Genomic DNA, 48,849 nt, shown 5'->3' with positions numbered 1-48,849 from the left:
GCCTCTTTTAGAGGCCAGCCGGTATATATGCTTGAGGCATCCGCCTTTCAGGCGTTGCAGGCATAAGCCCCTTATAGGGGCAGAATCAAACCACCAGTTGAACTGGTGGTTCATGACTTGCTTTGATTTTTTTCGGATCTGTTTTGAACTGATGATCTTCATCAAGAAGCCCATTCTGTTCCTGCTGGATATCAGATAGCTGTGTGTAGCAGAAACCACAGAGCAGATCAGAAGCGTAGATGGACCGGATTACATGGCTGTAAGCTGCGAGAAAACTTTCTTCGCTGTCTGTATCAGAATAGCCCCAGCTTTTTTTATCCTTTCCGGTTTTAAGGGAAATTCCTCCGGCTTCTGTAAGCATAACCGGTTGCCCTTCATAAACAAAGCGGTCTGCAAAAAGCGGTCGTTCTACCAGGTTTTCAAGTCCGGAAAGAGACTGAAGTCCCAGAGAAAATGCAGCCTGGGTATCCGGATTATCCAAAGATCCGTGTTTGTAGGAGTGAAATGCACAGATGTCATTTTCCGTCATTTCCCATCCATCATTGGCGATTACAAGTCTGGAAGGATCCAGGCCATGAGCCAGATGATACAGAGACCGCGCAAAATGCTGCTGTTGTGTGTTATCGTAAAGTCTGGGAACCCCCCCAGCTTTCATTCATCATGTTCCACAGAATAATGCAGGGGTGGTTGTAGTCTCTCTGTATGGTACGGGTCCATTCCTGGGAAAAAACAGCTGCTGACTGCGGAGAAAAACTCCAGAAACTGGCTGTGCTTTCCCATACGAGAAATCCAAGTTTATCGGCCCAGTAAAGAAAGAGAGGATCTTCCGCTTTTTCATGTTTGCGGCAGCCGTTAAATCCCATTTCCTTGGCTTTCTGAATATCCTGGATATAGTTTTCTTCGGAAGGTGCGGTAACAAGTCCGTCCTTCCAGTATCCCTGATCCAGAAGCAGCTTCTGATAATAAGGCTGATTGTTAAGATAAACTCTGCCACCGTGGACGTGCACTTTACGCATTCCGAAGTAAGTTTCCACCTGATCCAGAAGGATATTTCTGGATTTCAGAAGTGCACTTACTGTAAAAAGATTCGGATGTTCCGGAGACCAGTACTATCCGGTAAAGTGGAAGGAACCGCGCAGTGCTTTGTTTTTGAAAATATCAACAATGATCTTTCCGCGTTTTTCGGAAACGGTAAGGGAACCGTGAGAAACCGGATGGTCCTTAAACCGGATATCCCATTCCAGTTCACATGGAAAAACAGTGCAGTCGGAAAGAGAATAAGTGATTTCTACAGTACCCTGATCAATATCCGGAGTAAAATGAATCCATTCCAGGTGGGCTTCATTTACCGGCTCCAGCCATACGGACTGCCAGATGCCTCTTGGAAATTATACAGATTTTCAGGTGGAACCTTCCTGTGGCCTGGCGGGAATGAACGGGGTAATTGATACTTTTGATGATCCAAGGTCTTTTTATTCGACGGACAGGCAGCAGGCGCAGCTGATCTGGTTCAGCCGGGGATATATAGAATATCGTTTTCCCAACAAAATAAATCCCCTCTGGAACATCCAGGAGATGAACTTTTCCATGGAGCTCTGTTCGGAAGCACCTGGATATAATGCCCAGTGGCCGTCGGATATTACTTTTTCAGTTAATGGAACAGAGATTGGGACTTATACATGTCCGGGAGATCTGGGAGCAAGAAGAGGGAGACTGACACCAAATGTATGGCCCATAGGTCTGACGCAGTATGGATTTATGACAGGAGTTTCTCTGCGAAAAGATGGATGTTACATCAATGAGATTAAGGTGAACGATGAGAATATACTGGAAACCGTGCGCCTGTCAGGAAAACCGTATATTTCTCTGAGGATCGGAGTGCGCCCGGATGCCATAAATCAGGGCGGAATCAATCTCTTCGGAGAAAAATACGGAGATTTCCCACAGGGAATTAATATGCGGATCGTGTATTAACAGGGATGGATTATTTAAAATATTTCTCTCTTACAATCTCAACCGGCATATCCAGTCCGGTCCAGATGTGGAATGCTTTTACGCCCTGGTGAAGCAGCATGTACATTCCGTTAAAGGTTGGACATCCGGCTTCCCGGGCTTCTCTAAGAAGTCTTGTTTCTCTTGGTTCATAAACAACATCGGCTACCGTAAGTTCCGGATGGAACAGAGTTTTATCCGGGATGACTGTGCCGGTCACATCCGGAACCATTCCCACAGAGGTAGCGTTGATCAGAAGAGTGCTTTCTTCCAGTGCGTCTTTCAGGGCAGCGTGATCATCCATCTCATGAAGAATCATTTCACACTCTGTCATATGAGACATTTTTTCTGCCATGGCAGCGGCACGTTCCCAGTAACGGCTGGTAGGACGTGCAAAAACATGGATCTTTTTTGCACCTTCCAGGGCGGACTGCCCGCAGATTGCCATTCCGGCACCGCCCACACCCATAACGGTGATGGTGCGTCCCTTCACATCACAGCCTGCATCTCTGGCAGACTGGGTAAATCCGTAACCATCCGTATTAAATCCTTTTAATTTTCCATTGTCATTGCGGACGGTATTTACCGCTCCGATCAGCTGGGCAGTGGGGGAAAGTTCATCCAGAAGTTCCACGATCTTATTCTTGTTTGGCATGGTCAGGTTAAAGCCTTTGATTCCGCAGGCTTTCAGTCCCTCCACTGCCTGAGGAAGGGTCTCCTCTGCCACATCAAAACAGAGATATACATAGTCAAGCCCGAGGTAACGAAATGCCTCATTGTGCATTAAAGGTGATACGCTGTGTGCAACGGGGCTTCCCAGAAGGCCGGTAAGCCCGGTGTGTCCGGTGATATTAATCATTGTTCGATTCCTCCCTTATATCCATAAAAAATATCAGCAAAAAGCTGCCTGCTTTTCAGATTTTATAATAAAAAATATTTTAACACTATAAAGTGTGAAAATCAACAAAGATGCATCATTGTACAGAAATTTATACATTTTTGTCACGAATCCATAGAAAGAATCTATAAATGTCGAGTGCCCCAGAAATGCCACGACAAGTTTGAGGCCAGGGCTTCCATGCTTTGACAAAATATGCAGAGAGCCTGCCATATAATAAATGCACTTACCAAAGTGAAGGATTGATCACGGATAAAGTGTTAGGTGGCAGCGGGGGAATTTTATGTATCAGACCATATACATAGATATCGTTTTTCTGACGAATTTCCTGATGGATTACATGCTTCTCAGACTTGTGGGAAGGTTTCTGCATCTTGGCGGAAGCCGATTCCGGTGTCTGGCATCTGCTGCGCTGGGAGCTGGTTTTTCCTGTCTGCTTCTTTATATGCCTGTCCGGATTGTTTTTCCGGTGGCTGTTCTGATTCATGGAAGCTGTGCTTTTTTTATGGCAGCTTTTGCGTTTCGGCTGAAGAGGGGCTGCCTGCTGGCAAAAACAATTCTGGCGATGTATCTTACCGCTTTTGTGGTGGGAGGGATTTATCAGGCGCTGGAAACAGAAGGAACCATGACAGGAAGAACTTTTCTGCTTTTTCTGGCAGGAACCTATGGCAGTCTTTACACACTGACCTGTGTGGCAGAAACTTTCCGGCTGTGCCGGAAAAATATTTATCCGGTAACCCTGATATATCAGGGGAAAAAACAACAGTCCTACGGCTTTTTTGACACAGGAAATCTTCTTATGGATCCTGTAAGCAGACAGCCGGTATCCATAGTAAAACCGGAACTTCTGGAAAAAGTGCTTTCCAGAGAACTGGTAAAAAAACTGATGTACATAAAAGAAAAACCAGAGGAGCTGGAAAGCACGGAACTTGCCGGGCTGCGGCCTCATTTTCTTTCGTGCCGCACAGCAGGCGGGAAAGAAGGACTGCTGCTGGGTGTGATTCTTACCGAACTTACGATCCAGACTCCCGGAAGGGTTGTACATGTGGGAAAACCGGTACTTGCCATTACATTTGAGCCCTCAGCTTTGGGAGAAGAGTACGGGATACTTTTGAATTCCAGACTATTGAATTAAGAAGGGGGCTTTTTTATGAACAGAGCTGCAGTAAGAGCGTATCCATTTCAGGTGATTTCAAGATTTATGATTAACCGGCCGGGAGATGTTTTTTATATCGGGGGAAATGATATCCTTCCGGCACCACTTCCGCCGGAGCAGGAGACGAAGGTAATTGCCATGCTGGGGACAGAGGAAGAAAAAGAAGCAAGGGCAGTTTTGATTGAGCACAATCTCCGGCTGGTGGTTTACATTGCGAAGAAATTTGACAATACAGGGGTAGGGGTGGAAGATCTGATTTCCATTGGAACGATTGGACTGATTAAGGCGATCAACACATTTAATCCTGTAAAAAATATCAAACTTGCTACTTACGCATCCAGGTGTATTGAAAATGAAATCCTGATGTATCTTCGGAGAAACAGCAAGACCAGAATGGAAGTTTCCATTGACGAACCCCTGAATGTGGACTGGGACGGCAATGAACTTCTGCTTTCGGATATTCTTGGTACAGATGATGATGTGATATCCAGGCGGCTGGAGGATGAAGTGGAGATTGCGCTTCTGGGAAAAGCCATCAGCAAACTGACAAAGAGAGAGCAGATGATTATCCGCCTGCGTTTTGGGCTGGGAAACAGAGAAGGGATGGAAAAGACTCAGAAAGAAGTGGCAGATCTCCTGGGAATTTCGCAGTCCTATATTTCCCGCCTGGAGAAGCGGATCATGAAGCGGCTGCGAAAAGAAATTGTAAAGTATGAATAGGAGAAACAGGAAAAAACGGTTTACCGGACAAAGCCAACGTGTTATATTGAGGAAAAGAGCGGAAACAGCTGTTTTCTGGAAACGGAGGAGCCTGAAAAATACGATGAACCGAGAAGAACTTGACCGTTATCTGAGAAAGATAACACCAAGAGAAAAAGAGATTCTGAAAGGAATTTCCCTGGAGGAACTGCACAGGCAGGACACCTGCCGGTTTGCAAAGTCCGGCCAGGGAACTTATCTTTTTGAGGGAAGCCTGTTTATGGCACCGGGAGAAAAAATTGTGGTAAGCAGGCAGGACCGTTATGTGGAAGTACTGCCCCATCAGCATGATTATATAGAACTGTGTTATCTCTGGTCAGGAAGCTGCAGCCAGACCATAGAAGGAAAGAAGGTTGTCACCAGCGAAGGGGATGTCTGTATTTTTGATACCCAGGCAGTGCATTCCATTGAGGCCGGCGGTGAAAATGATATTCTGGTAAATATTCTTATGAGCCGGGAATTCTTTGACGCGGCGTTTTTAAGCCGGATGCCGCGTCAGGGAATTGTCTCGGAGTTTCTTGCGGAATCGGTGACCAGAAGCAGGAAGAAGAAACATTATCTGTATTTTAAAACCCATGGAAACAACCGGGTGGGTGAGATCATGGAACAGATTATATCCGAGTATTACACCCGGGACATCGGCATGGAAGAGGTGATGGAAAGCTATGTGATTATTCTGTTTACAGAACTTCTCAGAACCTGGCGTGATGAGACAAAGAAACAGGCATCTGTGGCAAAGGAAGTACAGATCCTGGAACTGCTTTCCTATATCGAAAAAAATTACGAAACCTGTACACTGCCGGAAATGGGAAAGGCTTTTGGAATGCATGGCAATTATCTTACCGCCCTTCTGAAAGAAAAAACAGGAAGAAGTTTTGTGGAACATGTTCAGGAACAGCGCCTGAAAAAAGCAAGGATGCTTCTGGAAACAACGGAACTGCCGCTTTCAGAGCTGATCCCGCTGTGTGGTTACAATAATATGAATTTCTTTTACCGGAAATTCCGTGAGGCAGAGGGGTGTACGCCGGCACAGTACCGGAAAGAACATCGAAACACCTTATAAATGGTTAATATTTTGATGAAAAAGCGTTATTGAAGGATGACGCTTTTTTTGTTACCATTTCTGTAAGAACTGACAATATCACGGAAAATTGGGGGTAGAACCTATGTTAAAAATTAATGAGATCCGTATGGATTATGAAAAAGAACAGATTGGAATCACACATGTTCCGGAGTTCAGCTGGACATTAGAAAGTGATAAGAGAAATGTAATTCAGGATACCTGGGAGCTGGAAATTGCAGAGGATAAAGCTTTTGAGAAAAAGATCTACGAAAGTGGAAGGGTAAACAGTGATGCATCTGCACAGATCCTTCCTGAGAATGTGAAACTGGAATCCCAGAAGAAATATTTTGCCCGTGTAAAAGCAACCGCCAACGGAGAAGAGACAGAGTGGGCGGAGACATCCTTTGTCACAGGAATTCTGGATAACAGAGAATGGAAAGCAGTGTTTGTATCTGCAGAGGAAGAGGCAGATAAGGACAATTCCAAAGGTACCTATGTAAGAAATGAGTTTACAGTTGAAAAACCGGTAAAAGAAGCTTTTGTATCTGTAACTGCACTGGGACTGTATCATTTTTATGTTAATGGCAGAAAAGTTGGAAAGGATGAACTGACACCGGGATGGACTTCCTACCGGAAACATCTCTGCTTCCAGACTTATGAAGTAACCGATTACCTGAAAGAAGGCAAAAATGCGGCGGGTGCCGTGCTGGCAGCAGGCTGGTATAAAGGAAAAATGGGATTTGAAGGCCTGGAAAAGAGAAGAAACCATTATGGAGAAAATACCGCACTTCTGGCGCAGATGGTAATCCGTTATGAGGATGGAACCGAAGAGCTTTTTGTGACAGATGAGAGCTGGAGCGGTGCAGATGCACCGGTTGTGTTTGCAGAGATCTATGATGGTGAGATCTACGACGGAGCAAAAGAAATCAAAGGATGGTCTGAGGCTGGATGTACAGCCGGACAGTGGAAACCAGTCCGTAAACTGGATTATGATTTTTCCGTTCTTACCGGACAGGGAAGCGGAAAAGTTTCCCTTATGGATGAGGTAAAACCAAGAGAAATCTTTGAGACGCCGGAAGGAGATATGGTCATTGATTTCGGTCAGAATATGAGTGCCCTCATTCAGGTTACCGCAACAGGTAAAAAAGGTGATGTGATCCGTCTGGACTGCTTTGAGGTGCTGGACTCCAAAGGAAATGTATATCTTGATAACTTAAGAGGGGCAAAAGAATCTCTTCAGTATACATTCGGAGAAGATGGAACCATTACTTACCGTCCGTCCTTTACCTTTATGGGATTCCGTTACGCAAAGATCGTTTCCTTCCCGGGAACACCGGAACCTGGAAACTTTATCGCACATGCCATTCATACCAACATGGAACGTACCGGATTTCTTGAGACATCCAATCCGGATCTGAACCAGCTGGCCCACAATATCCTCTGGGGACTGAAGAGTAACTTTGTGGATGTTCCTACAGACTGCCCGCAGAGAGATGAGAGACTTGGATGGACCGGTGACGCGGAGATTTTCTGCCGTACAGCATGCTTCCTTGAAAATACATATTCTTTCTACCGGAAATGGCTCCGCGATGTGGAGGCGGATCAGACAGAGGAGGGCGGTGTTGCCCATGTTGTTCCGGATATTATTTCCGGAAATGAAGGGGATAACTGGCTTCTTAAACAGGGCAGCCATTCCGCAGCGGCCTGGGCAGATGTGGCAGTAATCAATCCATGGACCATGTATCTGACTTTTGGTGACAAAGAAATTCTGAAGATTCAGTATAACAGCATGAAGAACTGGATCAACTTTATGAGAGAGTATTCTGTGGATTATATCTGGAACTACAAGCTGCAGTTTGGTGACTGGGTAGCTCTGGACGCAGAAGAAGGCAGTTATTTCGGGGCAACTCCAAATGATCTGACCTGTACGGCTTATTTTGCATATTCCACAGGACTGTTTGTAAAAGCAGCCGAAGTTCTGGGCCGTGAGGAAGATGTGAAGGAATACACAGACCTTTACAATAAGGTTGTGGATAAATTCCAGAGAACATTCTTTGATGAAAACGGTGAGATGACGGCGCAGACACAGACCGCACATATTGTGGCACTGTATTTTGACCTGGTACCGGAAGAATATAAAGAGAAAACGGTTCAGGGTCTTTTAAGGCTTCTGAAAAAAGAGAATGATCATCTGGTAACCGGATTTGTGGGAACTCCGTATTTCTGCCACGCATTAAGCCAGAATGGCCATGTAAAGGAAGCGTACGATTTGCTTCTGAAAGATGATTTCCCGTCATGGCTGTATCAGGTGAAGATGGGAGCTACTACGATCTGGGAACACTGGGACGGACTGAAACCGGACGGAACCATGTGGAGTGCAGATATGAACTCCTTCAATCACTATGCTTACGGTTCCATCGGAGAATGGCTGGTACGTGTGATGGCAGGCCTTGAAGTGGATGAAAAGAAACCTGGTTATAAACACGCAGTGATTTATCCGAGAATGGGCGGAGATCTTAAATATGTAAAAGCAGAATACCGTTCTGTTTACGGTCCGATAAGAAGCTTCTGGGAAGTAACACCGGAAGAGACACTTCTGCATGTTTCCGTACCTGCAAATACAACCGCAACCATCTGCCTGGATGGGGCGAAGGAAGTGAAAGCCGCAGACGGACTTACGTTCACGGCAGGAGACGGATTTATGCAGGCTGAGGCCGGATCAGGAGATTATGAGATCCATTTTGTGAGATAAGAAAATAGTAAGAGATTCCAGAGAAAAGGCGGCTGTCCGGTCTATCCAGAAGATAGATTTGGGGCAGCTGCTTTTTTTGTCCGGATCAGGCAGTAGAGAGAATTTTCGAAATTCCGGGAAATACGGTGGAATTTGTCAGAGACCTTCGATATAATAAACACAGAGTGTTTTACAAAAGTTACAGAACAAAAAAATGCAGAAGGGGTGTGGCAGAATGATTGATATTGTGCATGCAAAAGAGGAATTCGAGAAATATCTGGATGAATACGACCGGCAGGATGAGCAGATTTATCTGAAGATCGAGCATACTTACGGTGTGGTGAAATACGCAGGGGAGATCGCCAGACGGATGGAGTGTTCCAGGGAAGACGTGGAACTTGCAGAACTGATCGGGCTGCTTCACGATATCGGACGTTTTGAGCAGATCCGAAGATTTCACAGCTTTGAGCCGGGAACTATGGATCATGCAGTATTCGGGGCAGAACTTCTCTTCGGGGAGGAAAAAATGATCCGCCGTTTTATCCGTGATGACCAGTTTGACATTCTGATCGATGCGGCAATCCGTAAGCACAGTGATTTTAAGCTGGAGGGGATCCATGACGCCAGAACACTGTTTCATGCAAAACTGATCCGGGATGCAGATAAACTGGATAACTGCCGGGTGAAGCTGGTGGCATCCATTGATGCCATGCTGGGAGTCTCAGAGGAAGCAGCAGGAGAAGGGCTGATCTCGCCGGCAGTGTGGGAGTCCTGCCTCAGAAGAGAGTCTGTATTATCTGCGGACAGACAGGTGCCGGTGGACTACTGGGTATCCTATCTTGCCCAGTACTATGATATTAATTTCCCGGAAACCTGTGAGATCATCGAGGAAGAGGATTATATCACCAGGATCGCAGACCGGCTGACCTACAAAGAGCAGGATACCAGAGACAAGATCCGTATTCTCACAGAAGATCTGAACCGGTATCTGGAGATGCCGGCAGTGTCTGTGAAAGAGTAGAAACATGGCATAGCAAAAAGAATCAGGGGAAAAGCAGAAACAGACGTTGACTTAAACAGGGTTTATGATTATGGACGTAAGGATGCCAATGGGAAGGAAAGGGATCTTCATATTGAGAAGGCGCTTCAGGTGACGAAGAGGGTGCCGATCCTTCGGAAGAAGTCTTTTGAGCCGCATATTGTGGACTGTGGTTATTTTACGGTTGATAAGGTGGTTCTGGATGGACAGAGGATGAAGAAGATCTTTGGAGAGATTGATAAGACCTCTTTTGCCAGCCTGCTTGTGCTGGATGGCGCCGGGAAGGTGCAGTCCGGGGAGGAAAGTGTGGATGTGCAGAAGGGAGATAGTATTTTTATTACGGCTAATGCCGGCGAGTATGAAATGGAAGGAAAATTTGAGGCACTGTTGACAACAGTGTAAAAAACCGCAGGGGAGGGAAAGGCGCTCGGAGTTTCGAAGCCCACTTTTCCCTCCCCTGCACCCCTCCCTTTCCGGGCACGAGTACGGTATTGGTCATGAACGGGAAGGCGGGCGCTTGCGCCCTGTTCCCTGAATGGTGGCGATAGGGTTTGGTGGATTAGAATTTTTTTGGTTTGGGGTTGACTTTGGGGGAGTTTTCGCCTAAAATGTATCGAAGATACGGCGATGATGAGAATAGTACACAGGGAATTATCTCAGAGAGGGGCCTGGTTTGGTGGAAGGGTCCTGTGCGTGAACTGTGGAACCGGCCTCGGAGCTCTGCGTGATTGAAGCGTGGCGTGTGTTTCCGGCGTTAACGGGTGTTGAGAGAGCAGCGGGCGCGCTGTTAACTGGGGTGGTACCGCCGAAGTCATTCGGTCCCTTGTGAGGGATTCGGATGGCTTATTTTTTTTGAAAAAAGGAGATTATCATGGCAAAAGAAAAGAAATTAGTACAGGCCATTACGTCTATGGATGAGGATTTTGCTCAGTGGTATACAGACGTTGTTAAGAAGGCTGAGCTTTGCGGCTATACAAGCGTTAAGGGTTGTATGGCGATCAAACCTGCAGGTTATGCAATCTGGGAGAATATCCAGCATGAGCTTGACCGCAGATTTAAAGAGACTGGTGTAGAGAACGTTTACATGCCGATCTTTATTCCGGAGTCTCTTCTTGATAAAGAGAAAGATCATGTAGAAGGTTTTGCTCCGGAGGTTGCATGGGTAACTCATGGCGGTCTGGATCCTCTTCAGGAGAGACTTTGCGTGCGCCCGACTTCTGAGACTCTGTTCTGCGATTTCTATCAGAAAGAGATCCAGTCCCACAGAGATCTTCCGAAGGTTTACAACCAGTGGTGCTCTGTTGTGCGCTGGGAAAAAACAACCCGTCCGTTCCTTCGCTCCAGAGAGTTCCTGTGGCAGGAGGGCCATACTGCACATGCAACAGCAGAGGAGGCAGAGGCACGTACCATCCAGATGCTGAACCTGTATGCAGATTTTTGCGAGGAAGTTCTTGCAATCCCGGTTATCAAAGGACAGAAGACAGACAAGGAGAAATTCGCAGGTGCTGAGGCTACCTACACCATCGAGTCTCTGATGCACGACGGTAAGGCTCTTCAGTCCGGTACAAGCCATAACTTCGGAGATGGTTTTGCCAAAGCATTCGGAATCCAGTACACAGACAAAGATAACACACTGAAATATGTTCACCAGACATCCTGGGGAATGACAACCCGTATGATCGGTGCCATCATTATGGTACACGGTGATAACAGCGGTCTTGTCCTTCCTCCGAGAATCGCTCCGGTACAGACTGTGATCATTCCGATTCAGCAGCGTAAAGAGGGCGTTATGGAGAAAGCTGACGAGCTTCTTGTAGCACTGAAGGCAGCAGGCATCCGTGCAAAAGTTGACGCTACAGACAAAAGCCCGGGATTCAAATTCGCTGAGCAGGAGATGCGTGGTATTCCGCTTCGTGTTGAGTGTGGACCGAAAGATATCGAGAATGGCCAGGCAGTTCTCTGCAGAAGAGATACCCGTGAGAAATACACTGTATCCTTCGAGGAGCTTGCAGATAAGGTTAAAGAGCTTCTGGATACCATTCAGCATGATATGCTGGAGCGCGCACGTGCACACAGAGAGGCACATACTTATGTAGCCAAGAATTACGAGGAGTTCGGCGAGATCATCAACAGCAAGCCAGGATTCATTAAAGCTATGTGGTGCGGCGACCGTGCATGCGAGGACAAGATCAAAGAAGATTTCCAGGCAACATCCAGATGTATGCCATTTGAGCAGGAGCAGTTAAGCGACGTTTGCGTATGCTGCGGAAAACCGGCCAAGAAAATGGTTTACTGGGGACGTGCATACTAAAATGTATAAAACTGCGTGAGCAGTAACCAGACCATACAGGAATTTGGACAGCGGGGCGAAATAAGCTCCGCTGTTTTTATGGATTTATGCTATAATGTCGTTACTGAAACCATATCAGAATATCATCCGGCTGCTGAGAGCAGATAATACAGTGAAATGTGAATGCTTGATCTTGACAGCAGCAATCAGTAAGAGGAGTTATTATGAAGATAAACATACCACAAAAAGCAGCGCAGATTCTGAAGACTTTAAATGTTGCCGGCTATGAGGCTTACGTTGTCGGCGGCTGCGTCCGGGATTCCATCCTGAACCGGGTGCCGGGGGACTGGGACATTACAACTTCTGCACTTCCGGAGCAGGTGAAGGAACTTTTTCACAGAACTGTAGATACGGGGATCCAGCATGGAACAGTAACCGTAATGATGGATAAAGAAGGATTTGAGGTGACAACCTACCGTGTGGACGGCGAGTATCATGATGGCCGCCATCCGGATGCTGTGACTTTTACCAGAAGCCTTGAGGAAGATCTGAAACGAAGAGATTTTACCATCAATGCCATGGCCTACCATCCGGAGCACGGACTGGTGGATCTGTTTGGCGGAATGAAAGATATTGATGGGAAGATCATCCGGTGTGTCGGGGATCCGGTGGAACGTTTTACAGAGGATGCCCTTCGGATGCTCCGGGCAGTGCGTTTTTCCGCACAGCTTGGATTTACTGTGGAAGAGAATACAAAGGCAGCACTGGCGCGGATGTCAGGAAACCTGGAACATGTCAGTGCAGAACGTATCCAGACAGAGCTTGTGAAGCTTCTGGTGTCCGATCATCCGGATTATCTCAGGACAGCCTGGGAGACAGGCCTTACAAGAGAATTTCTTCCGGAATTTGATGCCTGCATGGAGACAGAGCAGAATACTCCCCATCACTGCTACACCGTAGGCGAGCACATTCTGAAAAGTCTCACAGAGATCGAAAATGACAGGCTTCTCCGCATCACCATGCTTCTTCACGACATCGCCAAGCCGGTTGTAAAAAAGACGGACGGGAACGGAAGAGACCACTTTAAGACACACGGACCGGCAGGGGAAAAGCTGGCAGGAAAGATCCTGCGCCGCCTGAAATTTGACAATGCAACCATCCGAAATACCTGTCGTCTGATCCGGTATCACGATCTTCGCCCCACACCGGCAGCTGAGGATGTGAGAAGATCTGTGAACCTCATAGGAGAAGATCTTTTTCCACTGTATCTGAAAGTACAGAAGGCAGATCTTTTAGCGCAGAGTACTTACAGGAGAGAGGAGAAACTGGCACGGTTAGGTGGCGTGACAGAAACCTATCAGGGAATCCTTGAAAGAGGAGAATGTACCTCACTGAAAACCCTGGCAGTTTCCGGAAAAGATCTCATAAATGCCGGACATCCGGCCGGACCGGAACTGGGAGATCTTCTGGAAAGACTTCTTGACTGTGTGCTGAAAGATCCATCCCTTAACACAAAAGAAAAACTTCTTGAAACAGCGGAAAAGACAGCATAAAAACCCAATAGAATAACGAAAATCCCCCCTGCATAAGATAGAACGTAAAATAAGGCAGGGGGGAACTTTTTTGTATGATTATGGTTTGAGCGTACTGGAGCAGTACGGGCTTACAGCATTTACTTCCGGCAGGGTGAGGGGTGCACTTCTTTGCCAGACAGAAAAAGGTCCTGTGATACTCCGGGAATTTCACGGCTCAGAAAAAAAGCTTTCCATGCAGCAGCAGCTTCTTGAAAAACTGAAAGAACAGAATTGTTTCGTGGATATCTATCTCAGAAATCAGGAGGGGGTTCTGGTAAGCAGGGACAAAGATGCCATTCCATACACTGCACAGATCTGGTTTGAGGGACGGGAATGTGATACGAAATCTGAAACGGATATTTTAAAGAGTATCTGTACTCTGGCACAGATCCACAAAATCATGCAGCTTCCGGTGGAAATGGATTATGCGGGAAGAGATCTGCAGAATGAATATAACCGGCATAATCAGGAAATGAAAAAGATACGTCGTTTTATCCGGAAAAAAGGACCATCCAATCAATTTGAAAAAGATTATCTGAAAAGTGTGGAATGGTTTCTTCAGAAGGGAGAAGAAGCGGCAGATATGCTGGAAACCACGGATTATAAAAATCTGCGGCAGCAGGCTCTCCAGAAAGGCAGTATCTGCCATGGGGAATATAATCAGCATAATGTACTGATAATTGGAAAAAATACAGCAGTAACCAATTTCAGCCACTGGAGTTTTGATGTGCAGATGGCAGATCTGTACCGTTTTATGCGGAAAATTCTGGAGAAATACTGCTGGGACTTACACATTGCCCAGAAGATGCTTTCCGCATACAATTCGGTACGTCCGATTTCAGAGTCTGAGTGGCAGAATCTGAGAGTCCGATTCTGTTATCCGGAAAAATACTGGAAACTTGCCAATCATTATTATACGCATAACAAAGCAGTGATTTCCGGGAAAAATGTGGAAAAGCTGCGAACCCTGATTCATCAGAAAAAACAGTGGGAGGAATTTTCAAAACAGTGCTTCCGACAGGAATAATTCTGAATGTGTCAAAAACAAAACTTCCCTTTTTCAGAAAATTGTTATATAATGTTAATTATCTTATATAAAGAAACAGGGAGGTATTTTGGAACATGGATTATAAGGAAATCTATAATCAGTGGCTTGAAAACCCATACTTCGACGAGGCAACAAAAGAAGAGCTGAAAGCAATCAAAGACGACGAAAATGAGATCAAAGAGCGTTTTTATATGGATCTTGAATTTGGTACGGCAGGCCTGCGCGGTATCATTGGCGCGGGTACCAACCGTATGAATATTTATGTAGTAAGAAGAGCAACTCAGGGTCTTGCCAACTACATCGCAAAAGTAGACAAGAAATCCCAGGGTGTTGCCATTGCATATGATTCCCGTCATATGTCACCGGAGTTCGCCCAGGAAGCAGCACTTTGCCTGGCCGCTAACGGAATCAAGGCTTACATTTTCGAGACACTTCGTCCGACACCGGAGCTTTCCTTTGCAGTACGTCATCTGGGATGCGTTGCAGGTATCAACGTAACAGCCAGCCATAACCCGCCGGAATACAACGGATACAAGGTTTACTGGGAAGACGGCGCACAGATCACACCACCTCATGACACCGGAATCATGGGTGAGGTTAAGGCAATCTCCGACTGGAATACCGTAAAGACCATGGATAAAGAAGAAGCAGTGAAGGCAGGACTTTTCGAGGTGATCGGACAGGCTGTTGACGATGCTTACATGGCAGAGCTTAAGAAACAGATCATCCATATGGATGCCATCCAGGCAGAGGGCAAGAACCTCAAGATCGTTTACACACCACTTCACGGAACCGGTAATATCCCGGCCAGAAGAATCCTGAAAGAGCTTGGATTTGAGAACGTATACGTAGTACCGGAACAGGAACTTCCGAACGGAGATTTCCCGACTGTCAGCTATCCGAACCCGGAGGCAGCAGAGGCATTTGAACTTGGCCTGAAGCTTGCCAAAGAAGTTGATGCAGACATCGTACTTGCAACAGACCCGGATGCAGACCGTCTTGGTGTCCGCGTAAAAGATAAAAACGGTGAGTACCATGACCTGACCGGAAACATGTCCGGATGCCTTCTTGCAAACTATGAGCTGAGCCAGAGAAAGGCTGTAAACGGAAGCCTTCCAGAAGACGGAGCTCTTGTAAAGACAATCGTTACAACAAACCTGGCAGATGCGATTGCCAAGGGATACAACGTGAATCTCATCGAAGTGCTTACCGGATTCAAATACATCGGACAGCAGATCCTTGGATTTGAGAACAGCGGTAAGGGTACATATCTTTTCGGATTTGAGGAGAGCTATGGCTGCCTGATCGGAACCTATGCAAGAGATAAAGATGCCATCGTTGCTACTATGGCACTTTGCGAGGCTGCCGCTTACTATAAGACACAGGGCAAGACTCTCTGGGATGCAATGATTGATATGTATGAGGAGTTTGGATATTATAAAGATGCTATCCAGGCAGTTACCATGAAGGGTATTGAGGGACTCCAGAAGATTCAGGAGATCATGACAACACTTCGTCAGAATCCGCCGGCAGAGTTTGCAGGTCATAAGGTAACCGCAGTACGTGACTATAAACTGGATGAGATTACAGATCTTGCTACAGGAGAGAAGAAACCGACAGGCCTTCCGAACTCCAATGTTCTTTATTATGAGCTTACAGACGATGCATGGGTATGTGTAAGACCGTCCGGTACAGAGCCGAAGGTAAAATTCTACTATGGAGTAAAAGGAACCTCTCTTGCAGATGCAGACGAGAAATCCGATGCAATGGGCAAGGCAGTTCTTGAAATGGTTGATTCCATGAAATAAAGGGTCATCCTTCCGCCTGTAATATGCGAAAAACCTTGACATTATAAGCCAAAAGGTTTATATATATAAGGCAAAGCCAAAAAAATAAGAGAACATCAATTATAGGAGGAAACACCATGAATAAAACAGAGTTAGTAGCAGCAATGGCGAAAGACACCAATCTTTCCAAGAAAGATGTAGAAGCTGTTCTGAAATCTTTTATCGATGTTGTAACTGATGAACTGAAAAAAGGCGAGAAGATTCAGCTTGTTGGATTTGGAACTTTCGAAGTAAGCACAAGAGCTGCAAGAGAGGGAAGAAATCCTCAGACTGGTGAGACCATGACAATCGAGGCTTCCAAGTCTCCAAAATTCAAAGCAGGAAAAGCTTTAAAGGATGTTGTTAACGGTAAATAATCTGTTGATTCAGTGATAACGGCAGGAGGAACCAGAAACCGGTTTCTCCTGCTTTTTTACTACGAAAGTTTTTTAAGGAGGAAAAAATATGCGTCTTGATAAATATCTGAAAGTATCCAGACTGATCAAACGCCGTACGGTGGCCAATGAGGCATGCGATGCAGGAAGAGTTCTTGTAAATGACAAACCGGCCAAGGCATCTGTACAGGTAAAAACCGGGGATACCGTGGAAATTCAGTTCGGAAGCCGTAACGTAAAGGTGGAAGTTCTGGAAGTTAAAGATACAGTAAAAAAAGATGAAGTAGAGAGTATGTTCCGCTATATTTAACCAGATCCGGAAAACGCTTTCTGCATGTTTCGATATCCGGCTGATTGGGCATGCTTTTGCGAATGGTCTATTTCCATACAGCGTTTCATAGATTAAAAGAGAAACGGTTCCCGGGAGGCTGGTTTTGGACGGGAAGAAATCTGCGGTAGCTCATAAGTTGATGCTGGAAAGACAGAAGGGGGGCACAATCACCGGAATCCGGGAGGTGATATCTTTTGACGAAAAAGAGATACTGCTGCACACAGAAGAGGGAAAACTGTCCCTGAAAGGAGATTCCCTGCATGTAAGGCATCTGGATCTGGAGAGCGGGGAACTGAGTCTGGAAGGTAGAATTGACAGCCTTGCATATCTTGGCAGAAAGAAGGAAAAAAAGGAAGAGTCCCTTTTAAAAAGACTGTTTCAATAAGGACAAAAAAAGACAGCAAACTGGTTGATATTTTTTAACAGAAGTTGTAAAATCTGGATATATAAGCTCATAATAAAAATGAAAATCAAGAAAGCTAAAAAAGGAGCAGACAGATTGAAAAAGCCGGAAAAAGGGAAAAAAAAGAAGATAATCGGTTATAATTATCTTGGTATGGCAGGAATTGCCGTGATTGCGCTGGTGCTGCTTGGAAGTCTTATGGTGCAGAGCAAGGGGCTGCAGCGACGTCTGGATTATTATAATTCCAAGGCGGCAACACTGGAGAAATCGATTGACAGTGAGAAGGAACGAACCAAGGAAATTGAAGCTCAGAAAGAATATATGAAAACCGATGAATATGTAGAAGAAGCAGCCAGAGAAAAGCTTGGTCTTGTAAAAGACAATGAGATTGTATTTCAGGAAGAAAAATAGCCGAAAGCAGAAGCCTTTTGGCAGAAAATTTCCTGGGATTATCGTGCGGTTTTGACACATATTTCAGAATACCTCCTTTATAATAATCAGTCAGTGAAGGTTATAAGGGGAGGGAAAAATATGCAGGAATGGATCATTGCCATGCTCGTAGTCAGCATTCTGCTGATACTCCGGGACATGGCAAAAACTGTCTTTTCAGGAAGAACGCAGGAAAAAGAAGAGATGATGCCGCTATGTGAAAGCCATCCCCAGAAGGAAAAAGTGGAACGGTATGCAGCATCATTCCGAAAACTGGCGGAAACTTTTTATGGGATGCCCTACCGTAAGGAGTTTTTGAGCGGAGGACAGCTGAATCGTATTATTTCTGACACCAGTGCTTTTGTCTGTGCCAGATGTTATCAGAGAGAAATCTGCTGGGGAGAACGTGCCGGGGAAACCATGCGGGGCAGTGAGAAGATGATCCGTGTTATGGAAGAAGGCGATGAGGAAGCCATATGTCAGGCGCGAAGCGAATGGATCAGTGTCTGTGGGCGTTCGGCTCAGTATTTTCAGGTTCTGAATGAAGAGTTTCGGGAGGAGAGACAGAATCTGGTCTGGGACAACCGGATGATCGAAAGTCGTCTTGCGGTTGCACAGCAGCTTACTGAGATATCCAGAATTATGGATCACGTGGCCGAAGAACTGTATGACATTATGCCGGCAGATCCCAGCTTCCGGGAGGATCTCCGAAAAGCTTTCTGCAAAAAACATGTAATCATAAAAAATGTCTGGGTTATGGACAAAGTAGAAGGAAGACGGCAGGTATTTCTGAATCTTCGTGCCAGAAATAGGCAGTGTGTTTCTATGACGGAAATTGCACAGATTTTATCCAGAATATGTGGAAGCCCTATGACACCGGAGCAGGGAAGCAGGAGTATTGTAAATGGGGAGTTTCATACCGTACATTTTGTGGAAGATGTAAGTTATCAGATCCTTTACGGAGTGGCAAGCCTGACAAGAGAAGCGGAAAAAGTTTCCGGAGACAATTATATCTGCCGCCAGGAGGAAGATGGCAGGTTTTTTCTCTGCCTTTCGGATGGAATGGGGTCCGGGATGGAAGCTTTCAAGGAAAGCGAAATTGTGGTGGAGCTGCTGGAACAGTTTATGGAATCCGGATTTTCCCAGGAAACAGCAGCACGAATGGTGAATTCGGCACTGATTCTGAAAGGAAGAGAAGGAATGTTTTCCACGGTAGATATCTGTGCAGTGGATCTTTACACGGGAATCTGTAATTTCCTGAAGGCAGGTGCATCCTCTACATTCATAAAAAGGGACCACTGGGTGGAATCCATTTCATCAGAAAGTCTGGCAGCAGGCCTGGTTCAGCAGCTGGATTTTGATACTGCATCCAGAAAACTTTATCATGGAGATTATCTGATTATGATGACAGATGGAGTCCTGGATGCGCTGCCAGCAGAACGGGAAGAGGAGACCATGAAGGAGATTATTATGGATATCCGGGAAAAAGAACCGAAAGAGATTGGACGTGGAATACTGGAACGGGTTCTGGGATACAGCGATTACCGGGCAAAAGATGATATGACGGTAGTTGTGGCAGGCCTTTGGAAAAAATAGAAAGTCTTTGATACAGGAGAAAAAATGATCGAACGTGTAAAAAAATATATCAGGGAAAATCAGATGCTGGAAGCTGGAAGTATGATAGTGGCGGGAGTATCCGGAGGAGCGGATTCTGTTGCCATGCTCCATATTTTAAAAAGCATACAAAAAGAATTTAGATTTTCCCTGGAGGCGGTTCATATCCACCATGGAATCAGGGGAAAAGAAGCGGACAGAGATGAAGCCCTTGTAAAAAAAATCTGTGAAGAATGGAAAATTCCGTTTCAGTCTTATCATTATCCGGTTCCCAGACTTTCCAGGGAGTGGAAACTGGGAGAGGAAGAAACCGGAAGGATTGTTCGTAAGCAGGCTTTTGCGGAAGAAAAAAAGAAGCTTGGTTTTTCGGAAAAACGGGAAGAGGGAATGGGGCGGTTCTGCATTGCGCTGGCCCATAACTGTAATGATCTGGCAGAAACCATGCTACATCATCTGGCACGAGGGACAGGCCTTCGCGGCCTTTCGGGAATTCGCCCCTGTAATGGAGAAATTATCCGGCCGGTTTTATGTTTAGAACGGAAGGAAATTGTCTATTATCTGGAAGAAAGAGGAATTCCCTATATTACAGACAGCAGTAACCTTTCTGATGAATATACGAGAAACAGAATCCGGCATCACATACTTCCTGCAATGGAGATGGAAATTAACCAAAAGGCAGTGGAACATATGGCGGAAACAGCCAGAATCCTTGCGTCTGCGGATGAGTATTTCCAAAAAAAAGGAAAAGAACTTCTGAAACTGTGCAGGCGGAAAGAAGGCTATTTTCTGGATGATATCTTTTTTGAAGAAGATTCCATTATCCGGGAATATGCAGTGATGGAAGGTTTTGAACAGCTTGCGGGGAAAAGAAAAGATTTTACCTCTCTTCACGTAGAACAGGTATTTTCCCTCAGGGAGAAAGAAATCGGCCGTTATATTTGCTTTCCGCAGCATTTAAGGGCCATCCGGCAGTATGGAGGGATTCTGCTGGAAAAGACAGAAACGCAGGAGGCACCGGAGTATACAGAGTTTTTTTTTGAAATTCCGGTTCCAGGAACCCTCAGATGTTCTTTCGGAATCTTTGAGACAAAAATTTTCCCCTATAAGAATCAGAAGATTGAAGAAAAAAAGTATACGAAATGGATGGATTATGATAAAATAAAAGGTAGTCCATGCGTTCGTACCAGAAAACAGGGAGACTATCTTGTTGTAAACAGTGCCGGAGGAAGAAAGAAACTGAACCGTGTCTTTATTGACGAGAAGATTCCGGCCGGTTTAAGGGATCAGATTCCGGTTGTTGCCACAGGATCAGAGATCCTCTGGATCCCGGGAGGACGAATGAACGAACAGTATAAGGTCACTTCCACTACAGGGAGAGTGTTGGAATTACATTACCAAGGAGGAGTTTTAACATGAGCGAAAAAATCAGGGTTTTACTCAGTGAAGAAGAAGTAGATGCCCGTATCCAGGAAGTTGCAGATGTGATCAACAAAGATTACGAGGGAAAAGATGTACACATGATCTGTGTGCTGAAAGGCGGAGTTTTCTTTATGTGTGAGCTTGCCAAAAGGATCACACGGCCGGTAACTCTGGATTTCATGTCTGTATCCAGTTACGGTGATGACACGAAATCAAGCGGTGTTGTAAAGATCGTCAAGGATCTTGACCAGCCTCTGGAGGGGAAAGATGTCCTGATCGTGGAGGATATCATTGATTCAGGAAGAACATTAAGCTATTTGCTGCGTATCCTGAAAGGCAGACACCCGGCAAGCATTAAACTCTGTACGCTTCTTGATAAACCGGAGAGACGTGTGACAGACGTAGAGGTAGATTACTGCTGTTTCAATATTCCGGATGAGTTTGTGGTAGGATATGGACTTGATTATGCCCAGAAATACAGAAACCTTCCTTACATCGGAGTAGTGGAACTGGAGGACTGAAAGGAGATTTAACCAAGTGAGCAAGCATTCAGGTAAGATAGGCCTGTACCTTCTGCTTATTGTGGCACTGATCGCAGGATATCTGTATCTCAATGACCAGGTATCTACCCAGGGCAGTTACACAATGGGTCAGCTGGAAAAGGCTCTGGAAGAAGACAAAGTAACGGATGCAGTGATTCATCAGAACAGAGAAGTGCCCACCGGTTATGTAACGGCAAACATTGTTTCAGACGGTCAGAGGACAGTCTATGTAACCGATGTAAAAGAGGCAGAAGAGCTTCTTGAAAAATATGACATTGATCCGACGATCCGCAATGTGCCCAAAGACAGTTCCATGATCGGAACCGTTCTTCCGGTGGTACTTACCGGTGCGATCCTTATCTTTTTCTTTATGATGCTGAACCGGCAGATGTCCGGAGGCGGTGGAAGCAATGCGAAGATGATGAACTTCGGAAAAAGCAGAGCCAGAATGTCTACCCCTGATGATAAGAAAGTAACATTCAAGGATGTTGCAGGTCTTCAGGAGGAGAAAGAGGATCTGGAGGAAGTGGTTGACTTCCTGAAATCCCCGCAGAAGTATACCAAGGTAGGTGCCAGAATTCCGAAAGGAGTAATCCTTGTGGGCCCTCCGGGAACCGGTAAAACCCTTCTTGCGAAAGCAGTTGCAGGAGAAGCGGGGGTTCCGTTTTTCTCCATTTCCGGATCGGATTTCGTGGAGATGTTTGTAGGTGTCGGTGCGTCCCGTGTACGAGATCTTTTTGAAGAAGGCAAGCGCCATGCGCCGTGCATTATCTTTATTGATGAGATCGATGCGGTAGCCCGCCAGCGAGGAACCGGAATGGGTGGCGGCCATGATGAGAGAGAGCAGACACTGAACCAGCTTCTTGTAGAGATGGATGGTTTCGGAGTAAATGAAGGTATCATCGTGATGGCAGCTACCAACCGTGTGGATATCCTGGACCCGGCAATCCTCCGTCCGGGACGTTTTGACCGAAAAGTCGGTGTGGGACGTCCGGATGTTAAGGGCAGAGAAGAGATCCTGATGGTCCATGCCAAGGACAAACCGCTGGGAGATGATGTGGATCTTCGCCAGATTGCCCAGACAACAGCCGGATTTACCGGTGCGGATCTGGAGAACCTTCTCAACGAGGCGGCCATTGACGCAGCCAAAGAAAGCCGTCCTTATATCATGCAGAAAGATATCAAAAAAGCATTCATTAAAGTCGGGATCGGTGCAGAGAAGAAGAGCAAGGTCATCTCTGACAAAGAGAAGAAGATCACTGCTTATCATGAGGCAGGTCATGCGATCCTGTTCCATGTGCTTCCGCATATGGACCCGGTATACACCATTTCCATTATTCCTACAGGAATGGGCGCTGCCGGTTACACCATGCCGCTTCCGGATAATGATGAGATGTTCAACACAAAGAACAAGATGCTGGAGGATATCACAACGCTTCTCGGAGGCCGTGTGGCCGAGGAGATCATCTTCGGAGATATTACAACAGGTGCATCCAATGATATCAAACGTGCCACAGAGACTGCACGTTCCATGGTAATGAAATACGGTATGTCCGAAAAGATCGGCCTGATCGCTTACGGCAACGATGACGATGAGGTATTTATCGGCCGTGATCTGGCACATACCAGAGGTTACAGCGAGGAAGTGGCAAGAGAGATCGATGAGGAAATTTCCCGTATCATCAGCGAATGCCACGAGAAAGCAGAGAGTATTATCCGAGAGCATATCGGCGTTCTTCACAGCTGTGCATCCCTTCTTCTTGAGAAGGAAAAAGTACATCGTGAAGAGTTTGAAGCACTTTTTACAACAGAAAAAGAAGAGGTTGCAGAAACAAACGAATAAAGTGCACAAAAAAACATATTGAATTTTGTGAACTTTGTGCACACTTTTTGGTGGACACATGGTACTATATATACCGTAAAAACCCCCCCAATACATTATATAGTTTTTGCTACACCCCATAAGAAGAAATACCTTCTCCAAAAAAGGCAGCCTAACCAGCTGTCTTTTTTACTGCGTAAAAATAAAAGCGGAAACATGGAGAAAACCGGTAGATAAACTTGCGATATGGAAAAAATTAAGATAATATATTTAAGAGAGTGGTACTAAAAACGGAATGAGGAAAATAGAATGTTATATGAAAGCATGGAGACAGCAAAGAAGATGCAGTATATACTCAATATGAGTCCGGTATTAAATAAAGACGCGATGTTCAGCGATGGAACAGAATATTACCGGACACCTGTGGAACCGCGGGAGGGCGATACAGTTACGATCCGTTTTCGTACCCAGCGAAATAATGTGGACAACGTCTGTCTTGTGCATGACGGGGAATATCTGGAAATGAAACGGGAGAAGACTTCCGGAAGTTTTGATTACTATACTGCACAGATCATAATGGGAAAAGACATTGTGCGCTATTATTTTGAAATCCGTTCAGGGCTTGTTACCTGTTATTACGATACAAACGGTGTCAGTACCAGGCATGAGGAACGGACAGAATTTGAGATCTATCCGGATTATCATGTGCCGGAATGGCTGAAGGGTGCGATCATGTACCAGATTTATGTGGATCGTTTTTATAATGGAGACCCTTCCAATGATGTGGAAACCGGAGAATACTCTTACATCGGGGATATTTCCGTGAAAGTGGATGACTGGGGGAAAATTCCTGCAGTCATGGGTGTCCGGGAATTTTACGGCGGTGATCTTCAGGGAGTTATGGATAAACTGGATTATCTGCAGGAGCTTGGAGTGGATGTGATCTATCTGAATCCGGTGTTTGTTTCCCCGAGCAACCACAAGTATGACTGTCAGGACTATGACCATATTGATCCTCATATCGGAAAGATCGTGGAGGACTGTGACGGCCTTTTAAGCCCCGGAGACCGGGATAACAGCCATGCGCTTAAGTATATCCGCCGTGTGACCGATAAACGGAATCTAAAGGCCAGCAACGAGCTTTTCCGGGAACTTGTGGAAGAAATCCACAGGAGAGGAATGAAAGTGATCCTGGACGGGGTATTTAACCACTGTGGATCTTTTAATAAATGGATGGACAGAGAACGGATCTATGAAAACCAGGAAGGATACGAAAAGGGAGCCTATGTTTCGGCGGACAGCCCTTACCGTTCTTTCTTCTGTTTCCGGGATCAGAATCGCTGGCCGTATAATCCTACCTATGACGGCTGGTGGACTCACGATACGTTGCCGAAACTGAATTATGAAGACTCTGAGGAACTTTGTCAGACGATCCTTGATGTAGGCAGGAAATGGGTTTCTCCGCCGTATAACGTAGACGGATGGAGACTGGATGTGGCAGCGGATCTGGGCCACAGCAATGAATTTAACCATCACTTCTGGAAAGAGTTCCGAAAGGCGGTAAAAGAAGCCAATCCCAATGCGGTGATCCTTGCGGAACATTACGGAAATCCGGAGAGCTGGCTTCTTGGTGATGAGTGGGATACAGTTATGAACTACGACGCTTTTATGGAGCCTGTAACCTGGTTCCTCACCGGAATGGAGAAGCACAGCGATGAGTACCGGGAGGACCTCTACGGTAACAGTGAGGCCTTTATCGGTGCCATGAAGCATCATATGCGGTCACTGCACATGGGAGCTCTTTACGGGGCCATGAATGAGCTTTCCAACCATGATCATTCCAGATTCCTGACAAGAACCAACCACAGAGTAGGAAGGCTTTCCTATGCAGGTGCAGAGGCGGCATCCGCAGGCATTAATCCTGGGATCATGAGAGAGGCGGTTGTGATCCAGATGACGTGGCCAGGTGCACCTACGGTATATTACGGGGACGAGGCCGGTGTGTGTGGCTTTACAGATCCGGATAACCGCAGAACTTATCCCTGGGGAAAAGAAGATCTTGAGATGCTGGATTTTCATAAACGGATGATCTGTATACACAAGGCATATCCGCTCCTTGCAAAAGGTTCCCTGGAGTTTCTGTGGAACGATCATCAGGGCTTAAGTTATGGCCGCTTTTCTGATTCTGAGCAGATCATTGTGATCATCAATAATCAGGATTATGAGAGAGATGTGAGGGTAACAGCCTGGAAAACAGGTGTAAGCCGGAAAGAAGCGACAGCTTTTCAGCGCCTGATGCTTTCTTCCAGAGATGGCTACACAGAAAAGGCAGAGGAATATATTGCGGATGCGGGAATCCTTCATGTGAGAATGCCTGCATACGGAGCGATGGTACTTTACCACAGAGCGAGAGAGAAATATAAATAATGTACAGGCCAGGAAACAGACCGTGAAAATACGGAGGATGCCTGATGGAAAGGAGAAATATACAATGACAATTGAACAGTGCTATAGTGCGATTGAAAGTAATTACGAAGAGGTGCTTGGACGTTTTGCGGGAAACAAAATGCTGGTAGAAAAATTTGCCAGAAAATTCCTTGATGATCCAAGTTATCAGACACTTGTCGATACCATGGATAAAGCGGATTATGAGGAAGCTTTCCGTGCTGCCCATACATTAAAGGGTGTTTGTGCAAATCTGGGATTCACACAGCTGTTTAAAGTTTCCAGTGATCTGACAGAAGAACTCAGAGGCGGTGCTCCGGATGAGGCAAAGCTGCCGGAACTTCTTGAAAAAGTGTCTTCTGAGTATAAAAAGACGGTTGATGCTATTAATTGTGTAAATGAATAAAAAAAGCCGGAACTGAACGTTATTTATAAAAAAGCCGATCTGCTATTTCCATTGCTGGAAAGCGGATCGGCTTTTGGTGCTTTTTATGTTTTATTCTTCTGTTACGTGTTCCAGACCCTGATTCATGATGGTTGCCACGTGGCTGTCTGCCAGGGAGTAGAAGATTGTTTTTCCATCTCTTCGAAATTTGACCAGTGACATCTGCTTCAGCACACGAAGCTGATGAGAAATCGCACTCTGTGTCATGGAAAGCCGGTCGGCAATATCCTGCACACAAAGTTCTTCTACAGAAAGCGCATACAGGATACGGATCCTGGTAGGATCACCAAAGACCTTGAACAGGTCGGCAAGCCGGTAAAGCGTATCATCATTGATCGGGTAATCGATATGTGGTTTCTTCATTTGCGTATCCTCCAAACTATTAACTTCTATTGTAGCTGAAAAAACCGCACCGGTCAAATTCTTTATTTTTTATACAGGATACGAATGGAATTCAGCACGCAGATCATGGCAACACCAGTGTCTGCAAATACGGCCATCCACATGTTTGCGTGTCCGGCAAGACCAAGGATCATAACTGCGATCTTGATCACAAGGGCGAATACCACGTTCTGCCATGCAATGCGGTTTGTGTTCCGCGCAATGGCGATGGACTGCGGGATAGCGTCTACATTGGAATTCATAAATACAGCATCTGCAGCCTCGATCGCAGCATCTGCACCACTTCCCATGGCTGCGCCTACATCAGCGCCAGCAAGAACAGGAGCGTCATTGATTCCGTCGCCGACAAACATAACCGTTCCGTGTGCCTCACGGACTTTTTTCAGGGCATTGAGCTTATCTTCCGGAAGAAGTTTGGCATAGATTTCATCGATTCCGGCATCTTTTCCTACGGCCTTTGCACTGTCTTCGGAATCTCCGGTAAGCATAACTGTGTGAAGACCGAGTTTTTTCAGGGAAGCAATGGCTTCTTTTGCATCTGGTTTGATAGTATCGGAGATCAGCATATATCCTGCAAAAGTTCCGTTTACAGCCATAAATACTTCAGAGCCGTAAGAGGCTTCTTTTAATTCTCCGATGGTGACGCCGAATTTATCCATCAGCTTGCGGTTTCCACAGAGAACTTTTCCCTCCGACATTTCTGCGACAATTCCATGTCCGGAAATTTCTTCCAGAGAGATCGGTTTTTCAAACTGGATTCCGCGTTCTTTTGCGGCAGCTACAATACTGTTTGCAATCGGATGTGTGGAGTTCTGCTCGCAGCCTGCACACATGGAAAGAAGTTCGTTTTCGTTATATTTACCGGCAGTTACAACTTTCTGAAGCTGGAAGTTACCTTCTGTGATGGTTCCGGTTTTATCCATAACTACAGCGCCAAGGTTGCTTAATCCCTCGATGGAAAGGCCGCCTTTGAACAGGATTCCTTTCTTGGAACCGGCACCGATGCCTGAGAAGAATGCAAGCGGGATACTAAGTACAAGAGCACATGGGCAGCTCATTACCAGGAAGGTGATGGCTGTGTAGATCCAGTAATGCCAGTTTCCGGTTACAAGGGATGGAATCAGTGCTGTTGCAACAGCGATTCCTACAACACAAGGAGTGTACACTTTTGCAAAACGTGTGATAAAACGGTCGATCTTCGGTTTACTTGCTGCTGCATTTTCTACAGAATCCAGGATACGTGTGACCATGGACTCTTCGAGAGGTTTTTCCACGCGGATCTTTAACTGGCCGGAGGTATTTACACATCCGGAAGTGATCTCGTCACCCTCGTTTACAGCAACTGGTACAGGTTCACCTGTGATTGGTGATGTGTCAATACGGCTGCTTCCTTCGAGGATCACGCCGTCAAGAGGAATACGGTCGCCAGGGCGGACCAGGAGAACATCACCAACCTGAGCTTCCTCAGATGGGATTACCTGAATGTCATCGCCAACAATAAGATTTACAACTTCCGGGCGGAGGTCAACAGCGTCCATGATCTGTCCACGGCTTCGCTCAACAGCTTTTTCCTCAAAAAGCTCACCGATACGGTAGAAGAGCATAACGCCTACGGCCTCTGCAGAATCATTGATAGCAAAAGCAGCAAGGGTTGCAACACTCATCAGGAAGTTTTCATCGAAAACCTGTCCATGGGAGATGTTTTTGGCTGCTTTTACAACGATCACACCGCCAAGGGCCAGGTATGCAATCATGAATACCGGAAGAGTGGCAGTAGTTGCAAATCCTTTATGTTCCATGATTTCGCCGGCAACAAAGAGGATCGCACCGATGATAATACAGATTGTGTCGATCTTTTCTTTGGAAAAAGTTTCTTTTTTGCCAGCTGCGTGAGTTTCGGATGCAGCTGTCTGCGTTTTTGGCTTCGGATCTTTTTCTTTTACGACAACTTCGGATTCGATGGAAGTACAGATCTTGCGGATCTGGTCAAGATAGCGGTCCGGATTTTTTGCAGTGACACGGAGCTGCTTGGTAGCAAAAGTGATGGTAGCTTCGGAGATACCGTCGAGATCTGCAATCTGTTCTTCCATCTTGGAAGCGCAGTGAGCACATCCTAAGTTCTCCAGAAGGTAGATCTTGGTTGTCACGTCAGCAGAAGCGGATGGTTTCGGATTTCTCGGAACAACTTTGACTTCGGATTCAATGGAGGTGCAGATCTTGCGGATCTGCGGAAGCAGAGCATCCGGATCAGCAGCGTTTAAACGAAGCTGTTTGGTGGCGAAAGTGATGGTTGCACTTTCTACGCCGTCAAGATGCTGGATCTGTTCCTCCATCTTGGAAGCACAGTGAGCACAGCCCAGGTTCTCCAGGATGTAGACACGTTTTGCGGATGCTGTGCTGTGGGAGTGCTCGTGGTTGTGGTCGTGATCCCCGCAACCACAGCCGCAGTGGTCATCGTCGTGATGATGGTGATGATGTTCATGCTCGTGATCATGATCCTCGCAACCACAGCCGCAGTGGTCATCGTCGTGATGATGGTGATGATGTTCATGCTCGTGATCATGATCCTCGCAGCCACATCCACAATGCTCATCATCGTGGTGATGGTGTTCTTCATGTGCATGTTCCGCATGCTCATGTTCATCGTGATGGTCGTGGCCGCAACCGCAGCCACAGGAATCCGTGGACTCCATGGAATTCTTCTCTAATTTCTCTTCCATATGAAATCTCCTTGAAATTTATATGAATATATGATTGAATGTTCATATGACTATTTAAGCATATGTTTTATCGGATGTCAATATCTTTTTCTAAAAAGAATAAAAGAAATGTAAAATCTATTACAAAAGAAATATAGAAAATATTAATATATTCTGAAAAAATAATCTATTTTATTATTCTTGTTTAACATGTTATACTTTCAACAAGTAAAGAAAAGAAAGGAAGGTAGCAACATGTACAGTATTGACTTAAACAGTGACATGGGTGAGAGCTTTGGCGCATACAAGCTGGGCGGAGACGAAGAGATCATTAAATATGTCACAACAGCAAATGTAGCATGTGGCTGGCATGCAGGCGATCCAATGGTAATGGATAAGGTAGTCCGCATGGCAAAGGAACGTGGCGTTATGGTTGGAGCCCATCCTGGATATCCTGATCTTCTTGGCTTTGGACGAAGAAAGATGGTTCTCTCTCATGATGAAGTTAAGAATTACGTCAGATACCAGATCGGAGCACTGGCTGCATTCACAAAAAGTTATGGAATGAAGCTTCAGCATGTAGCTCCACATGGAGCAATGGGAAATGCCTGCCAGTATGACGAGGACATTTCCACCGCAATCTGCGAGGCAATCTGTGAGTATGACAAAGATCTGATCGTTTACTACTGTGCAGGAGCAGTTCTCGGTGATATCGCTGAGAGCAAGGGACTCCGTACAGCATCCGAGATCTTTGCAGACCGTGCATACATGGATGATCTTTCTCTTGTACCGAGAAAGATGGAGGGATCCATGATCACAGATGAGAACATTGCCATCGAAAGATGCGTGAAGATGATCAAAGAAGGTAAAGTCACATCCATCAACGGAAAAGAGCTTGACATCAAGGGTGACACACTCTGTGTACACGGAGACGGACCAAAAGCACTTGCTTTTGTACAGAAGATCCGTGAGAAATTCACAGAAGAAGGTATTGAGATCAAACACTTATAAAAACTAAATAAAGTACATTCACATGAGAGATAGAATGCCGGATAAATCAAAGGAGATTTAATACAAGGGATTACTGCGTTGATTTGTCCGGCTCTTTTTATATGAAAATGTGTACTTTTTTAGGATAAGAAAGGAAAGGGTGGAAACTATGGCAAAAGAGAAAAAACAGAACAACATAGTAAGAAACATGATGATCGCTCTGGTCGGCGGTCTGGTCGTAGGACTTGGATTTATGCTTCTGAAACAGCAGATGTCTGAGGGAACATGGAACGTGATCAATGCACTTCTGTTCCAGGATATCACAGCAGATCAGGGCTTCCATTCTATCGGTCTCTTCTACATTATCGGACAGCTGTTCATGAGAGGACTGCAGATGGCAATCGTACCGCTGGTACTTGTATCCTTAAGCCTTGCAATGTGCAGTATCTCCAGCTCTTCCAAGCTGGGAAGAATCGCAGGACGTACATTGATCGGATTCTTTTGTTTCTATGTAGTAGGCGCATGCATCGCAGGTATCGTTGCATTTGCAATGAAATCCGCAGGCTTCTTCAATGTTAAGCTTCCGGCAGAGGCAGTTACAGAGGCTGCAACACTGGATCAGTTTAACCCGCTTGCAACGATCGTAACAGCAGTTCCGTCCAACATCGGAACCGCATTTAGCAGCAACAACAGTATCCTTGCAGTTGTAGTAGTAGCAATTGTTCTCGGACTTTGCATGAACGCACTTGGTGATAAGGTAGATCCTCTGAAAAAAGTTCTTGAAAATTTCAGCGACATCATTAACCTGTACCTTACATTCCTGATCAACAAGGTTGGTCCTGTTGCGATCTTCTGCCTGATCTCCCGTACATTCGCAATCTACGGAGCAGAGTATCTGGCACCGGCAGCCGCTTACATTGTAGGTGCTATGCTGACACTGTTTGTACTTGTAGTTACGCTTTATCCGATCGGTATCGGCCTCACAACAGGCTTAAGCCCGATAAAATTCCTCAAGAAGATTGCAAAGGTCGGTGTATTCGGATTCTCCACAAACTCTTCCGCAGCATGCCTTCCACTGAACACCAGAACATGTCTTGATGAGCTTGGATGCTCTAAGGAGATCACAAGCTTTGTACTTCCTACAGGTATGACCATCAACATGAACGGAACAACAGTTATGCATATGTTTGCAGTAACATTTATCGCAACAGCATCCGGAATCGACATCACACCTGCAAACCTGATCACAGTCGCATTCCTTTCCATCTGTGCGGCAATGGGCTGCCCGGCAATCCCGATCGCAGGTACAACCCTGATCGTAACGATCCTTTCCGGTATGGGCTGGACATCTGATCTCTGCATGATCGCATATGCACTGGTTGTAGCGATCAACCGTCCGGTTGAGATGGCGCTTCTTCCACTTAACGTAATCGGTGACGCAACAGTCAACGTTATCGTTAACAAGAAAGAAAATGAGCTTGACGAAACCAAATATAACGCGTAAGTAAATATAAAAAGTCTTAATATTATACATACAAATTATTAAATTGACTTAATATTACTACGATGATACCATTTAAGCGTATAGTTGAGACATCAGCTATACGCTTAAATATTAAATGCAGTAAAAACAGCGGAATATCCGCAGAAAAATAAAAGGGTTCAGGAGGAAATGAATATGGAGTACAAGACAGCGAAAAGAATGGAATGCCTTCCGTTTTCCGGTATCCGTGCAGTAATGGAAAAAGCAAACAAAATGCAGCAGGCAGGAGAGAAGATCATTCACCTGGAGATCGGACGTCCGGATTTTGATACACCGGAGAAGATCAAAAAAGCAGCAAATGAGAGCCTTGCAGCAGGACATGTATTTTACACATCCAACTATGGTATCCCGAAACTGAGAGAAGCCATTGCAAAATGGGAGAACGAGAACCATGGTACAGATTATGAGGCATCTGAAGTCCTTGTAACCGTAGGTGTTGGTGAAGCTACTTTTGCATCCATGGACGCTTTCCTGGATCCTGGAGATGAGATCCTTGTTCCGAACCCGGTATGGCTGAACTACATCCATGTTCCGTCAGCACTTGGCGCAGTTCCTGTAACATACAGCCTGAAAGAGGAGAATGATTATCAGATCGACTTTGAGGAGATGGAGTCCAAGATCACAGACAAAACAAAGATGATTGTAGTTGTTAACCCGAGTAACCCGACCGGTGGTGTATTCTCCAGAGAGACACTTGAGAAATTAAGTGAGATCGCCATCAAACATGATCTTCTTGTGATTGCAGATGAGATCTACAGCCAGCTTGTATATGATGGAACTGAGCACGTAAGCATCGCATCCCTTCCGGGAATGAAAGAGCGAACCATCACATTAGGAGGCTTCTCAAAAGCTTACTCCATGACAGGATGGAGACTTGGATATCTGTGTGCACCGGTTGGAATTATCCAGGCTTGTGTACGTGTTCATCAGTATACCGTTACCTGTGCATCTTCTTTCGTACAGGAAGCAGCACTTACCGCATTAAGCGACTGTGCAGAAGATGTTGAGGCAATGAGAAAAGAGTATCAGAGAAGAAAAGATTATGTGGTAAAAGCACTGAACGAGATCGACGGAATCAGCTGCAACAATCCACATGGTGCGTTCTACATCTTCGTAAATATCAAGAGCCTTGGAATGACTTCCATGGAAGTTGCCGAGTACCTTCTTGACAATGCAAAAATCGCTCTGGTACCTGGTTCCGCATTCGGTTCCGAGGGAGAGGGATACTTAAGAATTTCCTACGCATGCAGCTATGAGGATCTTCAGGAAGCATGTGCAAGAATCAAAAAAGCAGTGGAAGAACTGAAAAACAAATAATGAAATAAAAAATATCCACCGCTTTTTGTGGCGAAAAGCGGTGGATGAAAAATCCTGGTATAAATAATATATAAGAAGAAACGGTAAAGCTAAGAAGGTTCCCAGCCGACTTATGCTTGCCGTTTTTTTATTTCTGTCGTTCCCATACCTGACCGATGGGGAAGGACGGGGTGGATTCTGAAAGAAATTCATCCAGAGCATTTTCAAAGAATTCCACGGCACGCTTGCTTGTGGATTTCGGATATTTATGCTTGATTTTGTAGCATACACGGTTCGGCGGCGTGTTTTTCAGCTCGCTGATAAAAATCGGCCGGTAGTGGGAAAGCTCCAGGATCACGGACTGAGGTGCAACCATCCAGTTTCCCGGCTTTTTCCAGAGGCGGTCAAGAAGTGTGATGGTATCAGCTGCAATGTGAGGCCTGGATGCGGAAGAAAGCCATCGGTCGTGCCAGATCTGGTAATTATCATCCCAGCTTAAGAAAAGTTCCAGGGATGGATCGAGCTCATCGGTATGTACGGAAGGTGCCGGAATGGATGGCTGGTCTGACTGCACCAGATAAAGCTTTTCTTCGAAGATTTTTTCTGTTATGATGTTCTTGTAATGCAATTTGTGGTAAACAAATCCGATATCAATGCTGTGTTCACCGAGGAGCCCGTAAAGCTCTGAGGAGTGATGGGATTCGATGTTCAGATCCAGCTTGGTCTGCTCATTTAAGATCCGGTCATACAGCGGAGCAAAAACCGCTACATTCAGACTGTCGGTACATCCGATGGTAAGAAGCAGGGAATCCTGGTTGCGCTGCAGCTCCATGGTTTCTTTCCAGAGGGACATCCAGCGTTCCGCAAGGATGATAAAATCCGTTCCCTTGGCAGTCAGTTCCACCTGTTTGTGACCTTTTTGACGGATCACAAGGGGAAAACCAAGCTCGTTTTCCAGAGAAGTGAGCCGGTGGCTGACCGTAGGCTGGGAAAGAAAAAGAAGATCCGCTGTACGGGTGATGCTCTTGGTATTTACGATGGTGAGAAAGGTTTCGATTTCAGCAAGATTCATAGGAACAGCTCCTTTTCTTTGGTATTGTCTATAAGAATTGAGTAAGTTTCAGTAATATAAAAATTATTTATATTATACAGAGAAATTATTCGTTATTCAATAGTAAGCTTGTATGATATGATAAATACAACTTAAAAAGAAAATCAAAAGAAGAGAGGTTTTCATATGTCATTAGGATGTAGAATCAGACGAAACTTTGAAAGACCGTCAAAAGAATTAGTAGAAGCATTCCGTGGAATTCCGGTTGCAAATATTGATGATAACTGTGGAAGGATCGCTGCTGTAGACTCCAGCATTTATCCACTGAACCCGAAGGCAAGACTTCTGGGAACCGCATTTACAGTAAACGCACCGGCAGGAGATAACCTTCTGTTCCACAAAGCTCTGGATATGGCTCAGCCAGGAGATGTTATCGTTCTTGCAAACAAAGGAAGCATGAGCAGAGCACTTTGCGGTGAGATCATGAGCAACTACGCAAAATCCAGAGGAATCGCAGGAATCATCATCGACGGATGTGTTCGTGACAGCTACACATTAAGCCAGATGGATTTCCCAGTATATGCAAAAGGCATCACACCTAACGGACCATACAAAAACGGCCCGGGAGAGATGAATTTCCCGGTATCTTTCGCAGGAATCGTGATCAATCCTGGTGATATCATCGTCGGAGACTCTGACGGACTTCTGGCAATCAAACCAGACGAGCATACAGCAGAGCTTGCAGAGATCGCAAGAAAGTATCATGCAGGCGAGGAAAAACAGCTTGAGGGAATCCTGACACGTGGTGAGTGGCCACGTCCATGGGTTGACGAAGCTCTCAAAAAAGTCGGATTTGAATTTGTAGACTAACCGAATAAAAGATACATGCAGGAAGGTCTGTCACCACGTATGACGGGCCTTTTTGTCAAATAAAGAACGGAGGTATATCTGAATGGATGTGAAGTTCCTGATCGCAGGAGACAGAGCAGTTTCCGTTGAATTCGGCAGCGTGATCAGCCTTGAAGTCAATGCCAAGGTACGTGCGCTGGATGAAAAATTAAAAGAATCTCCAATTGAAGGCATGGTGGAAACAGTTCCTACCTACTGTGCGCTGATCGTACATTACCGCCCGGAGGTGATCCGTTATTCCAAACTGGTGGAAGAACTGGAGAAGAGAATTGCAGACATGCACGAAGTTTCCACAACAACCAAAAAAGTTGTAAAAGAGATCCCGGTTTATTATGGCGGCGAGACCGGACCGGATCTGGAGTACTGTGCAGAGCTTGAGAATACTACTACGGAGGAGATCATCCGCAAGCATTCCCAGCATGAGTACTATGTATATATGCTTGGTTTTGCACCGGGACATCCGTATATGGCCAGATTTGATGAGCCGTTCAGCTTTAAGAGAAGAACTTCTCCGCGAGTGAAGATCCCGGCGAGATCCATCGTAGTTCAGCTGGCACTGTCTGATTTTATTCCTTTTGAGCAGCCTTGTGGATGGAATATTATCGGAAGCACACCTCTTGATATCTGCAATTTTGCAAAGGAAGATCCGTTCCTTGTACGTGCCGGTGACTGGGTAAAACATGTTCCTGTCACAAAAGCAGAGTATGATCAGATCCGAAGAGACGTGGAAAACGGTACCTATAAAGTGAAAACCTATACACCACAGGATAACGGTTGAGAACGGAGGTCATGATATGGGAATTACAGTTGAAAACGGCGGAATCCTGACCACTGTTCAGGACGAGGGAAGATTCGGAAATCAGGCATTTGGTGTTTCAACATCCGGTGCCATGGACCCGAGAGCTTTCCACATTGCCAATCTGCTGGTAGGCAATAAAAAAACAGAGGGTGCTCTGGAGATGACTTTTATCGGACCAACCCTTACTTTTACCAGTGATAATATCATAGCGGTGACAGGTGGAGATCTGACACCGATGCTGGATGGACAGCCTTTTCCGATGTATAAGGCAGTTCTTGTAAAAAAAGGCCAGAAGCTGATGTTTGCAGGTGCCAGAAATGGAAGCCGTGGATATATCGCTTTTGCAGGCGGCCTGGATATCCCCCTTGTAATGGGAAGCAAGTCTACACTGCTTCGTAACCACATTGGTGGTGTTGAGGGAAGAAAGCTGGAAAAAGGTGATACCATCGAGTTTACAGCACCGAAGACAGAACTTCCGAATATGGAGCTTCGTCATGTGCCGGCGGAAGTTTATCCTTCAGATGAAGTGGTTCTCCGCGTGGTTCTGGGACCTCAGGAGAATGAGTTTACAGAAGAGGGTGTCCGCAAGTTTTTCTGGTACAGCGGTACCATTACCAATGAGTTTGACCGTATGGGATGCCGTATTGAGAGAGAACCGGTAGAGCATGCCGGTGATGGTAATATTAATACAGATGGTATTTCCATGGGATCGATCCAGGTTCCGTTAAACGGACAGCCGATCATCATGCTGGCTGACCGTCAGAGTACAGGCGGCTATCCGAAGATCGGTACTGTGATCACGGTGGATTTTGCAAAGATTGCCCAGGCCCGGCCTGGACAGAAGATCCGTTTTATTGAGGTGAGCCTGGATCTTGCCCAGGATCTGTATATCCGTGAGCTGAATGAAATGAATGCTCTGGATGAACGACTGAACGGAAATAATTAATCATACATACCACAAAAATTTTTTTAAGAAAGGTGAGTACGAATATGAAGATTGTTGTATTGGATGGCTACACAGAGAACCCTGGAGATTTAAGCTGGGACGCATTAAAAGAGCTTGGAGATGTTACGGTTTATGACAGAACTTCCTATGAGGAGTCTCCGCTGATCGCTGAGCGTATCGGTGATGCTGAGATTGTTATCATCAATAAAACTCCGATCTCCAAAGAGACGATTGATAAGTGCCCGAACATGAAGCTGATCGCTGTTCTGGCTACCGGCTACAATGTTGTTGATTACAATTATGCAAAAGAGAAGGATATTCCGGTTGTGAATGTTCCGACTTATGGTACCCAGATCGTTGGTCAGTATGCTCTTGGTCTTCTTCTTGAGATCTGTTCTCATTATGGTCATCATGATGAGACTGTTAAGGCTGGCAAATGGGAGAATAATGATGACTGGTGCTACTGGGATTATCCGATGATCGAGCTTTATGGAAAGACTGCCGGTATCATTGGTCTTGGTAGAATTGGACAGGCTACTGCCAAGCTTCTGAATGCTCTGGATATGAAGGTTCTTGCTTATGATGCTTATCAGAGTGAGGCTGGTGCGAAACTTGCTGAGTATGTTTCTCTTGACGAGCTGTTTGCACAGTCTGATGTGATCTTCCTTCACTGCCCGCTTTTCCCGGAGACAGAGGGTATGATCAACAAAGAGAATATCGCGAAGATGAAGGATGGTGTTATCCTTATCAACAACAGCCGTGGTCAGCTGGTTGTTGAGCAGGATCTTGCGGATGCTCTGAACAGTGGTAAGGTTTATGCTGCTGGTCTTGATGTTGTTTCTACTGAGCCGATCAAAGGGGATAACCCGCTTCTTAAGGCTAAGAACTGCATCATCACTCCGCATATTTCTTGGGCTGCGCAGGCTTCCAGACAGAGAATTATGGATATTACGGTTGATAATATCAAGGCTTTTCTGGCTGGTAATACAGTTAACAGAGTTAATAAATAAGTATTTTTCGATGTTTCGATTTCCTATGTATGATGTGTGAGGGAAAGGCGGCTGTCTCGGTTTGGGGTGGCCGTCTTTTTCTGTGCATGGAAGGAGTGTGCGCAGGGTGGAAGGAGCGTACGCTAGGATGGTGGAACGAACGTACGCCGGGGATGCCACATCCCCGGCTGAAACTCCAACCGCAAGGGACGGAAGCGGACGTTTGCGTCCTGTCCTGAATTGTGAAAACGTGGCTGTATCGGCATAACGCCTCACATGCAACACCGAAGAATACAGCAACCAGTTCGGCACAGCGTCCCACGTCCAACACCGAAGCATACAGACAAAAGTCAACACCCTCCCGTCCTCCACAACCAAGAACTCCTTAAAAAAGGCCCAGGGGTGTGCAGAGGGGCGCGGCCTTGTGCCCCTTTGCGGTTTCCTTTTTCACAAAAAAATAGCCCCTACATCTCAAAGATGTAAGAGCTAAATTCGCTGGATGGAGAAGGATTCGAACCTTCGAAGGCGGTGCCAACAGATTTACAGTCTGCCCCCTTTGGCCACTCGGGAATCCATCCGTGAACAACAAGTGTATTATATATAACATTTTTTAAAATTGCAAGCTTTTTCTCAAAAAAAATAAAATTCTCACAACACCAGCATTTTTGGCAAAACACTGGACTTACCAAAAGAAATCTGCTATTATGAGTACGGTTGGATATAAAGGACACGGTTCTTTTCCGTATCCTAATACAGGTTAGGAGGATTTTATCATGTTAGTAAACGCAACAGAAATGCTGAAAAAAGCAAAAGCAGGCCATTATGCAGTTGGTCAGTTCAACATCAACAACCTTGAGTGGACAAAAGCTATCCTTCAGACAGCTCAGGAGCTCAACTCTCCGGTTATCCTTGGTGTTTCCGAGGGTGCTGGTAAATATATGACAGGTTATAAGACTGTTGTAGGTATGGTTAACGGTATGATGGAGGAGCTGAACATCACTGTTCCGGTTGCTCTTCATCTTGACCACGGCAGCTACGAAGGATGCCTGAAATGTGTTGAGGCTGGTTTCTCTTCCATTATGTTCGATGGATCTCATTATCCGATCGATGAGAACGTAGCTAAGACTAAAGAGCTGGTTAAGATCGTTGCTGAGCACAACATGTCTCTTGAGGCAGAGGTTGGTTCCATCGGCGGCGAGGAAGACGGTGTTATTGGTATGGGCGAGTGTGCTGATCCTAAGGAGTGCAAGATGGTTGCAGATCTTGGAATCAACTTCCTTGCAGCTGGTATCGGTAACATCCACGGAAAATATCCGGCTAACTGGAAAGGCTTAAGCTTTGAGACTCTGGATGCTATTCAGCAGCTGACAGGAGATATGCCGCTTGTTCTTCACGGTGGTACAGGTATCCCGGCAGACATGATCAAGAAAGCAATCAGCCTTGGTGTTTCCAAGATCAATGTTAATACAGAGTGCCAGCTTGCATTTGCAGAGGCTACACGTAAATACATTGAAGAGGGTAAAGACCTGCAGGGTAAAGGATATGACCCACGTAAGCTTCTTGCACCTGGCGCAGAAGCAATCAAAGCTACTGTTAAAGAGAAAATGGAGCTTTTCGGATCTGTCAATAAAGCATGATGAATCGAAAATAATATATGAAAGAAGCCGGAATGGGAGCAAGCCTGTTCCGGCTTCTTTTTTCATGATAAAATGTCAATATTTTCACTATATAAAAAAATCAACATGTTTCTTGGTTTTTTTATATAGTGAAAATGACCTCTTCGATTTACAATAACATCAAGTTAATCGAGAAGCTGATTTGAAGCTTATCGGTCAGAGATATGCAAAAGGGACGTTTTAAGCATATCTTCAGAACAAGTTGAATATCATTTAAGGTAAAGGAGAGGTACGATTATGAGAATGAAAAAAGCAACAGCATTTGGTCTTGCAGCATTAATGGCAGCTACCATGATCCCGGCAGTTCCGGCTATGGCAAAGGGGGATGACAGTGAAGGCTCTGTTTATTATCTGAATTTTAAACCGGAGCAGGCAGATCAGTGGTCAGATCTGGCAAAGAAATACACCGATGAGACTGGTGTACCGGTTACCGTTGTTACAGCTGCTTCCGGAACTTACGAGTCTACTCTGAAATCAGAGATGGCCAAGGATGAGGTTCCGACACTGTTCCAGGTTAACGGACCGGTTGGACTTGCATCCTGGAAGGATTATTGCTATGACCTGAAGGACAGCGATGTTTACAAAAATGTAGAAAGCGATGATTTTGTACTGAAGGATGACAGCGGTGCAGTTGACGGTATCGCCTATGTAATTGAAACATATGGAATTATTTACAACAAAGCGCTTCTTAAGAAATATTGTGAGATGGATGGCGCTGTGATCAAGTCTGCAGATGAGATCAACAATTTTGAGACATTAAAGAAGGTTGCAGATGATATCCAGGCTAAGAAAGATGACCTTGGAGTTGACGGTGCATTTACTTCCGCAGGCTTTGATTCTTCCAGTGACTGGCGATTCAAAACACATCTTGCAAACCTTCCGATCTATTATGAGTACAAAGAAGACGGAATCACATCCACAGATGCGATCAAAGGAACCTATCTTGACAACTTCAAGAACCTGTTTGACCTTTATATCACAGATTCTACCTGTGAGCCAAGCCTTCTTTCCAGCAAGACTATCGATGACGCAAATGCTGAATTTGGTCTTGGAGAGGCTGTGTTCTATCAGAATGGAACCTGGGCTTATGATAGCATCAAAGATAACGAAGTAGCAGACGAGGATATGGGAATGCTTCCAATCTATATTGGTGTAGATGGTGAAGAGGACCAGGGACTTTGCACAGGCAGTGAGAACTACTGGTGTGTAAATAAAAAAGCAGATGAGAAGGATATCCAGGCAACTCTTGATTTCCTCAGTTGGGTTATCACAAGTGATGAAGGAAGAGAATCTATAAGCCAGGAAATGGGATTTACAACACCATTCAAGACCTTTGATGAGAATTATGAGTCTACAAATCCGCTTGTAAAAGCAGCCAATGAATATGTAAAAGCTGGTAAAACTCCGGTTTCATGGAACTTCACAACCATGCCTTCTGAAGAGTGGAAAAACCAGGTCGGCAGTGCAATGCTTGAGTATGCACAGGGTACCGGCGAGTGGGATGCTGTGAAAACTGCATTTGTTGACGGATGGGCAAAAGAGTACAAAGCAGCAAATGAAGGCTGATAAGGTATAACTGAAACGTGATCACGAAGGGGTGGGCGGTTTCCGCCTGCCTCTTTCAATGAAGGGAGGATGCGTAAAGTAGGGAAGGATGCATCCTCAGGAGAAAGGAAGAGAAAACATGCAGAATAAGATGATGAAAAAGTATTTTCCGGTTTTTGTCCTGCCTACCCTGCTGGCATTTACCATTGGATTTATCGTTCCCTTTATCATGGGCGTATATCTTTCCTTCTGTAAATTTACCACAGTAACGGATGCAAAATTCGTGGGATTACAGAACTATGTGAAGATTTTTACTGAGGATGGAACCTTTGGACATGCATTATGGTATACTACTGCATTTACGGTTGTATCAGTTGTTCTGATCAATGTGATCGGTTTTGCAGTTGCGTTGCTTCTGACCAAGAAGATCAAAGGAACCAATGTATTTCGTACTGTATTTTTTATGCCAAACCTGATCGGTGGTATTATCCTTGGCTATGTATGGCAGCTTCTGTTAAATGGTCTGCTTCTTCAGATCAATAAAACACTTACATATTCATCAGTTTACGGATTCTGGGGTCTTGTGATCCTGATGTGCTGGCAGCAGATCGGATATATGATGATCATTTACATCGCAGGTATCCAGAATATCCCGGGTGAACTGATCGAGGCTGCACAGATCGATGGTGCGAACAAAGGACAGCTTCTGAAGCATGTGATCATTCCTATGGTCATGCCGTCCATCACCATCTGTACTTTCCTGACACTTACCAACTCCTTCAAGCTTTTTGACCAGAACCTTGCTCTTACAAATGGTGAGCCTTCCAATATGTCAGAAATGCTTGCGCTGAATATTTTCAATACCTTCTATGGACGTACCGGATGGGAAGGTGTAGGACAGGCGAAGGCCGTGATCTTCTTTATACTGGTTGGAGCAATTGCCATGATCCAGAATCGTCTCACAAGAAGTAAGGAGGTACAGCAGTAATGAATAAAAAAGTAAAATTCAGCGGTCTGTGGACTGCGATCCTGAGTGTGGTATCTGTTGCTTATATTTTCCCGATTCTTCTGGTTTTGATCAATTCTTTTAAGAAAAAAGCATACATCAGTCGTTATCCTTTTGCAATCCCAACGGATAAAATGTTCGTAGGTCTGGAAAACTATGTAAATGGTCTTACAAAAACCGGATTTTTCCAGGCATTTGGATGGACATTATTTATCACAGTATTTTCGGTTGCGGTAATTCTGCTCTGTACCTCCATGTGTGCCTGGTACATCAACCGTGTTACCAACACGCTGACAAAAACCATGTACATGCTGTGTCTGTTTTCCATGGTCGTACCATTCCAGATGGTAATGTTTACTCTTTCCAAGATCGCAAACATTCTGAAGCTGAATACTCCGTGGGGACTGATCATCATTTATCTTGGATATGGAGCAGGACTTGCGGTATTTATGTTCAGCGGTTTTGTAAAATCCATTCCGATCGAGATCGAGGAAGCTGCCATGATCGATGGCTGTACCCCGATCCAGACATTTTTTAAAGTGGTACTTCCGGTTATGAAACCGACCTGTGTAACTGTAGCGATTCTGGAAACCATGTGGATCTGGAATGATTATCTTCTTCCATATCTGGTACTTGATATCAAGAAATATAAAACCATTTCCATTGCCATCCAGTATCTGAAGGGCGGTTACGGAACCATTGATATGGGAGCGATGATGGGCGTTCTTGTCCTTTCCATCATTCCAATCATTGCCTTCTATCTTGCATGCCAGAAATATATCATTGAAGGTGTGGTTGCAGGAGCTGTTAAGGGCTGACAAATTAGTTGAATAATGTTAAAATGAAAGAAAAACGGCCTGATCTGCGTGCTTTTACGTGGATCAGGCCATATTTGGCGAGGTGAGGAATGTACAGAGTTTTGGTGGTAGATGACGAAAAACTGGAACGGGAGGGAATCCGATTTCTTCTGTCCATGGAAGAAGGTGAATGGGAAATTTATGAGGCAGCCAATGGCAAGCTGGCATTAAATGAATTGAGAAAGCATCCTGTGGATCTGATGCTGACAGATATCAAAATGCCTCATATGGATGGTCTGGAGCTTTCAAAAAAGCAAGAGAGGAATATCCGGATCTGGAAATTATCATTTTCAGCGGTTATGGAGATTTTGCTTTTGCCCAGGAGGCGATCCGCTATGGTGTGACGGATTATGTACTGAAACCGGTGGATCCGGACCGCTTTCATGACACCATACAGAAAATTCAGAAAGAGATCGCATCACGGAAAAATAAAGAGCAGCAGTCCATAAAAGAAAAAAGTTTTCTTCAACAGTATTTTCTTCAGAGTTATCTTTATTCTGGTGACCGGGAACGTCTGAAAGAAGCGGAAGGGATTGTGGATTTTGCCATCTGGGAGCAGTGGCACTGTGCAATCCTTATTGAATCCGATGAATCTTTTTTTGATTCTGCCAGTGATGAGGTGCCTCTTGAGATCCAGGCAGAACTTCGCCGGTCTTTTTTCTATCTGAATCTCAATGGCCGTCAGTCCCTGCTTCTTTTTAAAGATGTGTACTGTGATTATGTCCTTGTGGCAAAAAATGTCTATAATCTTCTGAAGCGCCTTCATCCTGTTCGCTTTCATCTGGCTGTAAGCCGGCGTTTTGACGGATATCAGGAACTGCCGGAAATCATGGAACAGCTGGAGCAGCAGATGGAAGAAAAATTTTATCATCCGGATATCCATGTCTACACCAGCGAGGAGGACGAGGAAAAAAATACCGGAGAAGAGGAGCAGGATTCCAGGCTTATGGAAAAAATCTCAGAAGATATTTCCAGAAGGATGTGAAGCAGCTGTGGAGCCATTTCCGCAGCCTGGCATCCAAATATCAGTCCAATACCCAGTTTTCGGCCATGTATGTGAAATTTGTTTTTTCCAATGTGATAAGGGAGCTGTTTCAGGAGAATCGTTTTGCCGGAGAGCATAGGCTGGATATGGAGGTGGATCATCTGTATGGCTGTTCTACCATTCAGGAGATCATTGAGGTTACAGAAAAAAATATCCGCCAGTACGAGGAGTTCCTGGACCGTTCCATGAGCGAATCCAGAGATGAGGTGGCAGCAGTCAAAAATTATATTTACAATCACTATGCGGAAGATCTGAATCTGGAAACACTGGCAGAAAAAGTATATCTTTCTTCCGGCTATCTCAGCTTTATTTTCAAGAAGGAGACGGGGATGAACCTGAATCGTTTTATCCGTGTGTTCCGCATGGAAAAGGCCAAGGAGCTTCTACGAACCACCAACATGAAAGTAGCCATGGTCAGCGAGCAGGTAGGATTTGCCAATTCTTCGTATTTCTGCCGGAGCTTCCGGGAATATTACGGAAGCAGCCCGGAGTCCTATCGGAAAGGAAACAATGAGGATGAAGAGTCTTCTGAAGAAGTATAATAATATGAAATACCGGTACAAGCTGACAAATCTTCTTGTGGTGGTATCCCTGGTGCCGATGACTGTGTTGGCATTGTATAGTCACAGTCGTATGAGTAGTCTTGTACGGAAAAATGAGATGGAGGATATGTACTCCATTCTGGAGCAAACCAGAGAAAACATTGACGGGCAGATCGAAATTTATGCCAGCCTTTTGAATTATCTTACCTATTCTCCTGAAATCCAGGAGGTGATCTTCAACAAAGATATGGATCGTTATACTGCATATGAACAGTATACGGAAGTTGTGGATCCGCTGTTGACGGTGCCGAAATCCTACCACGAAGCAATTCTGGGGATACATCTTTTTGCAGAAAGCATTCCCGTGCGCCATGAATATACCTTGGCTCCACTTTCAGAGGTTGATGGGGAATGGTGGAGTGACAAATTAAATAATACCGTGACGGTTCAGTGGATCGTGGACCGGGATAATCGTCAGATCGCGGCAGTCAGGGAAATATATGATGGTAAGATCAGGGAGGCTGTGCTCTGTATTTCGTTGGATTACGGAAAAGTATTCCAGCCTCTGGCTAATATTATTGAACGGAATTCCGGAGGCTTTGTGGTGGATGATCAGCAAAATATCGTCTATCATGGAGAAAATCTGGCGGCCAGTGATATTTCAGCACAGAAAGAAACCGCAAAAAAGCTGGATCGTCTGAGGGAAGAATATACTTATGTCAGCAGCAGCGGACATGAAACAAGATGGACCTATTATTTTTACAAACCTCCGGCTGTGATCGAGAGCTCGGTTTCAAAAGTATTGATCAGTGAGATCCCACTGATCGGCTTCTGTGTTGTGATCATCATTGTGCTTGGAATGACGTTTTCCAAGCTGTTTACCAGAAAGATTGAGCAGCTTACCAGAAATATGGAACAGGTGAACCAAGGAAGTCGTGAAGTTACGGTTTACAGTGATTCCGGAGATGAGGTAGGACAGCTGGTGAGAAGCTTTCACCATATGATGGATGAGATCAATCGACTGATTGAAGAAGTGTATGAAAACAAGATTGCCCTGAAGGAATTTGAACTGAAAGCGCTGACTGCCCAGATCAATCCACATTTTCTTTATAATTCCCTTTCTATTATAAACTGGATGGCGATTAAGAGCCGACAGAAGGAGATCAGCCGTGTGACTCTGGCATTGTCTACATTTTACCGGACAGCACTCAGTAAGGGAGCAGATATGGTAACTGTGGAAACCTGTATCCGGAATATTGAAGCTTATCTGGAAATCCAGCTGATCATGCATGACAATGATTTTAAGGTGGAGTGGAAGATCGATCCATCTGTGCAGCAGGAGCTGGTTCCGAAGCTTGCCCTGCAGCCTATCGTTGAGAATGCTCTGGAGCATGGCCTGGATGTGAAGGAGGAAGGGGAAAAGCTTCTGAAGCTTTATTTCTTTGAAGAGAATGGGGATGTAGTGATCCGGGTTGAAGATAACGGAATAGGCATGGAGCAGGAGCAGGCAGAAAAGCTGCTCACATATCAGGCAAAAGGCTATGGCCTTAAAAATGTCAATGACCGTATGTGTATCTTATATGGAGAAAAATATGCCATCCGGATCCTGAGCAAGGTAGGTAAGGGGACAAGCGTTGATATGAGGATCCCGAAAGAGGTGAAAAAAGATGAGACTTAGTCTGGGAAAAACAGTGGTGTTTCTGAGTATGTTACTGAGCCTGACACTTTTGACGGGGTGTTCTTTTGAAACTTCAGAAATGAAAAAAACAGATGTGGATGTTCTGCCTGAAAAGAACCGTAAGAGCTGGGAACAGGCAGAAACCTCGCCTCTGGGGAGATATCCGGAGCTTGTAACCTATACTCTGGGACAGATGAAAGGGGCTAATAATTCTAATCTTCCGGACGGGCAGACTTATGAGGATAACGCATATACCCGGTATCTGAAAAAGACACTGAATATTCAGAATAAGAATGTTTTTATGGAGAGTGAGGAACGGTATGACGAAGCTTTGAACATCCTGGTCAAAGACCGGAATCTTCCGGATATTTTTCTGGTGTCTGATAGGGAAACTCTGGAAGAGTTGGTTGAAAATGATCTCATCGAAGACCTGACGGGAGTATACAAAAGCTGTGCTTCCGATAGAATAAAGGAGATGTATGAGAGCTATGGAGAGGAACTTCTGGCATCCGGGACTTTTGACGGAAAACTGTATGCACTTCCGGAGACTGCCATTGATGACGGACCGCAGCTTTTGTGGCTGAGACGTGACTGGATGGAACAATTGGGACTGAAAGAGCCGAAGACCCTGGACGAGGCGTTTTCTGTGATCCGTGCATTCCAGGAGAACCGGATGGGTGCAGAAGAGGGCGAAGATCCTGTGGGTCTTGTCTGTGATCCGGGGCTTGTGGGTACGGTCAGTACCAGCTATTCGGTGGATTCTGTGTTTGAAATGTTCGGTGCGTATCCCCAGCAGTGGATCAAAAATGCAGATGGAGAAATTGTCTACGGTTCACTGACGGAGGAGACAAAGGAGGCTCTGGGGTATTTAAGGGAGCTTTATAAGCAGGGGATCTTGGATCCGGATTTTGCTTTACGTGCACAGAATAATATCCGTGATCTTGTAGTGAATGGAAAATGTGGAGCGTTTTTTGGTCTTTGGTGGACTCCGAATAATCCGCTTATGGATGAGTACCGGAAGAATAAAGAGGCGGACTGGGAGCCGTATTATCTGACTGCGGATGCAAAGCGGACCGTGGAGGTATATTCTACGTTTCGGGATAATAAATATGTAGTTGTGCGTAAAGGGTATGAGCATCCGGAGATTGCAATGAAGATTTTGAGTGTGTTGTTTGATCATTCCAGATATGAGGCAGAGGATGCGGATGAGATGAACACTTATTTTGCACTGAATGTGGATCCTACAGCGCGTCCGCTGATGATCAATGTGGATTATAATGAGGCTACCTATATAGTGACAAAGCATATCCGTGAGGTTCTCTACAGTTCTGGTGATGCGAAGACGAGGGAGGATCTCAGTGCCATTGAGGTTTCTTATTTTGATGCGTGTAAGGAATATCTCGAGGCGGATGTGCCTTCGGTGGAGGCCTGGGCGGCGTACAAGTCCAGGATCTCAGCGGTGGGGCTTTTGGTGGATGCGAATTACCGTGCTCCGGAGAAAAAGTATCTGGGGGATGGTGACGGGGAGATTCCTCAGACTTTGCGTTTGCTGGAGAAGAATGCATTTATCCAGATTATTATGGGGAGGATGCCTGTGAGTTCTTTTGATTCTTTTGTGGAAGATTGGTATCGTAAGGGTGGAGACAGTCTTACGGAGCGGGTCCGGGAGGGGATTGCGGTTTGTGATGAGTGAGGGTGTGTTTGGGTGTCTTTTTGTGTGGTGTGGTGAAAAACTTGACAAGGTGGGGTGGGTTCTTTAATATAAAAGTGACAGGAACAGTTGGTGGCTTTGGAGCGCGGATGTCTGCTGACTGTGATTTTTGATATTGGAGGTAATAGTATGAAGCAGTGTATGGACTCGGAGAACCTTCACAGGAGACTTAAGAAGATCGTTGGGCAGGTGCAGGCGATCGATCGGATGGTGGATGAGGATATTCCGTGCGAGGATGTTTTGGCTCAGATCAATGCGGCGAAGTCGGCTTTGCATAAGGTTGGGCAGGTTGTGCTTGAGGGGCATATCCAGCATTGTGTGAGAGATGGTATTGAGCATGGGGATGCGGATAAGACGATTGAGAATTTTACTAAGGCTGTGGAGAGATTTGCGAATATGAAGTAGGTGGGGCTTCTTTTGGCTTGGGTGTGAGGATTTTGGTTTGTGTGAGAGTTTGCAGGGAGTGTGCGGAGCTTCCTGCTTTTTTTGTGGGGAGAAAGGTGGGAGAGAAAAGCGGACGCCAGAGGGAGAGGATATCGGTTCGGGCAGGGACTCCGTCGGGGGGATATTGCTGGTTCCGGAAGGTGGAGAGAACACCGTACGCCAGAGGGAGAGGATATCACCCCTCCTCCGCAACAGCCCGAACCGATATCCTCTCCCTCTGGCTGACACTTCCAGCCGGTAGGAAAAAAGATAAGACCCTTGCAGGGGACGGAAGCGGACGCGGGGCGTCCTGTCCTGGAAATTGAATTGGGGCTTTGGGATGAAATTTCGAAAAATCCAAAAAATTTGAATTTTATGGTTGACAAGCATAACTCCCAGTGTTATTATAACTGAGCTGTCGCAAATAATTGTTTTTGAAAAACAAACAATTAAAAAGAATTTCAGAAAAATGAAATTCACAGTTGACAAAAGACAGAAGATATGATAAAGTATTCAAGTCG

The 48,849-nt window shown here is 45.4% G+C and carries 44 protein-coding genes and 1 tRNA gene; 38 read left to right on the top strand and 7 right to left on the bottom strand.

All coding sequences use genetic code 11. The features are described from left to right. Nucleotides 1-85 precede the first annotated feature (85 nt). A complete protein-coding gene (locus tag KQI39_RS17455; RefSeq protein ID WP_253293192.1) occupies nucleotides 86-655 on the bottom strand; it encodes a hypothetical protein in 570 nt (189 codons plus the stop codon). After that, nucleotides 621-1,016, bottom strand: coding sequence for a glycoside hydrolase family 2 TIM barrel-domain containing protein (locus KQI39_RS17450; protein ID WP_253293191.1), 396 nt, complete (start codon nucleotides 1,014-1,016; stop codon nucleotides 621-623). Before KQI39_RS17450 ends, KQI39_RS17455 begins: the two co-directional genes overlap by 35 nt. A 358-nt stretch (nucleotides 1,017-1,374) precedes the next feature. Here KQI39_RS17450 and KQI39_RS13515 point away from each other — a divergent pair, with 358 nt between their 5' ends. Next, a complete protein-coding gene (locus KQI39_RS13515; protein WP_216418972.1) occupies nucleotides 1,375-1,974 on the top strand; it encodes a hypothetical protein in 600 nt (199 codons plus the stop codon). A 10-nt stretch (nucleotides 1,975-1,984) separates the two neighbouring features. Here KQI39_RS13515 and KQI39_RS13510 read toward each other — a convergent pair whose 3' ends face one another. After that, the gene (locus tag KQI39_RS13510; protein ID WP_216418970.1) at nucleotides 1,985-2,851 is read right to left on the bottom strand and encodes a shikimate dehydrogenase; all 867 of its coding nucleotides are present in this window, start codon (nucleotides 2,849-2,851) and stop codon (nucleotides 1,985-1,987) included. Between the two features lie 322 nt (nucleotides 2,852-3,173). Here KQI39_RS13510 and KQI39_RS13505 point away from each other — a divergent pair, with 322 nt between their 5' ends. From KQI39_RS13505 to KQI39_RS13410, 20 genes are all read left to right on the top strand, one after another. Beyond that, a complete protein-coding gene (locus tag KQI39_RS13505; protein WP_148447310.1) occupies nucleotides 3,174-4,025 on the top strand; it encodes a sigma-E processing peptidase SpoIIGA in 852 nt (283 codons plus the stop codon). Nucleotides 4,026-4,040: 15 nt separating this feature from the next. Further along, nucleotides 4,041-4,766, top strand: a complete 726-nt coding sequence (gene sigE, locus KQI39_RS13500) for an RNA polymerase sporulation sigma factor SigE (RefSeq protein WP_148447308.1) — start codon at nucleotides 4,041-4,043, stop codon at nucleotides 4,764-4,766. 103 nt (nucleotides 4,767-4,869) lie between these two features. Continuing rightward, the gene (locus KQI39_RS13495; RefSeq protein WP_173762395.1) at nucleotides 4,870-5,868 is read left to right on the top strand and encodes an AraC family transcriptional regulator; all 999 of its coding nucleotides are present in this window, start codon (nucleotides 4,870-4,872) and stop codon (nucleotides 5,866-5,868) included. A 103-nt stretch (nucleotides 5,869-5,971) separates the two neighbouring features. Continuing rightward, complete coding sequence (locus KQI39_RS13490) at nucleotides 5,972-8,620, top strand: alpha-L-rhamnosidase (RefSeq protein WP_216418968.1); 2,649 nt, start codon at nucleotides 5,972-5,974, stop codon at nucleotides 8,618-8,620. 214 nt (nucleotides 8,621-8,834) lie between these two features. Further along, nucleotides 8,835-9,620 carry an HD domain-containing protein gene (locus KQI39_RS13485; RefSeq protein ID WP_253293190.1) on the top strand — a complete coding sequence of 262 codons (786 nt, stop codon included), beginning with the start codon at nucleotides 8,835-8,837 and terminating at the stop codon, nucleotides 9,618-9,620. Between the two features lie 129 nt (nucleotides 9,621-9,749). Then, a complete protein-coding gene (locus KQI39_RS13480) occupies nucleotides 9,750-10,040 on the top strand; it encodes a hypothetical protein (protein ID WP_216418963.1) in 291 nt (96 codons plus the stop codon). 469 nt (nucleotides 10,041-10,509) lie between these two features. Further along, on the top strand, nucleotides 10,510-11,949 hold the full coding sequence (proS, locus tag KQI39_RS13475) for a proline--tRNA ligase (RefSeq protein WP_216418961.1): 1,440 nt from the start codon (nucleotides 10,510-10,512) through the stop codon (nucleotides 11,947-11,949). A gap of 203 nt (nucleotides 11,950-12,152) precedes the next feature. Next, on the top strand, nucleotides 12,153-13,481 hold the full coding sequence (locus KQI39_RS13470; protein WP_216418959.1) for a CCA tRNA nucleotidyltransferase: 1,329 nt from the start codon (nucleotides 12,153-12,155) through the stop codon (nucleotides 13,479-13,481). 70 nt (nucleotides 13,482-13,551) lie between these two features. Next, on the top strand, nucleotides 13,552-14,529 hold the full coding sequence (locus KQI39_RS13465; protein ID WP_216418958.1) for a hypothetical protein: 978 nt from the start codon (nucleotides 13,552-13,554) through the stop codon (nucleotides 14,527-14,529). Between the two features lie 95 nt (nucleotides 14,530-14,624). Further along, on the top strand, nucleotides 14,625-16,358 hold the full coding sequence (locus KQI39_RS13460) for a phospho-sugar mutase (protein ID WP_148447292.1): 1,734 nt from the start codon (nucleotides 14,625-14,627) through the stop codon (nucleotides 16,356-16,358). Between the two features lie 65 nt (nucleotides 16,359-16,423). Next, a complete protein-coding gene (locus tag KQI39_RS13455; RefSeq protein ID WP_278278404.1) occupies nucleotides 16,424-16,753 on the top strand; it encodes an HU family DNA-binding protein in 330 nt (109 codons plus the stop codon). Nucleotides 16,754-16,841: 88 nt separating this feature from the next. Beyond that, on the top strand, nucleotides 16,842-17,081 hold the full coding sequence (locus tag KQI39_RS13450; RefSeq protein ID WP_118062154.1) for an RNA-binding S4 domain-containing protein: 240 nt from the start codon (nucleotides 16,842-16,844) through the stop codon (nucleotides 17,079-17,081). Between the two features lie 124 nt (nucleotides 17,082-17,205). Further along, on the top strand, nucleotides 17,206-17,487 hold the full coding sequence (gene yabP / locus KQI39_RS13445; RefSeq protein ID WP_253293189.1) for a sporulation protein YabP: 282 nt from the start codon (nucleotides 17,206-17,208) through the stop codon (nucleotides 17,485-17,487). A 114-nt stretch (nucleotides 17,488-17,601) separates the two neighbouring features. Continuing rightward, on the top strand, nucleotides 17,602-17,916 hold the full coding sequence (locus KQI39_RS13440; protein ID WP_253293188.1) for an FtsB family cell division protein: 315 nt from the start codon (nucleotides 17,602-17,604) through the stop codon (nucleotides 17,914-17,916). A 120-nt stretch (nucleotides 17,917-18,036) separates the two neighbouring features. After that, nucleotides 18,037-19,530: a SpoIIE family protein phosphatase gene (locus KQI39_RS13435; protein ID WP_216418956.1), complete on the top strand. Its 1,494-nt coding sequence runs from the start codon at nucleotides 18,037-18,039 to the stop codon at nucleotides 19,528-19,530. 24 nt (nucleotides 19,531-19,554) lie between these two features. Continuing rightward, complete coding sequence (tilS, locus tag KQI39_RS13430; protein ID WP_216418953.1) at nucleotides 19,555-20,964, top strand: tRNA lysidine(34) synthetase TilS; 1,410 nt, start codon at nucleotides 19,555-19,557, stop codon at nucleotides 20,962-20,964. After that, nucleotides 20,961-21,488, top strand: coding sequence for a hypoxanthine phosphoribosyltransferase (hpt, locus tag KQI39_RS13425; protein ID WP_148447286.1), 528 nt, complete (start codon nucleotides 20,961-20,963; stop codon nucleotides 21,486-21,488). Before tilS ends, hpt begins: the two co-directional genes overlap by 4 nt. Before the next feature lie 16 nt (nucleotides 21,489-21,504). Then, nucleotides 21,505-23,352 carry an ATP-dependent zinc metalloprotease FtsH gene (gene ftsH / locus KQI39_RS13420; protein ID WP_216418951.1) on the top strand — a complete coding sequence of 616 codons (1,848 nt, stop codon included), beginning with the start codon at nucleotides 21,505-21,507 and terminating at the stop codon, nucleotides 23,350-23,352. 288 nt (nucleotides 23,353-23,640) lie between these two features. Next, the gene (locus KQI39_RS13415) at nucleotides 23,641-25,758 is read left to right on the top strand and encodes a glycoside hydrolase family 13 protein (protein WP_216418949.1); all 2,118 of its coding nucleotides are present in this window, start codon (nucleotides 23,641-23,643) and stop codon (nucleotides 25,756-25,758) included. A gap of 64 nt (nucleotides 25,759-25,822) precedes the next feature. Continuing rightward, on the top strand, nucleotides 25,823-26,182 hold the full coding sequence (locus tag KQI39_RS13410; protein WP_021976407.1) for an Hpt domain-containing protein: 360 nt from the start codon (nucleotides 25,823-25,825) through the stop codon (nucleotides 26,180-26,182). Between the two features lie 90 nt (nucleotides 26,183-26,272). Here the strand turns inward: KQI39_RS13410 and KQI39_RS13405 are convergent, their stop codons facing one another. Both KQI39_RS13405 and KQI39_RS13400 read right to left on the bottom strand, forming a co-directional pair. Beyond that, nucleotides 26,273-26,584, bottom strand: a complete 312-nt coding sequence (locus tag KQI39_RS13405) for an ArsR/SmtB family transcription factor (protein ID WP_021976406.1) — start codon at nucleotides 26,582-26,584, stop codon at nucleotides 26,273-26,275. A 62-nt stretch (nucleotides 26,585-26,646) separates the two neighbouring features. Then, entirely contained in the window at nucleotides 26,647-29,343 is a 2,697-nt protein-coding gene (locus KQI39_RS13400; protein WP_253293187.1) for a heavy metal translocating P-type ATPase, read from the bottom strand. 234 nt (nucleotides 29,344-29,577) lie between these two features. Between KQI39_RS13400 and KQI39_RS13395 the strand changes: the two genes are divergently transcribed. The 3 genes from KQI39_RS13395 to KQI39_RS13385 all read left to right on the top strand — a co-directional run bounded on the left by KQI39_RS13395 (nucleotide 29,578) and on the right by KQI39_RS13385 (nucleotide 33,172). Then, nucleotides 29,578-30,333: a LamB/YcsF family protein gene (locus KQI39_RS13395; protein WP_021976404.1), complete on the top strand. Its 756-nt coding sequence runs from the start codon at nucleotides 29,578-29,580 to the stop codon at nucleotides 30,331-30,333. 148 nt (nucleotides 30,334-30,481) lie between these two features. Continuing rightward, nucleotides 30,482-31,816 (top strand): dicarboxylate/amino acid:cation symporter, encoded by a 1,335-nt coding sequence (locus KQI39_RS13390; protein WP_148447280.1) that lies wholly within the window; start codon nucleotides 30,482-30,484, stop codon nucleotides 31,814-31,816. 174 nt (nucleotides 31,817-31,990) lie between these two features. Then, entirely contained in the window at nucleotides 31,991-33,172 is a 1,182-nt protein-coding gene (locus tag KQI39_RS13385; protein WP_148447278.1) for a pyridoxal phosphate-dependent aminotransferase, read from the top strand. 127 nt (nucleotides 33,173-33,299) lie between these two features. Here the strand turns inward: KQI39_RS13385 and KQI39_RS13380 are convergent, their stop codons facing one another. Then, a complete protein-coding gene (locus tag KQI39_RS13380) occupies nucleotides 33,300-34,223 on the bottom strand; it encodes a LysR family transcriptional regulator (protein WP_148447276.1) in 924 nt (307 codons plus the stop codon). 165 nt (nucleotides 34,224-34,388) lie between these two features. Here KQI39_RS13380 and KQI39_RS13375 point away from each other — a divergent pair, with 165 nt between their 5' ends. The 4 genes from KQI39_RS13375 to KQI39_RS13360 all read left to right on the top strand — a co-directional run bounded on the left by KQI39_RS13375 (nucleotide 34,389) and on the right by KQI39_RS13360 (nucleotide 37,866). Next, nucleotides 34,389-35,072: an RraA family protein gene (locus KQI39_RS13375; RefSeq protein ID WP_118062161.1), complete on the top strand. Its 684-nt coding sequence runs from the start codon at nucleotides 34,389-34,391 to the stop codon at nucleotides 35,070-35,072. 82 nt (nucleotides 35,073-35,154) lie between these two features. Further along, nucleotides 35,155-35,889: a 5-oxoprolinase subunit PxpB gene (pxpB, locus tag KQI39_RS13370; RefSeq protein ID WP_148447274.1), complete on the top strand. Its 735-nt coding sequence runs from the start codon at nucleotides 35,155-35,157 to the stop codon at nucleotides 35,887-35,889. Nucleotides 35,890-35,905: 16 nt separating this feature from the next. Then, entirely contained in the window at nucleotides 35,906-36,856 is a 951-nt protein-coding gene (locus KQI39_RS13365; RefSeq protein WP_148447272.1) for a biotin-dependent carboxyltransferase family protein, read from the top strand. A 44-nt stretch (nucleotides 36,857-36,900) separates the two neighbouring features. After that, entirely contained in the window at nucleotides 36,901-37,866 is a 966-nt protein-coding gene (locus tag KQI39_RS13360) for a D-2-hydroxyacid dehydrogenase (protein WP_148447270.1), read from the top strand. A 475-nt stretch (nucleotides 37,867-38,341) separates the two neighbouring features. Here the strand turns inward: KQI39_RS13360 and KQI39_RS13355 are convergent. After that, nucleotides 38,342-38,423 (bottom strand) — tRNA-Tyr (locus KQI39_RS13355). A gap of 195 nt (nucleotides 38,424-38,618) precedes the next feature. Here KQI39_RS13355 and fba point away from each other — a divergent pair. From fba to KQI39_RS13315, 10 genes are all read left to right on the top strand, one after another. Beyond that, nucleotides 38,619-39,482, top strand: coding sequence for a class II fructose-1,6-bisphosphate aldolase (gene fba / locus KQI39_RS13350; RefSeq protein WP_118071041.1), 864 nt, complete (start codon nucleotides 38,619-38,621; stop codon nucleotides 39,480-39,482). Between the two features lie 276 nt (nucleotides 39,483-39,758). Beyond that, nucleotides 39,759-41,087: an ABC transporter substrate-binding protein gene (locus tag KQI39_RS13345; protein WP_118062163.1), complete on the top strand. Its 1,329-nt coding sequence runs from the start codon at nucleotides 39,759-39,761 to the stop codon at nucleotides 41,085-41,087. Between the two features lie 118 nt (nucleotides 41,088-41,205). After that, nucleotides 41,206-42,054: a carbohydrate ABC transporter permease gene (locus tag KQI39_RS13340; RefSeq protein WP_118169248.1), complete on the top strand. Its 849-nt coding sequence runs from the start codon at nucleotides 41,206-41,208 to the stop codon at nucleotides 42,052-42,054. Further along, entirely contained in the window at nucleotides 42,054-42,890 is an 837-nt protein-coding gene (locus KQI39_RS13335; RefSeq protein ID WP_021650827.1) for a carbohydrate ABC transporter permease, read from the top strand. Before KQI39_RS13340 ends, KQI39_RS13335 begins: the two co-directional genes overlap by 1 nt. 89 nt (nucleotides 42,891-42,979) lie before the next feature. Next, a complete protein-coding gene (locus KQI39_RS17445; protein ID WP_253293186.1) occupies nucleotides 42,980-43,273 on the top strand; it encodes a response regulator transcription factor in 294 nt (97 codons plus the stop codon). Beyond that, the gene (locus tag KQI39_RS17440; protein ID WP_253293185.1) at nucleotides 43,270-43,914 is read left to right on the top strand and encodes a hypothetical protein; all 645 of its coding nucleotides are present in this window, start codon (nucleotides 43,270-43,272) and stop codon (nucleotides 43,912-43,914) included. Before KQI39_RS17445 ends, KQI39_RS17440 begins: the two co-directional genes overlap by 4 nt. Further along, nucleotides 43,911-44,516 (top strand): helix-turn-helix transcriptional regulator, encoded by a 606-nt coding sequence (locus tag KQI39_RS17435; protein WP_330654057.1) that lies wholly within the window; start codon nucleotides 43,911-43,913, stop codon nucleotides 44,514-44,516. The genes KQI39_RS17440 and KQI39_RS17435 overlap by 4 nt, the downstream gene beginning before the upstream one ends. Continuing rightward, nucleotides 44,491-46,194, top strand: coding sequence for a sensor histidine kinase (locus tag KQI39_RS13325; protein ID WP_216418945.1), 1,704 nt, complete (start codon nucleotides 44,491-44,493; stop codon nucleotides 46,192-46,194). The genes KQI39_RS17435 and KQI39_RS13325 overlap by 26 nt, the downstream gene beginning before the upstream one ends. Then, nucleotides 46,184-47,887 carry an extracellular solute-binding protein gene (locus tag KQI39_RS13320; RefSeq protein WP_216418943.1) on the top strand — a complete coding sequence of 568 codons (1,704 nt, stop codon included), beginning with the start codon at nucleotides 46,184-46,186 and terminating at the stop codon, nucleotides 47,885-47,887. The genes KQI39_RS13325 and KQI39_RS13320 overlap by 11 nt, the downstream gene beginning before the upstream one ends. A gap of 147 nt (nucleotides 47,888-48,034) precedes the next feature. Continuing rightward, the gene (locus KQI39_RS13315; RefSeq protein WP_148447262.1) at nucleotides 48,035-48,310 is read left to right on the top strand and encodes a metal-sensing transcriptional repressor; all 276 of its coding nucleotides are present in this window, start codon (nucleotides 48,035-48,037) and stop codon (nucleotides 48,308-48,310) included. The last annotated feature ends 539 nt before the right edge of the window (nucleotides 48,311-48,849 follow it).

The sequence above is a fragment of the Blautia sp. MSJ-36 genome (genome assembly GCF_018917985.1).
Classification (GTDB): Bacteria; Bacillota; Clostridia; order Lachnospirales; family Lachnospiraceae; genus Blautia_A.
This window is presented reverse-complemented; position numbering and strand designations above follow the sequence as displayed.

Coding starts and splice junctions, on each gene's coding strand:
- KQI39_RS17455 (WP_253293192.1), bottom strand. CDS start 655: ATGAAAGCTGGGGGGGTTCCCAGACTTTACGATAACACACAACAGCAG.
- KQI39_RS17450 (WP_253293191.1), bottom strand. CDS start 1,016: ATGCGTAAAGTGCACGTCCACGGTGGCAGAGTTTATCTTAACAATCAG.
- KQI39_RS13515 (WP_216418972.1), top strand. CDS start 1,375: ATGCCTCTTGGAAATTATACAGATTTTCAGGTGGAACCTTCCTGTGGC.
- KQI39_RS13510 (WP_216418970.1), bottom strand. CDS start 2,851: ATGATTAATATCACCGGACACACCGGGCTTACCGGCCTTCTGGGAAGC.
- KQI39_RS13505 (WP_148447310.1), top strand. CDS start 3,174: ATGTATCAGACCATATACATAGATATCGTTTTTCTGACGAATTTCCTG.
- sigE (WP_148447308.1), top strand. CDS start 4,041: ATGAACAGAGCTGCAGTAAGAGCGTATCCATTTCAGGTGATTTCAAGA.
- KQI39_RS13495 (WP_173762395.1), top strand. CDS start 4,870: ATGAACCGAGAAGAACTTGACCGTTATCTGAGAAAGATAACACCAAGA.
- KQI39_RS13490 (WP_216418968.1), top strand. CDS start 5,972: ATGTTAAAAATTAATGAGATCCGTATGGATTATGAAAAAGAACAGATT.
- KQI39_RS13485 (WP_253293190.1), top strand. CDS start 8,835: ATGATTGATATTGTGCATGCAAAAGAGGAATTCGAGAAATATCTGGAT.
- proS (WP_216418961.1), top strand. CDS start 10,510: ATGGCAAAAGAAAAGAAATTAGTACAGGCCATTACGTCTATGGATGAG.
- KQI39_RS13470 (WP_216418959.1), top strand. CDS start 12,153: ATGAAGATAAACATACCACAAAAAGCAGCGCAGATTCTGAAGACTTTA.
- KQI39_RS13460 (WP_148447292.1), top strand. CDS start 14,625: ATGGATTATAAGGAAATCTATAATCAGTGGCTTGAAAACCCATACTTC.
- KQI39_RS13450 (WP_118062154.1), top strand. CDS start 16,842: ATGCGTCTTGATAAATATCTGAAAGTATCCAGACTGATCAAACGCCGT.
- KQI39_RS13435 (WP_216418956.1), top strand. CDS start 18,037: ATGCAGGAATGGATCATTGCCATGCTCGTAGTCAGCATTCTGCTGATA.
- tilS (WP_216418953.1), top strand. CDS start 19,555: ATGATCGAACGTGTAAAAAAATATATCAGGGAAAATCAGATGCTGGAA.
- hpt (WP_148447286.1), top strand. CDS start 20,961: ATGAGCGAAAAAATCAGGGTTTTACTCAGTGAAGAAGAAGTAGATGCC.
- KQI39_RS13415 (WP_216418949.1), top strand. CDS start 23,641: ATGTTATATGAAAGCATGGAGACAGCAAAGAAGATGCAGTATATACTC.
- KQI39_RS13410 (WP_021976407.1), top strand. CDS start 25,823: ATGACAATTGAACAGTGCTATAGTGCGATTGAAAGTAATTACGAAGAG.
- KQI39_RS13405 (WP_021976406.1), bottom strand. CDS start 26,584: ATGAAGAAACCACATATCGATTACCCGATCAATGATGATACGCTTTAC.
- KQI39_RS13400 (WP_253293187.1), bottom strand. CDS start 29,343: ATGGAAGAGAAATTAGAGAAGAATTCCATGGAGTCCACGGATTCCTGT.
- KQI39_RS13395 (WP_021976404.1), top strand. CDS start 29,578: ATGTACAGTATTGACTTAAACAGTGACATGGGTGAGAGCTTTGGCGCA.
- KQI39_RS13390 (WP_148447280.1), top strand. CDS start 30,482: ATGGCAAAAGAGAAAAAACAGAACAACATAGTAAGAAACATGATGATC.
- KQI39_RS13385 (WP_148447278.1), top strand. CDS start 31,991: ATGGAGTACAAGACAGCGAAAAGAATGGAATGCCTTCCGTTTTCCGGT.
- KQI39_RS13380 (WP_148447276.1), bottom strand. CDS start 34,223: ATGAATCTTGCTGAAATCGAAACCTTTCTCACCATCGTAAATACCAAG.
- KQI39_RS13375 (WP_118062161.1), top strand. CDS start 34,389: ATGTCATTAGGATGTAGAATCAGACGAAACTTTGAAAGACCGTCAAAA.
- pxpB (WP_148447274.1), top strand. CDS start 35,155: ATGGATGTGAAGTTCCTGATCGCAGGAGACAGAGCAGTTTCCGTTGAA.
- KQI39_RS13365 (WP_148447272.1), top strand. CDS start 35,906: ATGGGAATTACAGTTGAAAACGGCGGAATCCTGACCACTGTTCAGGAC.
- KQI39_RS13360 (WP_148447270.1), top strand. CDS start 36,901: ATGAAGATTGTTGTATTGGATGGCTACACAGAGAACCCTGGAGATTTA.
- fba (WP_118071041.1), top strand. CDS start 38,619: ATGTTAGTAAACGCAACAGAAATGCTGAAAAAAGCAAAAGCAGGCCAT.
- KQI39_RS13345 (WP_118062163.1), top strand. CDS start 39,759: ATGAGAATGAAAAAAGCAACAGCATTTGGTCTTGCAGCATTAATGGCA.
- KQI39_RS13340 (WP_118169248.1), top strand. CDS start 41,206: ATGCAGAATAAGATGATGAAAAAGTATTTTCCGGTTTTTGTCCTGCCT.
- KQI39_RS13335 (WP_021650827.1), top strand. CDS start 42,054: ATGAATAAAAAAGTAAAATTCAGCGGTCTGTGGACTGCGATCCTGAGT.
- KQI39_RS17445 (WP_253293186.1), top strand. CDS start 42,980: ATGTACAGAGTTTTGGTGGTAGATGACGAAAAACTGGAACGGGAGGGA.
- KQI39_RS13325 (WP_216418945.1), top strand. CDS start 44,491: ATGAAGAGTCTTCTGAAGAAGTATAATAATATGAAATACCGGTACAAG.
- KQI39_RS13320 (WP_216418943.1), top strand. CDS start 46,184: ATGAGACTTAGTCTGGGAAAAACAGTGGTGTTTCTGAGTATGTTACTG.
- KQI39_RS13315 (WP_148447262.1), top strand. CDS start 48,035: ATGAAGCAGTGTATGGACTCGGAGAACCTTCACAGGAGACTTAAGAAG.